A 53,565-nucleotide genomic window follows, 5' to 3' on the forward strand; every position below is an offset into this window, starting at 1 on the left:
TCGGCCTTCGAGCAGCGCTGCCGCGACTGGTCGCTGGTCCGCGAATGCCACATGCTGAACGGCGAGATCGACTTCATCCTGAAATGCGTGGCGCCGGATCTGTCGACCTTCCAGACCTTCCTGACCGAGCAGCTGACCTCGGCGGCCAATGTGGCCTCGGTGAAGACCAGCCTCGTCATCCGCTGCGCCAAGGACCAGCCCGGCGTGCCCTTCGACGTGCTGGAAGCCCGGCTGAAGCGGTCTGCCTGAGTTAGAGCCGGATCACCGAGACCAGCCGGCCGTAATCGGCCTCGCCGGCATGGGTGGTGCGGCGATAGGAGAAGAAGCGCTCCGGATCGGCATAGGTGCAGTGCCTTGTCCACTCGGCATGGCCGACGCCCGCGGAGCGCAGACGGTGCAGGCCGAAGGCCGGCAGGTCGAACAGCGCCTTGTCGCCCTTGCCCTGCGCGAAGAAGCGGGCGTTGTCGCGGTCCTCGTCGAGGAAGCCTTCGAGGAATTCGGGGCCCACCTCGTAGGCAGACTGGCTGATGGTGGGGCCGATCACCGCGACGATCCTTTCGCGCTCGGCCCCCAGCGCCTCCATCGCGTCGATCGTCGCCTCCAGCACGCCGTCGCGGGCGCCGCGCCAGCCGGCATGGGCCGCGCCGATCACCCCGGCTTCGGCGTCGGCCAGCAGCACCGGCTGGCAATCGGCGGTCAGGATCGCCAGCGCCAGCCCCGGCGTCGCCGTCACCATCGCGTCGGCGCGCGGCCGTTCGGGCAGCGGCCCGGTGACATGGACCACATTGGCAGAATGCACCTGGTTGATGCTGACCAGATGATCCGGCTCCACCTCCATCGCCGCCGCGACCCGGGCGCGGTTGATCGCCACCACCTCCGACAGGTCGGTGCTGCCCGGCCCGCAGTTCAACCCGCGGAAAATCCCGGAGGAGGCCCCGCCCTTGCGGGTGAAAAAGCCGTGGCGCACGGGAGACAGCGCCTCGGCGGTGAGAATCTCTAGCATCAGGCAAATCCCGGTGGCGGCGCGGACTGCGGCGGAGAAACCGCCAGCGCCTTGAACAGCGTTCCCATTTCCGCGGGGTCGGTCAAGCGCCGATATGCGGCAAGATGGCTTTCCCGTGCGTCGCCCTGCAGCGACCCGGCGAGTTTCGCCGCCCGCGCCGCGATCCCGAGCCTGAGGAGCAGCGCGCCCTGCTCGGTATAGCTGGTGGCGCAGGGGGCGGCGGCCTGGGCCAGCGCCTCGAAATCGACATGGGCGGTGAGGTCGGCCTCGCCCGGCGCCTCCAGCGGATCGGCGAAGCGATGCGCCCGGAGCGCCTGCAACGTGTCCCGGCGCGAGCGCCAGCCGCCGTAGTCGGTGACCAGCGCCAGCCCCCCATGGGTGGCGATGCGCTCGGCGATCCCGGCCATGATCGGCGCGGCGGCGGGGCTGATCTCCACCACCTCGCCCGGACCGGTATCGGCCAGCCGGTACTCCAGCGCCGCCAGCCGGGATGCTCCGGTCAGGCCGAAGCTCAGCCGGCCCTCCGCAAGCCCGACCACCCGCTCGCGCCAGCCTTCGCCGTCGCGGACGAACTGGCGGATCGGTAGCGCGTCGAAGAACTCGTTGGCGAGGAGGAACAGGGGCCGGTCGGGCAGGGCGGAGACGCCCTCGACCCACTCCACCGGATAGGCTGCCAGCGCCTCGCGCTGCACCGCGCGCAGCCGGTCCGAGGCCTCGACCAGCACCACCCGCGCCGCCGCGTGAAAACCCGGCACGCCGCGCGTCGCCCGCAGCACGTCGGCCATCAGCGTGCCGCGCCCCGGGCCGAGCTCGGCCAGGGTGAAGGCGGAAGGCGCGCCCTGGTCGAGCCAGCTCTGCGCAAGGCTGAGGCCCAGCAGCTCGCCGAACATCTGGCTGATCTCCGGCGCGGTGGTGAAATCGCCCGCCGCGCCGAAGGGCTCGCGGGTGGCGTAATAGCCGTGCTCGGGGTGCAGCAGGCAGTCGGCCATGTAATCGGCCAGGCTCAGCGGCCCCGCCGCCTCGATCCGGCGGATCAGCAGGTCGGCGAGCGGGGTCATGCCGCCTGCGAGGCGACCGCCCGCCGCGCCCGCATCATGAGCCAGAGTCCGACGGCGATCATCGGCAGCGACAGGATCTGCCCCATGGTCAGCCCCCAGCCACCCATATGCCAGGCGAGACCCAGCGGGTTGCCCGCGCTGACGAATTGCGCATCGGGCTGGCGGACGAATTCCACCAGAAACCGCGCCAGCCCGTAGCCGGTGAGGAACAGCCCCACCGTGCGCCCCGGCCAGGCCAGCCAGCCGCGCCGCCAGACCACGAAGAGCAGCAGAGCGCCAAGGATCAGCCCCTCCATCGCCGCCTCGTAGAGCTGCGAGGGATGCCGTGCGCAGACGCCGACGACGCCGGCGCAGGCCTGCGCCGCCTCGCCCGGGAAGGCCACGCCCCAGGGCAGGTCGGTCGGCCGGCCCCAGAGTTCGGCGTTGATGAAATTGGCCAGCCGCCCCAGCAGCAGCCCCGGCGGCGTCGCCACCGCCATCAGGTCGGCGGCCGACAGCATCGGGATCTTCTCGCGCAGGCAGAAGACGATGCCCGCCACCATCACGCCAAGGAAGCCGCCGTGGAAGGACATGCCGCCCTCCCAGACCTTCAGGATGTCGCCCGGATGCGACAGATACCACGCCGGCTGGTAGAACAGCACGAAGCCGAGCCGCCCGCCGAGGATCACGCCCAGGATCACCCAGGTCAGCAGCCGCTCCACCTGCTCGGCGGTCATCGGCGCGCGGCCGGGCCAGAGCCGCGGCGCGCGGATCATCCGCAGGACCAGCTGGTAGCCGATCACCAGCCCGGCGATATAGGCCAGCGCATACCAGCGCAGCGCCAGGGTGAAGCCGAAGATCTCGACCGAGAAGATGTCCGGCGAGAGGTTCGGGAAGGGGATGTAGGACATGCGGTTTCCTTTTGCCGCGGTTTTCCGGTGCCGCTGCGGCGAAGTCAACCTTGCGCGCAGGGCCTGCCCCGACCATATAGCCAGAAGCCACGGAGGGAACCGCCATGCAGACCCGCAACAAATTCTTCGATGACATGTCGCAGCTGATGACCAATGCGATGGGCGTCGCCCAAGGCGCCAAGACCGAGGCCGAGACGGCGATGAAGGGCTTCGTCGACCGCTGGATGGCCGACCGCGATTTCGTCACCCGCGAGGAGTTCGACGCCGTGCGCGCCATGGCGCAGAAGGCCCGCGAGGAGAATGACGCGCTTTCGGCCCGTCTCGCCGCGCTGGAAGCCAAGGCCGCGTCCAACAGCTGATCGCGGAACAGGCGGGCTCGCGCAAGCTTGCGCCGGCCTGCCGCCGCAACCCTTGTTGCGCCTCCGCCCAGCCGCTAGGCTTCGTCCGACTGGCTAGGGAGGCGTCATGCGCTGGATTGTCCGCCTGATCGGCGTGGTTCTCGGGCTCGCCGCCCTCGTGGTGGCGTTCTTCCTGCTGATCCCGGGCGAGCGCATCGCCGCCATCGCCACCAGCCAGTTCCAGGCCGCCACCGGTCGCGCCCTGACCATCGAGGGCGGCGTCAGCCCCTCGATCTTCCCGCGCATCGGCATCACCACCGGCCCCGTCACCATCGCCAATGCCGACTGGTCCGAGGAGGGCCCGATGCTGCGCGCCGACGCGCTGGAGATCGGGATCGAGATGGGATCGCTGTTCGGCGGGGTGATCCACCTCACCAACATCGCCGTGCAAAATCCCGTGATCACGCTGGAGCGCGCCGCCGACGGAAGGGTGAACTGGGATTTCCAGCCGGCCCCCGGCGCCGAGCAGGCTAGCGCGCAGCCGCAGGGCCCGGCGGGCGGTTCGGCGGGGCCGACGCCCTTCATCCTCGAGTCCGGCACGCTGACCAACGGGGCCGTCACCTATATCGACCAGGCCAGCGGCCAGCGCAGCACGCTTTCGGCGCTGGAGGCGGAGGCGCGGCTGCCCGAGTACGCCGGCCAGGCAGATATCAGCCTGTCCGGCCAGATGAACGGCCAGAGCCTGCTGGTGAAGGGCCGGATCGGCGAGTTCGCGCCCTTCCTGCAGGGCAGCGTCGTGCCGCTGGACCTGACGGCCGAAATCGGCGCCGCCCGGCTGGGCTTCGAGGGCCGGCTCGGCACTGCGCCGCTGGCCGCCGACGGTCGGATCGACGCCGACCTGAAGGACCTGTCGCAGATCTCGGCCCTGCTGCGCCGCGCGAAGCCCGAGCTTCCCGCCGGTCTCGGCCAGCAGGGCGTGGCGGTGGCCGGGGCGCTGACCGTCACCGACGCCGGGTCGGTGCATCTGCGCGAGGGCGTGGTGACGCTGGACGGCAACCGGCTGCAGGGCGAGGCCGACCTTACCACCGGGGGCGAGCGCCCGCGGCTGGAAGCCACGATCCGCACCGCCGCGCTGGACCTTTCGTCGCTCGACGGGGGGCAGGGCGGGTCCGGCGGCGGCGAGGGCGGGGCGAAGAGCGACGGCTGGTCGAAGCAGCCGATCGACACCAGCGCTCTGGGCCTGATGGATGCCGCCATCGCGCTGAACGCCGACAGCCTGCTGCTGGGCAAGACGAAGCTCGACAAGACCCGGCTGCTGCTCGGCGTCGACCGGTCGCGCGCCGTCTTCGACCTGCGCGAGGTGAACGCCTATGGCGGCAGCCTGACCGGCAGCTTCGTGCTGAACGCGCGGCAGGGCCTGTCGACCGGCGGCGAGCTGAAGCTGACCGGCCTCGCGCTGCAGCCGCTGTTGCAGGATCTGGCCGACACCGACCGGCTGATCGGCACCGGCGATCTGGAGCTGCAGTTCCTCGGCGTCGGCGCCAACATGGACGCGATCATGCGCAGCCTCTCCGGACAGGGTCGGCTGCGCTTCGGCAAGGGCGAGCTGCGCGGGCTCGACATCGGCGGCATGCTGCGCACGCTGGACGCGGGCTATGTCGGCGAGGGGGCGAAGACGATCTTCGACAGCATCAGCGCCGGATTCACCATGGAGGGCGGGGTGCTGGCCAATGACGACCTGATCTTCGCCGCGCCGCTGATCCGGGCCACCGGCGCCGGCCGGGTCGACCTGGGGGCGCGGTCGCTGGACTACCGGCTGCTGCCCTCGGCGCTGGCGCGGGAGGATGGCACCGGCGGCATCACCGTGCCGCTGCTGATCGACGGGCCCTGGGATGACCTGCGCTACCGGCTCGACGTGAAGGCCATGGTGAACGACCGCGCCGAGGCGGCGGCCCGGGCCCGGCTGGCGGAGAAGGCGGAAGAGCTGGGGATCGTACCCGAGGAGGGCGAGTCGCTTGAGGACGCCGCAAAGCGCCGCGCCCGCGACGCTCTCCAGGACGAGGCGGCGCGGGCGCTGAACCGGCTTCTCGGGGGCGACTAGCGCGGCGCTTGCGCCGCGCGCCCTTCGGCTTGGCAGCGGCGGCGGCTACGCCGTGCACCCTTCGGCTTGGGAGCGGCGGCGGTGACGCCGCGCGCTGATCGGTTCAGCGGCGGCGGTCGCGCCGGGCGCTCATCGGCTGGAAGGCGACGCCGACATGGGCCTCGCAATAGGGCTTGCCGGCCAGCGAGGGCAGGCCGCAGAACCAGAAATCCTCGGTCGCCGGATCGCCGATCGGCCATTTGCAGGTCCGCTCGGTCAGTTCCATCAGCGTCAGCCGCTTGGCGTGCTTCTCCACCTCGCGCACCGAGGCCAGCGCCTCGGGGCTGATCTCGTTGGCCGAGGGCTGCGGCGGTAGCGGCTGGCCGGCGGGGATGATCGCCTTGCGCATCGGGATCGGGGCCGCATGCACCGCCGGGGCGGGCGCGGCCGGAGCCGGGGCGGGACGCTCGGCGGCGACGCGCGGCTCGGGGGCGGGGCGTGGCGGCTCCGCCGGGGCAGCGGGCTCGACCCGCGGCGGGGCGGCGACGACCTCCTCTTCCGGCTCGGCGCGCTCGGCGCCGTTGCCGACGCGGTTCGACAGGCCAAGACGGTGCACCTTGCCGATCACCGCGTTGCGGGTCACGCCGCCAAGTTCCTTGGCGATCTGGCTGGCGCTCTGGCCATCCGCCCACATCTTCTTGAGCGTCTCGACGCGCTCGTCGGTCCAGGACATGCCGCAACTCCGGTCAGGGGAGAACCCGGCGTTTCCGCCCAAGGGTTCCTGAGATTTCCGGCATTCTAACCGGGACAGTCGTAGATACAAGTCGCCGCCCCGGATTTCAAGGCGCCACCGCCCGCCGGGCCGCGCTTTGCCGCAGCTTTCGCGGCCTTCCCGGCCCTGTGGCGGCAGCGCCGCAGCCGATCCGGCCAAGGGTGCGGTACTGCCAGATCACCGTTTACAGACTGCCGGCGCCGCGCTATGCGGATCGGATGATCGCAAGCCGCGCCCCTCTCTCGCTGCCCCGACGCCGACGCCTCCGCGCGTAAGCGACCGATCACGGCTGCCCGCGTGGCGGCCCACCCTTCCGCCCTCACGGGCAAATTCCCCCACCGATGCCACGTTGACTTGAGGCGCTGCCTGCGGCACCCCTTATGTCTTGCACCAAGGACCCCATGCCATGATCCCTGCCGTCCTGCCGACCTACAACCGCGCCCCGCTCGCCTTCGTCAAGGGAGAGGGCTCCTGGCTCACCACGGAGGATGGCGCGCGATACCTCGATCTCGGCGCGGGGATCGCGGTGAACGTGCTGGGCCACGCCAACCCCGATCTGGTCGAGACGCTGACCACCCAGGCGCAGCAGCTCTGGCATGTCTCCAACCTCTACCGCATCCCCGAGCAGGAGCGGCTGGCGGCCCAGCTGGTCGAGGCGACCTTCGCCGATACCGTCTTCTTCACCAACTCCGGCACCGAGGCCGCGGAACTGGCGATCAAGATGGTCCGCAAATACTGGACCGAACAGGGCGACCCCGACCGGATCGAGATCCTGACCTTCGAGGGCGCCTTCCACGGCCGCTCCACCGGCGCCATCGCCGCGGCCGGGTCGGAGAAGATGACCAAGGGCTTCGGCCCCCTGATGCCCGGCTTCCGCAGCCTGCCCTTCGGCGACCATGACGCGCTGCGCGCCGCCCTGACCGATCGCACCGCCGCCGTGCTGATCGAGCCGATCCAGGGCGAGGGCGGCATCCGCGTGTTGCCCGACGCCTGCCTCAAGGGCCTGCGCGATCTCTGCGACGAGACCGGCGCCCTGCTGGTCTTCGACGAGGTGCAATGCGGCATGGGCCGCTCGGGGCGGCTCTTCGCGCATGAATGGTCCGGCGTCACCCCAGACATCATGATGGTCGCCAAGGGCATCGGCGGCGGCTTCCCGCTCGGCGCGGTGCTGGCCACCGAACGCGCCGCGGTCGGCATGGTCGCCGGCACCCATGGCTCGACCTATGGCGGCAACCCGCTCGGCTGCGCCATCGGCGCCCGGGTGATGGAGCTCGTCAACGACGACGCCTTCCTCGCCGAGGTCAACCGCAAGGCCGCGCTCTTCAGCCAGAAGCTCGAGGGCCTCGTCGCCGCCCATCCCACGGTCTTCGAGGCCGTGCGCGGCACGGGGCTGATGCTCGGGCTGAAATGCCGCGCGCCGAACACCGATGTGGTGAAGGCGAGCTATGCCGAGAACCTGCTGACCGTGCCTGCCGCCGACAACGTGCTGCGGCTCCTGCCCGCGCTCAACATCCCCGATGCCGACATCGCCGAGGCGGTCGCCCGGCTCGACCGCGCCGCCAGCCGGATCGAAGCCGATGCGGCCTGACATCTGCCCGCATCTGGGCGAGCGGGCGCAGCGGTCGCACCGACGAGCAGGGACGACCGACCCCACGTCTTCCCTGTTCAACTATCCCCGGGGGTGAATGCGCCGAAGGCGCAGGGGGGGCGGGAGCCCCCTTCGCCCGGGTAACGAAAGTCAGACCCAGTGAATCATTTCCTCGATATCCACAAGACCGACGCCGCCGCCCTGCGGCAGATGATCGACAGCGCCCATGCCATGAAATCCGCCCGCAACGGCCGCCCCAGGGGCGAGCCCGACGACGTGCAGCCGCTCAAGGGCCGCATGGTGGCGCTGATCTTCGAGAAGCCCTCGACCCGCACCCGGATCTCCTTCGACGTCGGCGTGCGCCAGATGGGCGGGCAGACCATGGTGCTCTCGGGCGCCGACATGCAGCTCGGCCATGGCGAGACCATCGCAGACACGGCCCGCGTGCTCAGCCGTTATGTCGATCTCATCATGATCCGCACCTTCGAGGAACAGACCCTCCTGGAGATGGCCGAATACGCCAGCGTCCCTGTGATCAACGGCCTGACCAACCGCACCCATCCCTGCCAGATCATGGCCGACGTGATGACCTACGAGGAGCACCGCGGCCCGATCGCCGGGCGGCAGGTGGTCTGGGCGGGCGACGGCAACAATGTCTGCGCCTCCTTCCTGCACGCGGCGGGCCAGTTCGGCTTCGACTTCACCTTCACCGGCCCGCCCACCCTCGACCCCGAGGCGGAATTCGTCGGCTACGCCCGCGACAAGGGCAGCCGCGTCAGCATCGAGCGCGATCCGGGCAAGGCCATCGCCGGGGCCGATCTGGTGGTCACCGACACATGGGTTTCCATGCACGATCCGGCCTCCGCGCGCGAGCGGCGGCACAACCAGCTGCGCGCCTACCAGATCAACGAGCGGCTCATGGCGCAGGCCAGCCCCGAGGCGCTGTTCATGCATTGCCTGCCGGCGCATCGTGACGACGAAGTGACCAGCGCGGTGATGGACGGCCCGCATTCGGTGGTGTTTGATGAGGCCGAGAACCGCCTCCACGCGCAGAAGGCCGTGATGCGCTGGTGTCTGGGAGTCTGAGATGTATCGCTATTCCGTTCCGCCGATGCTGCGCAACCTGCGCGCGCTGAGCGCCATCCTCGCCAAGGCCGAGGCGCATTGCACCGCCCGCAAGATCGAGCCCGAGGCGCTGCTCGGCTTCCGGCTGTTCCCGGACATGCTGCCTCTGACCCGGCAGGTGCAGCTCGCCTGCGATTTCGCCGCCCGCGCCTCGGCCCGGCTGGCCGGTGCCGAGATGCCGAGCTTTCCTGACACCGAGACCAGCTTCGCCCAGCTGATCGCCCGCATCCGCACCGCCACCGACTACATTGAGTCGTTCGACGCCGGCCAGTTCGAGGGCGCCGAGAGCCGCAGCATCACCATGAAGCAGCGCGGCGGCGAGGTGACGATGACCGGGCTCGATTACCTGACCGGCTTCGCCCTGCCGAACTTCTACTTCCACACCGCCACCGCCTACGACATCCTGCGTCACAACGGGCTGGAGATCGGCAAGATGGATTACGTCGGCAGCTGACAGGGCAAGGGGGTCCGCATGACGAAGACCGCGCTTCTGGTGATCGACATGCAGATGGACATGGCCTTCCGCATCGCGGAGGGCCAGCCCCACACCGGCCCCGACGTGCCCGGGCGCATCGCCGAGCTGCTGCAGCTCTTCCGCGAGACCGGCCGCCCCGTGCTGCACGTCCACCATTCCGAACCCGAGCCCGGGTCTCCCTTCCACCCCGACATGCCCGGCGCCGCGCCGATGCCCTGCGCCCTGCCGCAGTTCCACGAGCCGGTGTTCCGCAAGACCACCTCCTCGGCCTTTCCCTCCACCGATCTCGAGGCGCATCTGCGCGCCAACGGCATCGACCGTCTGGTGATCTGCGGCGCGGTGGCGGCCTTCTGCGTGAATTCCACCACCCGCTCGGCCTCCGATCTCGGCTTCGCGGCGATCGTCGTCGAGGATGCCGTGCTCGGCTTCGGCCTGCCCGACCGCGCCGGTGGGATGCTCCCGCCCGAGACTGTGCTCGCCGTCACCCTCTCGGCGCTCGACCTCGATTTCGCCCGCGTCCTGCCGACGGCGCGCATCGCCGAGGCGCTTCAGCCGGCGTAATCCGCCGCCGCCGCGCGTTTCGCCGAGGCCACCACCAGCAGCAACAGCACCGCCAGCGCCGCATAGGTGACGCGGAAGCCGATGTGCTCGGCCACGAAGCCGATGGTCGAGGGCGCCACCAGAATCCCCATGTAGCCCATCATCGCCACGGTGGAGATCCCGACCCCCGGCGGCAGCCCCGGATGGTTGCCCGCCGCCGAGAAGGCGATCGGCACCATATTGGCGATCCCGAGCCCGGCGAAGGCGAAACAGGCCACCGCCGTCAGCTCGCCCGGCGCAAGGCTCGCGCCCAGGAGCCCCGTCGCCGCGATCATCCCCGACACCCGCAGCGTCCGCACCGCGCCGAAACGGTTGCGCACCGCATCGCCCAGAAACCGCATCAGCGCCATCGCCCCCGAGAAGAAGCCGAAGGCCAGCCCCGAGGTCGCCACCGACCCGCCCAGTTCCTTGGAGACATAGAGCGCCGCCCAATCCAGCACCGCGCCCTCCGGCACCATGCAGAACAGCGCCATCGCGCCCAAGAGGTAGACAGAGGCGTCGCGCGGAAAGTGGCTGCGGCGCTGCTTCCCGGCCTGCACCGCCGGCGTCTCGCTGATCAGATGCCGCATCGCCGCCAGCACGATCGCCAGCGCCACCAGCGAGATCACCAGCGCCTGCGGCCGCGACCCCCATCCGGCGATCAGCAGGCCGCCGAGCCCGCCGCCCAAAAAACCGCCAAGACTCCAGAACCCATGCGAGGAGGACATGATCGCCCGCCCCAGCCGCCGCTCCACCTCCACCGCATTGGCGTTCATCGCCACGTCCATGATGCCGATGAAGGCCCCCATCGCCACCATCGCCACGCTCAGCACCGTCAGGTTCGGCGCGAACACCACCCCCGCCAGCGTGAAGCTCGCCAATATGCCGAAGACCGACACCACGCGGCGCGAGCCATAGCGCGCCGTCAGCCCGCCCGAGAGCGCCATCGCCCCCACCGCGCCCACGCCGAGCATCAGGATCAACAGGCCCAGCACCGCCTCGCTGATCTGGTGGCGCGGCAGCAGCAGCGGGATCTGCGGCGCCCAGCCCCCCATGACGAGACCGTTGGAAAAGAACATGGCGGCAACCGCCCACCGCCCGCGCCGGACGCTCTGGATTTCGGAAGTCACTGGCTCACCTCAAGATTGCCGCCCCTGCTAGACCGGCGCTTCCGCCGGGAAAACCCGGCGTCGGACCCCAAGGCACGGGGCTGCGCCGGGTTCCCGCCGATTGGGTAACACAGGGCGACGCCCGGTTGCACCGCTGCAACGTTGCTCACGTTCCACGCGGCTTCGCCCGCATCGTCGGCTCCGCCACCGTCGGATCCTCCGGCCAGGGATGACGCGGATAACGCCCGCGCATGTCGCGCCGCACATCGGCATAGGAGCTGGCCCAGAAGCCGGGCAGGTCCATGGTCACCTGCACCGGGCTGCCTCCCGGCGACAGCAGGGTGATGCGCAGCGGCAGCCGCTTCGGCCCGACCACCGGATGCTCGGTCACCCCGAAGAGCTCCTGCAGCTTCAGCTCGATCCCCGGCGCCTCGCCACCGTAATCCACCGGCACCCGCCGCCCCAGCGGCGTCTCGAAGGCCGAGGGCGCCAGCCGGTCCACCAGTTGCACCCCGTCCCAGCCGATCAGCGCCCTGAGCGGTTCGGTCAGATCGAGGCTCCGCAGATCCGCCTCGGTCCGCTTGCCCGCCAGATAGGGCAGCAGCCAGTCCCCCTCGGCCAAGAGCGCCGCATCCGACACATCCGGCAGCGTCCCGCCCTCGCTGCGGCAGAGCGCGATCCGCGCCCTGAGCCGCCGCGCCGCCGGGGTCCAGGGCAGGCCGATCAGCCGCAACCCGTCGAGCGCCGCCCGCGCCAGCGCCTCGGGCGGCGCATCGGCCCAGATCCGGTCCTCCAGCACCAGCGCGCCGAAGACCTCCTGCCGCCGCGCGATGACTCGGCCCTCGCGCCGCGACCAGTCGCAGACCTCGCGCCAGCCGATCTCGGCGCCGAAGATCTCGCGCAGTTCGGCCTCTGCCAGCCCCACCGCCTGCCGCACCTTCGCCTCGCGCGCATCGCCGTCGAGATCGGTCGCCACGATCAGCCGCGCCCCCGACAAGGGCAGCCCCGGCTCCATCGCCGCCCCCTTGCCCCCCGACAGCACCCAACGCGGCGCCTCGCCCTTGCGCCTGAGCCCCACCCGGTCCGGATAGGCCAGCGCCGCCATCTGCCCCAGCGACAGCCCCGGCCCGGGCCCGAGCCCCCGCCCCAGCCGCCGCGCCTCCTGCCGGATGCGCTCCAGCGTCGCCCGGTTCAGCTCATTGGCATGCTCGCGCTGGAACCGCCCCGGGTCGGCCACCGCCGCCATCCGCAGCGCCAGATCCGGCGGCCCCTTCACTGGATCGCGCTCGGCGAGCAGCGCCGCCAGCGGCGCCGCCTCCACTCCGGCCCGCAGCAGCATATGCCCGAGCCGCGGATGCAGCGGCAGCGCCGCCAGCGCCAGCCCGTGATCGGTGATCCGCCCCCCGGCCAGCGCGCCGAGCGCCTCCAGAAGGCTGCGCGCCTCGCCCAGAACGCCGGGATTGGGCGGCGTCAGGAAGGCCAGATCGCCGCTGCCCCAGAGCGCAAGTTCCAGTGCCAGCCCGGTCAGATCCGCCGCCTCGATCTCGGCAGGCGGGTAGGGCGCCAGCCCGCCTTCCTCGCCGCGGGTCCAGAGCCGGTAGCAGACCCCCTCCGCCACCCGCCCGGCGCGACCGCGGCGCTGCTCGGCCTCGGCCCGCGTCACCCGCTCGGTCACCAGCCGCGACATGCCCGAGGCCGCATCGAAGCGCGCCCGCCGCGACCGTCCGGCATCGACCACCACACGGATGTCGGGAATGGTCAGCGAGGTCTCGGCGATCGAGGTCGCCAGCACCACCTTGCGCCCCGCCGAAGGCGCCAGCGCCGCCCGCTGTGCATCGAAGGCCATCGCGCCAAACAGGGGCCGCACCTCGCAGCCCGGCAGCCGCAGCAGGCTCTCCACCCGGCGGATCTCGCCTTCCCCCGGCAGGAAGACCAGCACCCCGCCCGTCGTCTCGGCCACCGCCTGCGTCACCAGCGCCGCTGCCTCGGTCTCGAGCCGCGCCTTCGGCCCCAGAGGCCGCGCCAGCCAGCGCGTCTCCACCGCAAAGGCCCGCCCCGCCGAGGTGATCACCGGCGCATCGCCCATCAGCGCCGCCACCGGCGCCGCATCCAGCGTGGCCGACATGGCGATCAGCAGCAGATCCTCGCGCAGCGCCTCGCGCACCTCCAGGGCCAGCGCCAGCCCCAGATCGGCATTCAGGCTGCGCTCGTGGAATTCGTCGAAGATCAGCGCCGAGATCCCCTCCAGCGACGGATCCGACTGGATCATCCGGGTCAGGATGCCCTCGGTCACCACTTCGATCCGCGTGGCCTTCGACACCTTGGCCTCGCCGCGGATCCGGTAGCCGACCGTCGCCCCCACCGGCTCGCCGAGGCTTTCCGCCATCCGCTCCGCCGCCGCCCGCGCCGCCAGCCGCCGCGGCTCCAGCATGACGATCCGCCCGTCGCAGAGCCCCGCCGCCAGCACCGCGAGCGGCACCCGCGTCGTCTTGCCCGCCCCCGGCGGCGCCTGCAGCACCGCCATCCGCCGCGCCCGCAGCGCGTCGATCAGCCCCGGAAGGGCCTCGTCGATGGGAAGGGCAAGATCCGCCATGCCGCCTTATCGCCGCCCCTGCCGGGCAGGTCCAGCCCACCCGGCAAAGGGCTCCCGCCGGGAGTCGCCCTGCACCCCCCATTTTCTGTCCAAAAATATCCCCGCCGGAGGCTCCCCCCGAAGCCACCGGCGTTCCCGCCCGAAGCTCCTCCCGCGGCAGCCGCCGCGCGGGGGCTCGATGCCCCCAAGCGGCGTCCTCCGGTAAGGCTCAGCGCCGGGTCAGCGTCGCCCGGCCATAGAGCGTGTCGGTCGCCACCTCCACCACCCGCATCCGCCCGCCCTCGATCGGCGCATAGCTCAGCGTGAAGGGAAAGCGGGTCTTCTCGGCCATGTCGTCGGCGGAATAGCCCGCCACCCGGCGGAACACCCCGGCGCAGCTCACCCCCGCGCCTGTGGCCTGCGGCGCGCCCAGCACCAGCTCGGTCCGCCGCCGCCCGTCGAAGATCTGCAGCGAGCGGTTGCATTCCTGCCCGGCGTCGACATCGCGCAACGTGGCGTAGAGCGCGGTCAGCGGGTCCACCGTGCCGCCCTGCGTCGAGGGGTCGACATCATAGGAGCGCGGCTTTTGCGCCGGCTGGTATTGCGTCACCTGCGGCACGCCGGAGCGATAGCCCATCACCGCCTGCGACTGCCGTTTGCCGGTATCGGCCGCCTCGGAATAGCTCGAGGGCACGTAGCGCCCCTTGCTGATCCGGCCCTGCGCCTGCGCGTCGTAGCGCACCCGCTTCAGCATGCCGACCAGCCCGCCGCTCTGCAGCTTGCCGTTCACCGCATAGCCGGCCCCCTCCTGCACGCCGGAGAACACCAGCGAGCCGGCGCTGATGCCGCGGATGCGCAGGTCGAAACTGGCGTTGTCGGTGGTCTGCGCCGCCGCTGCCCCTGCGGCACAAAGCGCCGCCGCCATCATGCCGATGCGAAATGCCTTCATCGTCAGCCCCGTTGCCAAGGCGCCCGCGGGCGCGTCCCCTCTGGCATATCCGTCCCGGACCGGGCACAAAAGCCCAAGCCCGTTGCCTCGGCTGACAATCGCGTCACCTGCGGCCGGGCGCAGGCAATCCCCCGCCGGGGCAGGGCTCCGGCAAACCGAATACCGCCGGAGCGACCGCATGACCGCTGCTGATCTCGCCCCCCTCATCGCCGCAGGCGACCGCCGCGCGCTGGCCCGGGCGATCACGCTGGTGGAAAGCCGGCGCGCCGATCATCGCGAGGCGGCGCTGACGCTGCTGGCCGATCTCGCCCGGCTGAAGCGGCAGGCGCTGCGCATCGGCCTTTCCGGCACCCCCGGCGTCGGCAAATCCACCTTCATCGAGAGCTTCGGGCTGATGCTCACCGCCCAAGGCCTGCGCGTCGCGGTGCTTGCCGTCGATCCCTCCTCGGCCCGCTCCGGCGGCTCGATCCTCGGCGACAAGACAAGGATGGAGCGGCTGTCGCGCGAGCCCCTGGCCTTCATCCGCCCCTCGCCGTCGCAGACCCATCTCGGCGGCGTCGCCCGCCGCACCCGCGAGGCGGTGGCGCTCTGCGAGGCGGCAGGCTTCGACATCATCCTGATCGAGACGGTCGGTGTCGGCCAATCCGAGACGGTGGTGGCGCAGCTCTGCGACCTGTTCCTGCTGCTCCTCGCCCCCGCAGGCGGCGACGAGCTGCAGGGCGTGAAGCGCGGCATCATGGAGATGGCCGACCTGATCCTCGTCAACAAGGCCGACGGCGATCTGAAGGCCGCCGCGATGCGCACCGTCGCCGATTATTCCGGCGCGCTGCACCTCTTGCGCCGCCGCCCGCAGGACCCCGAGGGTTTTCCCAAGGCGCTGCCGGTCTCGGCCTTGGCCGACGAGGGTCTGGCCGGGGCCTGGGCGGAGATGCAGGCCCTGCTGGACTGGCGGCGCGCCAACGGACATATCGACCGCCGCCGCGCCGAGCAGGCCCGGCACTGGTTCGAGGAGGAGGTGCGGCAGGGCCTGCTCGCTGTCCTCACCCGCCCGGGCCCTGCGCGGGACGCGATGGCGCGGCTCGGCGAGGCGGTGGCCCAGGGCGCGCTGACCCCGGAGGCCGCCGCGGCGGAGCTGCTCGCGGGGCTGCCGTCCTGAGCGTCTTGCCGCCCGCAGGGGCAGGGGGCGCGGCCCGCGTTGCCCTTCCGCCACCAGCAGGCCGTGAATCGCTTGACGCCCCCGGCATTTCCCCCTAAAGCACCCCGATGGAATTCGGCGCGCTGCCTTTGGCGGTGCCCAGCACGTTTAAACCAAAGGATCACGACCATGTCGCGCGTCTGCGAACTCAGCGGTAAAGGCCCGATGTCTGGCAACACGGTCAGCCACGCCAACAACAAATCCCGTCGGCGCTTCCTGCCGAACCTGAACGAGGTCACGCTGATCTCCGACATCCTCGGCCAGTCGTTCAAGCTGCGCATCTCGGCCCACGCCCTGCGCACCGTCGACCACCGCGGCGGGCTCGACGCCTTCCTCGCCAAGGCGAAGGACGAGGAGCTGTCGCTGAAGGCCAAGGCCATCAAGAAAGAGATCTCCAAGGCTCAGGTCGCCTGAATTCCTTGCGATTCGATCCGAAAGGCCCCCCGGGAAACCGCGGGGTCTTTTGCGTTTGCGCAATCCCGGCGCGGCCTGCCGCTTGCGGCGGGGCAGGGCGCGGGCCTATAAGCGGCGCATGATGCGGCTTCGCCCCCTCCTGACGCTGGCGCTCGTGCTGGCCCTGGCGCTCACCTCGCTCACCATGGCGGTGGCGCGCGGTCAGGCGATGCCCGCGGGCGAGATGGTGATCTGCTCCGGCTATGGCGTCACGACGGTCGCCGTCGACGCCCAGGGCAAGCCTGTCGGCGTCCTGCATCCCTGTCCGAAATGCCTCTCGGCGCTGTCGCTCTGGCTGGCCCCTGCCGCGCCGGAGGGGCCCTTGGCCCCGCCGGGCCAGCAGCGCCTGCGCCAGCCCTTTGAAGCGCCGGTCAACGCCGCGAATTGCCCGGGCGCGCCGCGGGCGCGGGGGCCGCCGGTCGGCCGGGCCTGACTTCGCGCTTCCCCTTTTTCCGACAGGATCACATCATGTATCTCAAGACCCTCCTGACCGCCGCAGCGGTCGCTTTCGCCTTGCCCGCCTTCGCGCATGACGGCGTGCATATCTCCGACGCCTATGCCCGCGTTTCCGGGCCCGCCGCCAAGTCCGGCGCGATCTTCCTGACCATCGAAAACCACTCCGACGAGGACGACCGGCTGCTCTCCGCCGCCACCGACGTCGCCGCCGTGGCCGAGCTGCATACCCACAAGGAAAGCGGCGACGGCGTCATGCAGATGCTGAAGGTCGAGGAGGGTTTTGCGGTCCCGGCCGGCGAGAGCCACGTGCTGGCGCGCGGCGGCGACCATGTCATGCTGATGGGGCTGAACCGCTCGCTGGTCGATGGCGACATCATCCACCTGACCCTGACCTTCGCGCGCGGCGAGGTGGTCGAGCTGGACGTGCCGGTGGATTCGAAGCGCAGCGAGGCGCCGATGCAGGACATGGGCGGGATGGATCACAGCGCCCATTCCAACTGAAAAAAGCGCCCGGCCTGCGGGCGCTTCCAGAACTTCCGGCGCCGGTCCCGAGGGGCCGGCGTCAGTCCGTCAGCCGCAATAGGCTTGGGCGGCTTCACCGAACTGCTTGTAGCGCGCCCAGAAGGCGTTGTCGGAATCGCGCTTCGACACGCGGGTCTCCTGCGCCTGGTCCGGGTTGAGGAAGAACTTCGCCGCCCGGCGCTGGTCGCCGCCGCGCAGGGTCATGTCGGCGACCTGCTGGATGCAGCCGCAGGTGGCGCGGTTGGCCCCGTTGCCGGCGCGCATGCAGGCGCTGTCGATCGGGCCGGCGGACGCGAAGGTGCTGGAAATGGGCAACGCAAACAGGGCGAGCGCGGCTGCACGTGTCAAGGTCTTCATGAAAACTGCCTCTCGATTTCGGGTCGGGTATCTCCCGGCCGCTGATGTTTTTGTGAGGCAACTATGACAATCCGGGCCTGATTTATCAAACGATTCGACCGCAGGCCCGGTAAACCGCCCGTTACCGCGGCCCGCCGGGGCGCCTGCGTCCGACCCCGCCGCTATCTCCCATTGACCGCTCAACGATTCCTGCTCATATGCCGCCCATGACCCAGCTTGACCTCATCCGCAATTTTTCGATCGTGGCCCATATCGACCACGGCAAATCCACGCTTGCCGACCGGCTGATCCAGTCGACGGGCACGGTCGCTGATCGCGACATGAAGGCCCAGCTCCTGGACAGCATGGATATCGAGCGCGAGCGCGGGATCACCATCAAGGCCAACACGGTGCGGATCGAATATCCGGCGAAGGACGGCAAGACCTACGTCCTGAACCTGATCGACACCCCCGGCCATGTCGACTTCGCCTATGAGGTGTCCCGCTCGATGCGCGCCGTCGAAGGCTCGCTGCTGGTGGTCGACGCCTCGCAGGGCGTCGAGGCGCAGACGCTGGCCAACGTCTATCAGGCGCTCGACGCCGGGCACGAGATCGTCCCCGTGCTGAACAAGATCGACCTGCCGGCGGCCGAGCCCGACCGCATCCGCCAGCAGATCGAGGATGTCATCGGCCTCGACGCCTCCGACGCCGTGCTGATCTCGGCGAAATCCGGCCTCGGCATCCCCGACGTGCTCGAAGCCATCGTCACCCGCCTCCCCGCCCCGAAGGGCGAGCGCGACGCGCCCTTGAAGGCCATGCTGGTCGACAGCTGGTATGACGCCTATCTCGGCGTCGTCGTGATGATCCGCGTGATGGATGGCGTGATCCGCAAGGGCGACCGGGTCCGCATGATGCAGACCAACGCCGTCTACGGCATCGACAAGCTCGCCGTGCTGAAACCGCAGATGGTCGATATCCCCGAACTCGGCCCGGGCGAGATCGGCATCTTCACCGCCTCGATCAAGCAGGTCCGCGACACCCGCGTCGGCGACACCATCACCCACGAGCGCAAGGGCTGCGAAAAGGCGCTGGACGGCTTCAAGCCCGCCCAGCCCGTCGTCTTCTGCGGCCTCTTCCCGGTCGACGCCAACGAGTTCGAGGCCCTGCGCGAGGCGATCGAGAAGCTCGCCCTCAACGACGCCTCCTTCAGCTACGAGATGGAAACCTCCGCCGCCCTCGGCTTCGGCTTCCGCTGCGGCTTCCTCGGCCTCCTGCACCTCGAGGTGGTCCGCGACCGGCTGGAACGCGAATACGACATCGACCTGATCACCACGGCCCCGTCGGTGGTCTACCAGATCTACATGAAGGACGGCACCGTGCAGGAGCTGCACAACCCCGCCGACATGCCCGACCTGACCTATGTCGACCATATCGAGGAGCCGCGGATCAAGGCGACCATCATGGTGCCCGACGATTATCTCGGCGACATCCTGAAGCTCTGCCAGGACCGCCGCGGCATCCAGCTCGACCTCAGCTATGCCGGGTCGCGCGCCATGGTGGTCTATGACCTGCCCTTGAACGAGGTGGTCTTCGACTTCTACGACCGGCTGAAATCGGTGACCAAGGGCTATGCCTCCTTCGACTACGCCATCACCGGCTACCGCGAGGATTTCCTGGTGAAGATGTCGGTGCTGGTGAATGACGAGCCGGTCGACGCCCTGTCGATGATGGTGCACCGCGACCGCGCCGACATGCGCGGGCGGGCGATGGTGGAGAAGCTGAAAGAGCTGATCCCGCGCCACATGTTCAAGATCCCGATCCAGGCCGCCATCGGCGGCCGCGTCATCGCCCGCGAGACCCTCTCGGCCATGCGCAAGGATGTGACCGCCAAATGCTACGGCGGCGACGCGACGCGGAAACGCAAGCTGCTGGACAAGCAGAAGGCCGGCAAGAAGAAGATGCGCCAGTTCGGCAAGGTGGAGATCCCGCAGCAGGCGTTCATCAATGCGCTGAAGATGGATGGGTAACAGGGCGTAACTTGTGGAAGTGTTTCCCGAATACTTCTACAGGTATCGATCTGCTGATACCTGGCATTTCTGGGAAGAGGTTGAACAGGCGATATCTTCCAGCAAGATTTGGCTCTCTCAACTAACCGCGCAAAATGACCCGTTCGAGGCTAGGCCTTGCCGCGAACGCAGCAGCATAGCGGACATCCGGCTGTTCCTTAGGGATTTCTCTAGGATAACTGGTGGAAAATTCGCTACATCTGGTCGTCCATTAAGTGATTTTATGGTTGGCTCGGGGGCATCAAAAGCTAAGGTTCGGAAACAGCTGGGCCCCACAATGGAAGGGGCAGTTTTTCACCGAGAAACTGCCTTTGCGGCCTTTGAGGCCGTGAGGGGTGCGACGCTTATAGCCTCATTTTCAGAGGTTTGCGACAGCTTGCTGATGTGGAGCCATTACACGAGTAGTCACAAGGGAATTTGCTTGGAGTATCAAATGGATGATTTTGGCATGTATGTCGGTGGGGTCGGCTTCGCACGATTGGACTATGCAGACGTACGGCCAGTTGTCACAACAGTTGATGCCCTGAACTATATCGGGCATCAAAACTTTGACGGTCTGCCCTGTTTTGATTCGGCTCGTGCAAGAAAGACGTTTGACGATTCCCTGCTTACAAAATCGTCTGACTGGTCATACGAGAAGGAGTGGCGTCTTTGTAGCAGCGGTGACGAACTCCCGGGATACCGGATAATTCCAGGACTCAAAGTCTCGGCGATATACATTGGAGCGAATAGTTCTAGAGATGTGGAGGAAAAGATCACCGCCGCATTTGGGTCTAATCTCCCTATTTACAAGATGATGATTGACAAGAGAGAATATAAGCTCGTGCCTAGATCGCTCTAGCAAGCTGTAGGGTGCGCATTCATTGCGCACCATGACCCGCGCGACGGTGCGCAATGAATGCGCACCCTACGGCCGGGCCATCATGCCCCACCTCAAAGAAAAAGGCGGTGGGTTTCCCCACCGCCCTGATCCTTGTGCCTGAGCCGCTGGCTCAGAGACCGGCCTGAACCTCACGCGACTCCTGCGAGATGGCGGAGCCGGCGGCGCCGAGGTCTTGGCCCGCGCCTTCTACGGTTTCACAGGCCGCGACGGCGACGAGGGCGAGCAGGGGCAGCAGGAAGAAGGGCTTACGCATGATGGTACTCCGGTTGATTGTCAGCTAGGCAACGCCGCCCCGCGCCCGACGGTTCCCCCTTCCGCACTGGCAATGCCGGATCGCGGCGGTTTTTTGCCCGCAGGCGCCCTCCGGCCCCGGAACCCGGCGGCCCTCCGGTGGCGGCGAAGTCGATTAACCGGGTCTCAGGCAATGCGGCGCAGGATGGCGGCATGCGATTCCTCTGGACCCTCCTCTTCCTCGCCGCCTGCGGCGCCCAGCCCTCGCCGAAGTTCTTCGGCGCGCAGAAGCACGAGATCCTGCGCAGCGGCCGCCACTACGTCGTCTGGGACAATGGCAGGGAGGTGGAGGTGATCCGTCTCGGCTGGGCCGGCCCGCGCCAGCACGACGGCATCCGCGCCGACATGCTGGCGGTGATCCCCGAAACCACCGGCTGCCGCGCCGTGGACAGCACCGTGGAGGGCGACTCGGGCGTGATGCGCGCCCGCCTCACCTGCCCGGACCGACGAGGGGGCGCATCGGACCCGGCGCCGCCGATCATCCGCCTCTGGTCAGGCTAGGTGGAGGCGTCGGGCCCCTTCACGATCAGCACCCAGAAGGCATAGGCCCCCAGCGCCAGAAAGATGACGGCCCAGAACGGGTTCCCGAGATAGATCTCCATCCCCGACCAGGCGATGGGAAAGATCGCCGTGACATAGCGGCGCCAGGCGGGACGGAAGAACGGGTGGTTCGGATCGATGAGTTGCATGGCTCCACCCTAGCCGTCGGGCAAATCGCTGCAAAGCGCCGATTTTGCCGCAGCCCCCCGGTCCCGCCCGGTTCAGCCCCCGAACGGCTCGGTCAGTTCCACCGCCTTGCTCCGCTTGTCGAAGATGCAGACTCGCCGCTCCACCTCCCCGGCCTCGGTCTGCAGCGTCACCAGCGCCGCGCCGTGGCTCTCCGATCCCCAGCGGTTGACCTCGACCACCGCCGTCCCCAGGGGCGCCGCCGCCGCGAGGCAGCCGTCGCGGACCTCGGCGCGGAAGCTCTCCCAGGCCTCGTCGGTCGAGGCTGCGGCGGGAAGCGCGGCGGGGGCGGCGAGACAGAGCAGGATCAGGAAGCGCATGCGGATCTCCGGGTTGGGGCTGCGGCAACAGGGTAGGGCGCGGCGCGCTTGCCGCAAGCCCCGCCCGGCCTTACCCTGCAGCCGAGGAGGACCGCCATGACCACGATCGCATCCGACTTCCAGGGCCAGACCGTCATCACCACCTTCGAGATGACCCCCGGCACCTGCGCCGACCTTCTGGACGAACTGCGCGCCGCCTATGCCGAGTTCATCCGCCACCAGCCCGGCTTCATCTCGGCCAGCCTGCATGTGAACGACGCCCAGACCCGGATCGCCAACTACTCGCAATGGACCCGGCGCGAGGATTTCCAGGCCATGCTGCGCACCCCCGAGATGCGCGACCGCACCCGCCGCTTCGCCGCGCTCTGCCGCGGCTTCGAGCCGGTGATGTATGACGTCGCCGCGGTGTTCTGAGGCTTTTTCGCTGGCCACGGACCCGGACCCCCGGCCCGCGCGTTGGGCAGGGAACCGCTAACAGGAGGCGATTATGGAAGAATTCATCCAGGGTGTCGGGATCTTCGGCATGGTCCTGCTGGTGCTGATCGGCCTCGTCGCCGGCTGGCTGGCCAGCGTGGCGGCCGGCCGGCGGAACCGCGGCCGCTATCTCGCCATCGGCGTCATCGGCGCGCTGCTCGCCCCGCTGCTGCTGGTAGCGCTGGGGGTGACGGTGCTGGCGGCCTCGGGCCTGTTGGCGGTGCTGTTGGCCGCCGCCGTCGGCGCGGTGATCGTGCTGGTGTTGGCGAAGATGATCTTCGACTGAGCACTCAGAAGCTGAGCCAGGCGGCCAGCTTCAGCGACGGCTCGCCGCCTCCGGTGAGCGGGCCGACAAGGCCGAGCTCGGCCTTGGCCCGGCGGCCGAGGTCGCGCACCACCGAGGCGGAGAGGCTGGCGGCAAAGTCGCCCTTCTCCGGCTGCTCCATCCGCAGCTGGCCGATCAGCATGATCCCGTCGCGCGGCTTCAGCCCCAGCGTCAGATCCGCCTCCACCCCGGTTTCCGGCGCGAGGTAGAGATAGTTCACCTCGGTGGTCGCGTTGAGCCGCACGGTCTCGCTGACCGGCCGGGCGATCACCAGAAAGCGGGTGTCGGCGGCCAGCCAGCCCGCGCCGAAGGGCGTGTCGATGCCCTGGCCCAGCGACAGCCCGAGCTGCGCCAGCGGGCGGAACTCGGTCTCCTGCTGCGACAGGCCGAGGCCCAGCGAGCTGGCGAAGCGCAGCTTGCCGAAGCTGAAGCCGCGTTGCAGCCAGAGAAGCAGGCTGCTGTCGCCAAAGCTGTTGCGCCCGAGCTCCAGGCCCAGCGTGTCGCGCGGGCTGAGCCCGTATTCGGCATAGAGGCCGGTGAAGCCGTTGCCGGCCGCGTCGCGCTCCTGCGACAGGATCAGGAAGATCGCGCTGTCGTCGCGCGGCCAAGGCCCGGCCGCAACCGGGCCGGCGAGCCAGAGCGGCAGCGCCGCCAGCAGGAACCCTCTCAGCCGTCGGCGCATCCGAACCCCCGCCCATCCCACGGCGGCAGGATGGGCGGGGAAGGGTTAAGCTGCGGTTAACGCCGATGTAGGGAGCGTCAGTGCCGCTTGCTGCGCTTGTTGCCGCCGCGCTGCCCGGCCCGTCCGGCGGTGCTGCGGCCCGAGGATTTCACCGCCGCTTCCGCCGCATCCTCGATCACCGATTGCCGCGCCAGCGGGTCGTCGGCGACCGCCAGCTCCACGGCCTCCAGCCGCTTCACCTCGTCGCGCAGCCGCGCGGCTTCCTCGAACTCGAGGTTCTCGGCGGCCTTGCGCATCTGCAGCCGAAGCGCGTCGAGATGCGCCCCGAGGTTGGAGCCGACCATCGGCTTTTCCACCCGCGCCGTGACCCGCGCCATGTCGGTGTCGCCCTGCCAGAGCCCGGCCAGCACATCCTCGACGTTCTTCTTCACCGTCATCGGCGTGATGCCATGCTCGATGTTGTAGGCGATCTGCTTCTCGCGGCGGCGATCCGTCTCGCGCATCGCCCGCTCCATGCTGCCGGTGATGCGGTCGGCATACATGATCACCCGGCCTTCGGAGTTCCGCGCAGCGCGGCCGATGGTCTGGATCAGCGAGGTCTCGGAGCGCAGGAAACCCTCCTTGTCGGCATCGAGAATGGCCACCAGCCCGCATTCCGGGATATCCAGCCCCTCGCGCAAGAGGTTGATCCCCACCAGCACGTCGAAGGCGCCGAGCCGCAGGTCGCGCAGGATCTCGATCCGCTCGATCGTGTCGATGTCGGAGTGCATGTAGCGGATGCGGATGCCCTGCTCGTGGAAATATTCGGTCAGATCCTCGGCCATGCGCTTGGTCAGCACCGTGACCAGCACCCGCAGATCCTGCAGCGCCACCCGGCGGATCTCGTCCAGAAGATCGTCCACCTGCATCTCGACCGGGCGGATCTCGACCTTGGGGTCGATGAGACCGGTGGGGCGGATCACCTGCTCGGTGAAGACGCCGCCGGTCTGCTCCATCTCCCAGGCCGCCGGGGTGGCCGAGACGAAGACCGACTGCGGCCGCATCGCATCCCATTCCTCGAACTTCAGCGGGCGGTTGTCCATGCAGGAGGGCAGGCGGAACCCATGCTCGGCCAGGGTGAACTTGCGCCGGTAGTCGCCCTTGTACATGCCGCCGATCTGCGGGACCGAGACGTGGCTTTCGTCGGCGAAGACGATGGCGTTGTCGGGGATGAATTCGAACAGCGTCGGCGGCGGCTCGCCCGGAGCGCGGCCGGTGAGATAGCGCGAATAGTTCTCGATGCCGTTGCACACTCCGGTCGCCTCCAGCATCTCGATGTCGAAGGAGGTGCGCTGCTCCAGCCGCTGCGCCTCCAGGAGCTTGCCCTCGTTCACCAGCTGGTCGAGCCGGTGACGCAGCTCCTTCTTTATGCCGATCACCGCCTGCTGCATTGTCGGGCGCGGCGTGACGTAGTGCGAATTGGCGTAGATGCGGATCTGCTTGAAACTGTCGGTCTTGGCGCCCGTCAGCGGATCGAACTCGACGATCGCCTCCAGCTGATCACCGAAGAACGAGAAGCGCCACGCCCGGTCGTCGAGGTGGGCCGGCCAGACCTCGAGCGAATCGCCCCGGACCCGGAAGCTGCCGCGCTGGAAGGCCTGATCGTTGCGGCGGTATTGCTGGGCCACCAGTTCGCCCAGCAGCTGGCGCTGGTCGTAGCTTTCGCCCACCACCAGATCCTGGGTCATGGCCGAATAGGTCTCGACCGAGCCGATACCGTAGATGCAGGACACCGAGGCGACGATGATCACGTCGTCACGCTCCAGGAGCGCCCGGGTGGCCGAGTGGCGCATCCGGTCGATCTGCTCGTTGATCTGCGATTCCTTCTCGATATAGGTGTCCGACCGCGGCACATAGGCCTCGGGCTGGTAGTAGTCGTAGTAGGATACGAAGTATTCGACGGCGTTGTCCGGGAAGAAGCCCTTGAACTCGCCATACAATTGCGCCGCCAGCGTCTTGTTGGGCGCGAGGATGATCGCCGGGCGCTGGGTCTCCTCGATCACCCGCGCCATGGTGAAGGTCTTGCCGGTGCCGGTGGCGCCCAGCAGCACCTGATTGTGCTCGCCCGCCAGGACGCCCTCGCTCAGCTCGGCAATCGCCGTCGGCTGGTCGCCCGCCGCCTGGAACGGGGTCTGCAGCTTGAAGCGCTTGCCGCCCTCCAGTTTCGGGCGGGTGAGCACTTCGGGGCGGTGCATCGGCAGGTTGGTGTTGTTGTGCGGCATGGTGATTCCTCTGACCGCCTAGATTTGATCTGTTTTTGTTCCCAAACAAGGGGCGGGGCGCAGATCTTCATCTGCAATTAACCGTCATGCGGCAGTCTGGCCCGGCAAGCAGCATGGCTGCCGGCCGGTCGCACCACACCCCACCCACCCTCCCGTGACCGGCCGGCAGTTCCCCGCGCGCCCCGCGGGTCTTCCGGGGCTGCACGGTCTTGATTTGCCCGGCGAAAGCCGCCAATAACGGTGCGACATGTGAAGGAGCCCGGCCATGCGCGCGCGTATCTACCAGCCTGCGAAGAATGCGATGCAATCCGGCGTCGGCAAGGCCAGGGACTGGGTTCTGGTGTTCGAGGCCGCGACCGCCCGCGACATCGACCCGCTGATGGGCTGGACCTCGTCGGACGACACCCAGAGCCAGGTCACCCTGCGCTTCGACAGCCGCAAGGCCGCCGAGGATTACGCCCGCGACCACGGCATCGACGCCGAGGTGGTGGAGCCGAAACCGCGCAAACCGATCCTCCGCGCCCGCGGCTACGGCGAGAACTTCGCCACCGACCGCCGCGGCGCCTGGACGCACTGAAGATTTGTAGATCGGGCCTGCTGCCGCCAAGCATCGGCCCGGGAGCAGGACTGATGTCACCGTCGAACTCGTGACGACCGCCTTCGGGCGGTCTTTTTTGTCGAAGGGCGCAGCGGGTCGGGGAGGGCAGGGGCGCGACAGAGCCTCCAAGCACAATCCGGATGCGCCGGGTCCCCGGCGCATCCAGAGAAGGGGCGGTCGTCAGTCCCCTGTCTGCGGCAGGCGCAGCAATTCCAGCACGCTGCCGGCCTCGCCCAGGTGCAGGCTGTTCACCGCGATCCGGCTGCGGCGCGAGGTGCCCTCGGGCTCGCCGGTGTTCGGGTTGATGTCGTATTTCGGGAAGTTCGACGACGAGATGTCGAGCCTGATCCGATGCCCCTTGGCGAAGCGGTTCGTCGTGGCGAAGGGGGTGATGGTGATCTCGAAGGCGCCCTCGTCGGGGCCGACGAGCTCCGGCGCATCGTAGCCCTTGCGGTAGCGGACGCGGAAGATCCCGTCGGTGATGTTGAGCGCATAGCCGCGCGGGTAGTCGGCGGAGGGCGGATAGACATCGACCAGCTTGGCGGTGAAATCCGTGTCCGGCGCATCGGTGGAGACCTTGAGCCGCACCGTCACCGGGCCGGCGATCACCATGTCTTCGACCAGAGGCGCGGTCTCGAAGCTCAGCACATCGGGCCGCGCGGTCAGCGGCATGCCGGGCGCGGTGCAGCCGAAGATGCCCTCGGCCTCGACCTGATCGAAGCCGCCGCCGGAGAAGATTGGCTCGCCGGAGGTCAGCGAGCCGCCGATCGTCGGCACCGGGTGGCGCGGATCGTAGTCGTAGGACAGCACCTGTTCCGCGCCGGGGGTGTCGCCCAGCGTCATGTCGGCGCGCAGATGCAGCACCAAGGGCTCCGCCTCCGGCACCGGCCAATCCGTGGTCTCGATCCACTGCCCGCCGTGGTCGAGGTGCCCGGACCCGGTTTTGCGCCCCGAGCCGCCGCCCATGACAAAGAGATGCACGCGGCCATCGAGCACCGGCGCCGCCTCGTCCTTCAGCCAGCGGGCGAAGAATTTCAGCCGGTAGGTCAGCCAGTCACTGTCGACCTGCGCGTCGAAGGTCGCGGCCTCGCCGAAATCGGCATCGCCGAAGACCCGCTCCGAGCGGTTGCCGTGGGTCCAGGGCCCCATGATCAGCGTCAGCGGGCGCTCGGGATCGCCCTTGAGGCCCGCGTAATTCTCCAGCGTGGTCTGCACATAGGCGTCATACCAGCTCGACATGAAGATGATCGGCAGTTTCGGGAAGGTCTGGTAATAGCCCGCGGCCCAGAGCCCGGTTTTCTTCCAGAAGTCGTCGAAGGTTCCGTGCTGCCACTGGTCGAGCAGATAGGCCTCGTAATCGGGGTCCCATTTCACCGGCGAGCGGCCCTTGGTCCAGGGCGTGCGGGCCATCCAGCCGTGCAGGTCTTCCGCCTGGATCGCGCGCAGGATGTCGGGCTCGGCGGCGGACAGCGGGCTTTCCATCGCGCGGTTGTAGGCCCAGGTCGCCTGCTTCATCTCCAGCGCCCCGCCCTGGCGGATGCCGCAGGTGAAAGCGTTGGAGAAGCCGCCCGAATCCACCGCCATGCAGGCGAGGCCGGGCGGGTTGAGACAGGCCATCGCCATCTGCACATGGGCGTCGTAGCTCAGGCCCATCGTGCCGATGCGCGAGTTGTTCCAAGGCTGCGCCTCGATCCAGACCATCGCGTCGTAGCCGTCCTCGGCCTCGTTCACATACTTCGTGAACACGCCTTCCGAGGCATAGCGCCCCCGGCAATCCTGCCAGATGACGACATAGCCCTTGCGCACCAGCAGGCAGGCCAGGTCGGGACGGCTGTAGGGGGTGGGCCGCGCCACGGAGAGTTCGGTCCGCGGCGTGCCGGCCTTGTCGTAGGGCGTGCGCTCGAAGATCACCGGAAGCGGCGTCTCCACGGGGCGGCCGCCCTCCGCCGGGCGGTAGATGTCGGTGGCAAGACGCACACCGTCGCGCATCGTGATCATCACGTCGCGGTGGACGATGATTCCGTCTTCGACCAGTTCCCCGGCCGGGAGGGCGACCTCGGTACTCATTCGGCGCTCCGGATTTCCTGCGGCAGGGTATCTTCGGACAGACCGGCCGTGATGGCGAGCCCGTCCTTCAGGCCCCAGTGGATCACCTGCCAGTAGAGCGGCACGATGGGCGTGTCCTCGAAGACGAGGCGCGTGGCGTCCTGCAGCATTTCGATGCGCTTCGCCTCGTCGAACTCCTGCAGCGCGGTGTCGATCGCGCTGTCGAATTCGGCGTTGGAATAGCGCACGCGGTTGAAGGCGCCGACGCCGGCTTCCTTGTCGTAGCTGTGCAGCAGGGCCTGCAGGCTCGGGCCCGAAGTCGGGGTGGAGGAGCCGAGCGAGAAGACGAAGGCGCCGTACTCGCCCGCCGTCGCCGCCTTGGAATAGACGTTGTAGGGGAAGACCTGCACGCCGCTGACCTTGAGCCCGCCGCGCGTCAGCATCTGCCCCAGCGCCTGCGCCAGATCGGCGTCGCCCGGGAAACGGTCGTTCGAGGAGGAGATCGTCAGGCTGAAGCCCTCGGGATAGCCCGCCTCGGTCAACAGCGCCTTGGCCTGCTCCAGATCCGGCTGATCCGGGATCACGTCATCGGCATGGCCGCCCAGAACCTCCGGCACCAGTTGCCCGGCGGGAACGCCCGAACCGCCGAGGATCCGGTCGACGATCAGCTGGCGGTCGATCATCAGCGAGACAGCCTTGCGCACGCGCGGGTCCTTGAAGGGATTGTCGGCGAGGGGCTGGCCGTCCGCCCCGGCGACGCCCGGCGCGGTGTCGGCGCGCATCGAGAGGCCAAGGTAGATGATCCGGCCCGACTGCGTCGAGAAGACCGAAAAGCCGTCGCTGTTCTCGACGGTGGCCACATCGGTCGGCGGCACGGCGTCGATCACGTCGACCGCGCCCGACAGCAGCGCCGCGACCCGCGCCGCGTCGTTGGAGATGAAACGGACCTCGACGTCCTTGAACTCGGGCGCCGTGCCGTAGAAGCCGTCATGGGCCTGCAGCTCCAGCGTCTCGCCCGGGGTCCAGGAAACGAACTTGTAGGGGCCGGTGCCGACGGCGACCTCGGGCGTCATGAAGTCCTCGCTCGAGCGGCCCTCGGTGGCGGCCTTCGAGACGATGAACACCCGGCCGATGTCTTCCATCAGCGTCGGCGCCGGGGCGTTGGTGGTGATGCGGATCGTCAGGTCGTCGACCTTCTCCATCCCCGCCACGGCCGAGACCTGATCGGTATAGGGTGCGGGCGAGTTCGGCACCTCGTCGGCGCGCTCCAGCGAGAAGATCACGTCGTCAGCGGTGAAGGCCGAGCCGTCGTGAAAGGTGACGCCGGAGCGCAGCTTGATCTCCCAGGTGGTCGGGTCGATGTTCTGCCAGCTTTCGGCCAGACCGGGGCTGACCTGCAGGTTGGCGTCGAACTCGACCAGCCGCCCGAAGATCATCGTCGAGGTCATCTGGTTGTTGCCGGTGCGCGAGAACTGCGGGTCGATCGAGGATTGCTCGCTCGACCGGCCGATGGTCAGATCCTGCGCCAGGGCGGGCATGGCCACGCCGCAGAGCAGGGCCGCGAGCGCGGCGGATTTGAAGCTTGTCATGGATGATCTCCCTGATGGTTTCTTGTGTCGCTTGCGATGTCCGAGGGCAGCCGCCCCATGCCGCCGTTCAAGTGGCAGGCCGCGCGATGCCCTGCCGCCACGTCGATCAGCGGCGGGCGGGTGGTCTTGCAGATCTCCATCGCGAAGGGGCAGCGCGGATGGAAATGGCAGCCCGAGGGCGGATTGACCGGCGAGGGGATCTCGCCCTTCACCGGCGCGAAGGCCCGCGCCCGGCGGTCGAGCCGCGGGATCTCCTGCAGCAGCGCCTCGGTATAGGGGTGGCGCGGCGCGTCGAAGATGGCGTCGGTCGCCGCCTCTTCCACGACGCGGCCCAGATACATGATCACCACCCGGTCCGAGATGTGCCGCACCACCGACAGATCGTGGCTGATGAACAGCAGCGTGAGCCCCAGCTCCTGCCGCAGCTCCATGAAGAGGTTGATGACCTGCGCCTGGATCGAGACGTCGAGCGCGGCGATGCTCTCGTCGCAGATCAGGAAATCGGGGTTCACCGCCAGAGCGCGGGCGATGCCGATGCGCTGACGCTGGCCGCCGGAGAACTGGTGCGGATAGCGGTCGGCCATCGCCGGATCGAGCCCGACGCGGCCCAGAAGCTCCTCGACCAGCCGCCGGGCCTCGGCGCGCGAGGCGAGCCCGTGGACCCGCGGCGCCTCGGCGATGATCTCGCGCACCCGCTTGCGCGGGTTGAGCGAGGACATCGGGTCCTGGAAGATGATCTGCGTCGCCAGACGCATGTCGCGCGCGGCCTTGCCCTTCAGCCCGGCGATGTCCTGGCCGTGGTGCTCGACCCGGCCCCCGGTCGGCGGCAGCATCCCCGCGATCACCCGGCCCAGCGTGGACTTGCCGCAGCCGGATTCGCCGACGAGGCCGACCACCTCGCCCTTGCGCACCTCGAGATCGACGGCATCGAGTGCCCGGACCGCGGGCGGCGGCTTGGCGATGCCGAGGCGGATCGCCAGACGGTCGACGGCATCGGTGCCGCGCTGGAAACGCTTGGTGACGCCCACGGCGCGCGCAACCGGGGCTGCTGGGGTCGCATCGGTCATGCGCGCACCTCCGTGGGGGTCTGCAGCGGGTGGAAGCAGCGCCAGCCATGCTGACCGGTGAGCGTCTCGGGCGGTTCTGTCTGGCAGATCTCGGTCGCGCGGGCGCAGCGCGGCCGGAACGGGCAGCCGCTGGGCCGCCCGAGCGCCGGGGGCGCGGAGCCCGGGATCTGCCGCAACGGCTTGCCGCGCTCGTTTGCCATCGGCGTCGAGCCGATCAGCCCGGCGGTATAGGGATGCTGCGGCGCGTCGAGCACCTCGTCGATGGTGCCGCGCTCGACGATCCGGCCCGCATACATCACCGCCACCCGCTGCGCGAGCGCGGCGACCACCCCTAGGTCATGGCTGATCCAGATCAGCCCCAGCCCCATCTCGGCGGCCAGCTTCTGCACCTGCGCGAGGATCTGGCTCTGGATCGTCACATCGAGCGCGGTCGTCGGTTCGTCGGCGATGATGAGGTCGGGCTCGTGCAGCAGGGCGATGGCGATGGCCACGCGCTGCCGCATCCCGCCGGAGAACTCGTGCGGGTAGGCGTCGATCCGCTCCGCCGGATGCGGGATGCCGACCTTGCCCAGCGCCTCGACCGACCTGGCGCGGGCCTCGGCGCGGCTGACCTTGCGATGCGCCTGCACCGTCTCGATCATCTGGGTGCCGATCCGCAGCACCGGGTTCAGCGTCATCATCGGGTCCTGGAAGATCATCGCGATCCGGTCGCCCCTGAGCGAGCGCAGCCGGGCCGGAGAGGCGGTGCGGAGATCCTCGCCCTTGAAGTCGATGCGGCCCTCGACCACCCGGCCCGGCTTGTCCACCAGCCCGATCAGCGAGAAGCCGGTGACCGACTTGCCCGACCCGCTCTCGCCCACCAGCCCGAGGATCTCGCCCCGGCCGACATCGAGATCGACGCCATCGACCGATTTCACGATGCCCTTGGGCGTGTCGAACCAGGTTTTCAGGCCCTCGACCCGGAGAAGTGGCGCGCTCATGTCTCGATCCTCGGGTTCAGCACCACCCGCAGCCGGTCACCGACAATATTGACCGAGAAGACGATGACGAGCAGCAGGAGCCCCGGGTAGACGCTCATCCAGTAGAGCCCGGCCAAGAGCACCTGATAGCCGTTGGCGATCAAGAGCCCGAGCGAGGGTTCGGTGATCGGCAGACCGATCCCGAGGAAGGAGAGCGTCGCCTCCGCGGCGATGGCATTGGCCACCTGGATCGTGCCGATCACGATCAGCGGCGGCAGGCAGTTCGGCAGGATATGCGCGGCGAGGATGCGGGCGGGCGACAGGCCGAGGCAACGGGCGGCCTCCACATAGTCCTTGCCGGTCTCGACCAGCGCGGCGGCGCGGACGGCGCGGGCGAAATAGGCCCATTGCACGAAGATCAGCGCGAGGATCACCTTCCACGTCCCCTGCCCGAAGACCACGAGGATCATCAGGGCGACGAGGATGGTGGGAAAGCCCAGCATCAGATCGACCACCCGCCTGATGAAGGCATCGACCCTGCCCCCGGCATAGGCGGCGATCAGTCCCAGCGTGGTCCCGACGAGCAGCGCCAGCAGGCCAGAGGTCAGGCCGACGGCGAGGCTGGTCCTCAGCCCGTAGAGCATGGCCGAGAACATGTCGCGCCCCTGCGTGTCGGTGCCGAGCCAGAAGGTCATCCCCGACATTCCTTCGCTGCCCGGCGGCAGGCGGCCGTCGAAGAAGTCGATCTGCGCGAGGTCGTAGGGATTCTGCGGCGCGATCAGCGGGGCGAGGATGGCCGCGATGACCAGCGCGAGGCAGATGAAGGCCGCGACCGAGGCCTTGGGGCTGGCGAGGAGACCGCGCAGGATGCGCGCCGGCATGCTTTCGCCGGACAGGAAGGCGCCGGTCATGCCCGCCCCCTGATGCGCGGGTCGAGCAGCGAGTAGAGCAGGTCGACGAGAAAGTTGATCGCGATGAACATCGCCACGATGACGAGGATGTAGGCCACTACCACCGGACGATCGAGCGCGTTGATCGAGTCGATGATCAGCTTGCCCACCCCCGGCCAGGCAAAGATCGTCTCGGTCACCACGGCGAAGGCGATGAGCGAGCCGAACTCCACCCCGATGACCGTGACGATCGGGATGAGGATGGTCTTGAACACATGCACGAAGAGGATCCGCCCTTCGGAAAGGCCGCGCGCCCGGGCGAACTTGACGAAATCGAGCGGCATCGTCTCCTGCACCCCGGTCCGGGTCATGCGGATCACGAGGGCGATCTGCGCCAGCGCCAGATTGGTTGCGGGCAGGATGAGATGGGTGAACCCGTCCCATGTGGCGAAGCTGGTGCGGATGCCGAGGATGGTGCCGGTCTCGCCCCGCCCGGTGGAGGGCAGCCAGCCAAGCCAGACCGAGAAGATCATCACCAGCATCATCCCCTGCCAGAAGTTCGGCAGCGAGAAGCCGAGGATCGAGCCGGTCATCACGCTCTCGTCAACCAGCGTCTGCGGCTTGGTCCCGGCCCAGAGCCCGAGCGGCAGGCCGATCACCAGCGACAGCACCAGCGCCGTGGTGGTCAGCTCCAGCGTGGCCGGAAGCCGCTCGAAGATCACCGAGAGCGCCGGGCGGTTGAAGACGAAGGAGTTGCCGAAGTCGCCGGTCAGGGCCGAGCCGAGGAAGGTCAGATACTGCATCGGCAGCGGCGCATCGAGGTTCAGCGAGGCCGCGACCTGCGCGCGCTCCGCCGCCGTCGCATCGCCCGGCAGCAGGATTTCCAGCGGGTCGCCGATGGCGAAGACGCCGAGGAAGACGATCACCGAGGTCGCGAGCAGCACGATCACCGCCTGGATCAGGCGCCGGAAGATGAAGACGGTCATGCCGCGGATCTTTTTCGACGGGACAGGGCGGAAACCGGAGCTGGTGTCATATCGTCGCTACCTTCCATTTCACTTGACCTTGCGGAATGATTCGAAGCTATGCAAGATCATGCGTAAACTTGGTAAGTCCATGAGGAAACGGCATAGATGCAGCTGAGCCTGCTGGAGACCTTCCGCGCTGTCGTCGAGAAGGGCACGACACAGGCCGCGGCCGAGGCGCTGGGCCTGTCGCAATCCGGGGTCAGCCGCCGGATCGCCCAGCTGGAAGAGGAGTTGGGCATCCCGCTCTTCGTCCGCGACCGCGGGCGGCTGATCCCGACGCGCGAGAACCGGCTGCTGCAGGGCCAGATCGTCGGGCTGGTGGAGCATGGCGCGCGGCTCACCCAGCGGGCGGGCGAGCTGAGGGCCGGGAACTACGCCACCGAGATGCTGCGCGTCGCCTTTCCGGCCAGCCTGACCATGTCGATCGTGCCGACGATACTCGCCGATTTCCTCGCCCGCAACGAGCGGGTGCAGGTCGAGCTGCACACCGGCGCCTATGACACGATCGAGCGGATGATCCTCGACGAGCGGGCCGAGATCGGCTTTCTGCGCATGCCGACGCAACGCACCGGGCTTGTGACCACGCCGGTGATCGAAGTGCCGACGGTCTGCGTCATGCCGCGCGGCCATCCGCTGGCAGAACGCGAGACGGTGTCGATCGGCGACCTTCATGCTGTGCCGCTGATCCTTTTGGGCCGGATGCGCCTGCCGCGGCGTGACATCGACGAGGCCTTCTGGGAGGTGGGCCTGCGCCCGCTGGTGCGGGTGGAGGCGCATTCCGTGCAATCCGCCTGCGCGCTCGCCGCCCGCGGCATCGGGGTGACGCTGGTGAACGAGCTGATGGCCCGCGACTTCGCCCATCTGCCGATCGAGATCCGGCCGCTGCGCGAGAGGCTCCTGCACCGCTTCGCCTTCGCCGTGACCGAAGGCGTGCCGGCGACCGAGATCGCCCGGCAGTTCATCGAGACCAGCATCAGCCGCTTCGGCAGCATGCTCTCCGAGCCCTGAAGCGGCGCGGAGCGTGCCTCAGCTGCCGGGGCAGGCAAGCCGGGTCCTGCGGCAAGAGCCATGGGCGGTGCTGGACCGGTTGGCGGCGCCTGGGGTGAGCGGCCTCGGTCTATCCTTCCCCGGTCAGAGGGACACCCTGCCGGACCGGCAGGGTGGAGCGCCGCGAGGCCCTCCGGCCGACCGGCCGCCTTAGCCTCTCGGCGCGAGGGCTCGGCATCTACAGGCGGTCCGCCAGCCTCGCCTCGAGGCGCGCCATCAGCCGGTCGGTCTCGGCCGCGTCCATTGCCGACATCTTCGGCCCCGGTGCGCGGGTGGCGGCCGAGGTGATGGCGCCGCGCTTCATCAGCACGTACTTGCGCACCGCCAGCCCGAAGCCCGGCTGCTGTTCGTGGCGCAGGATCGGGATGTAGCGGTCGAAGAGATCCTCGGCCTCGTCCACCCGGCCTGCCTGATGCAGCGCCACCGTCTGCACGAGCGCCTCGGGATAGGCAAAGCCCGTCATGGCGCCGTCGGCGCCGCGCTGCAGCTCCTGCGGCAGGTAGAGCCCGCCATTGCCGCAGAGGATCGAGAGCCGCGCGACCTCCGGCGCCTCCTCCTGCTTGCGCAGCTGGGTGATCTTGGTCAGCCCCGGCCAGTCCTCGTGCTTGAGCATGACGATCTGCGCGCGCTCCTGCGACAGACGGCGGATCAGCGCGGGCGAGACCGGCAGTCCCGTGGCCAGCGGGAAGTCCTGGAAGCAGACCGGCACGTCCGGTCCGAGCGCCTCGCAGACGGCGTGGAAATAGCCTTCGATCCGGTCCTCGCGCGCGGGCCCGGCCGAGGGGGCCACCATGACGCCCGCCGCGCCCTCGTCCATGGCATAGGAGGCGAGATTGGTGAGGTTGCCGAGGCCCGGGTCCGAGACGCCCACCACCACCGGCAGGTCGCCCGTGCGCGCGAGCACCGTGTCGATCACCGCGCGGCGCTCGTCGCCGGTCATCTTGTTGGCCTCGCCCATCATGCCGAGGATGGTGAGGCCGGTCACGCCGTGGCCGATGTAGAAATCGACGAGGCGGCGGAGGCTCTCGTGGTCGATGGCGCCCTGATCCGTGAAGGGGGTCGCGGCGATGATGTAGACGCCGCTTGTGTGGCGGTTGATCCGGTCGGCCATGGTCTCTCTCCTCAGATTGCCGACGCGCGGCGGGTCTCGATGTAGAAGCGCCGCAGGTCGCGGGTCAGCGCGGCGGGCTTGCCGTCGCCCACGGTCGCGCCGTCGATGGCCACCACGGGAACCACGAAGTTGGTGGCCGAGGTGATGAAGGCCTCGCGGGCGGCCCGCGCCTCGTCGGGGGTGAAGGCGCGTTCCTCGACGCGCACGCCATGCGCCGCGGCCAGTTCCAGCACCGAGGCGCGGGTGACGCCGGGCAGGAGCGCGTGCGAGAGGTCGCGGGTGACGAGCACGCCCTCGGCGGTCACGATATGCGAGGTGGCGGCGCTGGCTTCGGTCACGAAGCCGTCCTCGACCAGCCAGGCGTCGTCGGCGCCGCGGGCCCTGGCCTCCATCTTCGCCATGCAGGGATAGAGCAGTTGCACCGTCTTGATGTCGCGCCGTCCCCAGCGCAGGTCGGGCAGCAGCGCCACGCGGATGCCCGCCTCGGCCGCGGCGTTTTCCAGCACGTTCTTGGCCTGGGTGAACATCACGAGCGTCGGCAGCGTGCCGGCGGGCGGATAGACGAAGTCGCGCTCGGCCACGCCCCGGGTCAGCTGGAGATAGATCATCCCCTGATCGAGCGCGTTGCGGGCCACGATCTCGCGATGCACCGCAAGCAGCTCGGCCTCGGTGAGCGGCAGGCTCAGGCCCAGCTCCTGCGCCGACCGCTGCAGCCGCGCGGCATGGCCCGCATAATCGACGAGCTTGCCGTCGAGCACGCAGGTCACCTCGTAGATGCCGTCCGCCATGAGGAAGCCGCGGTCGAAGACCGAGACCTTGGCCTCCGATTCAGGCAGCCAGGCCCCGTTGAGATAGAGAGTGCGGGTCATGGTCGGATCCTTCAGGCTTGGGCGAACGGCGCGATGGCGATGCCGTTCTCTTCGAGGGCGCTGCGCAGGCGGCGGGCGATGGCGACCGCGCCCGCGGTATCGCCATGGATGCAGAGCGTGTCGGGGCTGACCGGCAGCCGCTTGCCGCCCGTCGTGGGGATATGGCCGTTCACCACCATCTCGAGCACCTGCGCGAGGCTCTGCTCGGGGTCGTGGATCACCGCGCCGGGCTGGCTGCGCGGGGTAAGCTCGCCCGCATCCGTATAGCTGCGGTCGGCATAGATCTCGCAGGCGACCCGGAGGCCCGCCTGTTCGGCGGCGCGGAAGGTTTCGGAATAGGGCAGCGTCACGAAGATGAGGCCAGGATCGACCGTCCGGATCGCCCGGACGCAGAGCGCGGCGAGGTCAGGGTCGACCGCCGCCATGTTGCCGAGCGCGCCATGGGTCTTCACATGGGTCATCGGATGGCCCTCCAGCGCGGCCATGCCCTGCATCGCCACGATCTGGAAGATGAGCTGGGTCTCGAGATCCTCGGGCCGCTCGCCCGAGATCCGCCGCCGGCCGAAACCGTAGAGATCGGCAAAGGAAGGATGCGCGCCCACCGAGACGCCCTTCTCCTTGGCCATGCGGATCGTCCGGCGCATCACCACCGGGTCGCCGGCGTGGAATCCGCAGGCGATGTTGGCCGACGTCACCAACTCCAGCATGCCGGCGTCGTCGCCGATCACATAGGCGCCGAAGCTCTCGCCCATGTCGCAGTTCAGATCGATCTTCTTAACCATCCCGCGTCGTCCTTTGCGTAAAAGTTGAGCTTTTACATTGCATTGTGCTTTTTGTTTCGTCGATCGCGGTCGGAGATTGACAGGCCGCCTCGCCGCGCTTCATAAAACGGATACTGTTGGTATACTGAAATCTCAAGAGTAATCCAGCCAACCAAACCCGGAAAGGGAGAACATGAAACAGGGAAGTTTCGCAGTATCTGCAGCCTTTGCGCTTTCGGCGGTCGCCAGCTCGGCATGGGCGGAAACGCGGTGGGACATGTCGATCGTCTGGCCCGAAGGCAATTTCCATACCCAGAATGCGATGGCCTTCGCCGAAGCGGTCAAGGAGGTCACGGAGGGCGAGCTGGTCATCACCGTCCACTCCGGCGGGGCGCTCGGCATCAAGGGGCCGGAGGCGATGGCCGCGGTGCGGGACGGGCTGGTCCCGATCGCCGATATCCTGCTGAACCAGCAGGTCGGCGAGGCGCCGATCCTGGGCATCGAGACGCTGCCCTTCCTCGCGCCCTCGATGGCCGAGCTTGCGCTGCTGCACAAGTTCTACCGGCCGAAGCTGGAGGAAGTCGCCGCGGGCATGAACCAGAAGATCCTCTACATGGTGCCTTGGCCGGGTCAGGCCGTCTTCGCGCCCAATCCGATCAACACGGTCGAGGATCTGAAGGGCCTGACCGTCCGCGTCGTCGACTCCAATGGCAATGACTTCTTCGGCGCCCTCGGCGCGGTGCCGATCCAGATGCCCTGGGGCGAGGTCGTGCCGTCGCTCGCGGCGGGCACCATCAAGGGCGTCACCACCTCGTCCTCTTCGGGCGTGGATGGGTCGTTCTGGGAATTCACCAAATACATGAGCACGTTCAACTGGCAGGCGTCGTCGAACGTCATGTCGGTGAACCTCGACGCGTGGAACGAGCTGCCGCTCGAGACCCAGGAGAAGATCGAGGCGGCGGCGGCCAGTCTCGAAGGCCAGTTCTGGCAGAACAGCCGGGCCGAGGATGACAAGAAGATCGCCCTGCTGAAAGAGAACGGCGTCGAGGTCTCCGCCCCCTCGCCGGAGCTGTCGGCCAAGCTGATGGAGACGGCGCTGCCGCTGTGGGATGCGTTCAAGACCCGGGTGCCGGAATCGGCTCCGATCATCGACGCCTATCTCGCCGTGCGCAACTGAGGGGATGCCCGTCGGGGATGCGGCGGGGCCTTCGGCCCGGCCGCATCCTTTCCCCGTTCCCTGCGCCGCAGTCCCGCGGCGCTGGCTTCCCTTCCTCGTCAGACGGCTGAGTTCCATGACCTCACTTTCATCGATCCGCTTCCGCCGGACGCTCGCCGTGATCGACGGCGTGACCGATCTCGGCGGCTATATCGGCGCGCTTTCCCTGCTGGGCATCCTGGGGCTCATCGCGGCCGAACTCTTCTCGCGGAACCTCCTTGCCTATTCCCTGCACTTTTCCTGGGATCTTGCCGGTTACCTGATGGGGACCTGCTTCCTTCTCGCCAGTGGCAGCGCGCTCAAGGGTGGCAGCCATGTCAGGGTCACGGCCTTGCTGGAAACCCTGCCGCGCGCTGTCGGCCGGGTGATCGAATTCGCCGCCTGCGGCGTCGGCCTCGTGATCTGCGGCTACCTGACATGGGCCTTGGTCGAGATGGCCTGGCTTTCCGGTCTGCGCGGCTCGACCGCCGCCACCTCGTTCCGGGTGCCCCTCGTCTATCCCCAATCCGCCCTCGCCATCGGCGCTGCGATCCTCACCCTGCAGTGCCTTGCACAGATGCTGCGCCTGTCGCGCGGCGAGCCGATCTCTGTCGGCCCCGGCCTCGAATAGGAGCAGGATCATGGGAAAAGTCATCGCAACCCTGCTCGGCCTCATCACCCTGCTGCTGGGCAGCGGCCTCTGGATCGGGCTTGGCCTCATCGGCACGGGGGCCGGGCTGATCGCGCTGTTCCGGCCGAACATGCCCGGGCTGAAGCTCTTGGCGCAACAGACCTACAACGTCGTCGTCTCTCCCGAACTGCTGGCCCTGCCGCTCTTCATCCTGATGGCGGAGATCCTGTTCCGGACGAGGATCTCCGAAGCATTGTTCTCGGGCCTGTCACCCTGGCTGCGCCGGGTGCCGGGGCGGCTGACCCATCTCACGGTGCTGGGCTGCACGATGTTCGCCTCCGTCTGCGGCTCGTCGGCGGCGACGACGGCGACCGTGGGGCGCATCACCGCCAAGGAGCTGATCGACCGCGGCTACAACCGCGACCTGGTGACCGGCAGCCTTGCCGGGGCGGGGACGCTGGGGTTCCTGATCCCGCCCTCGACCATCATGATCATCTACGGCGTGATGGCCGAGGAATCGATCCTGCGGCTGTTCATCGCCGGGATCGTGCCGGGCCTCATGCTCGCGGCGGCCTACATGGGCTATCTGGCGACCCGCGCCCTGCTGAACCCCTCGCTCATGGGCGAGGTGCCCGTGCGCACCAGCTTCCGCGAGAAGATGGTGGCGCTGAAGGGCCTCGGACCGCTGCTTCTGCTCATCGGGGGCGTGATCGGGTCGATGTATGGCGGCATCGCCTCGCCGACCGAGGCGGCGACCGTCGGCGTCCTCGTCTCGATGGTCATCGGCTTCGCGCAGCGCACGCTCACGCTGGGCGGACTTCTCTCCGCGGCGCGTCAGGCGGCCGAGAGCTGCGCCATGATCGGGCTCATCATGATCGGCGCGATGTTCCTGTCCACCGTGCTCGGCTATCTGGGCATCCCGCGCTACATCGCGACGGAGATCCAGAGCTGGGGCATGTCGCCGCTGATGCTGATCGTGGTGCTGCTGGTCTTCTATGTCCTGCTCGGCACGGTCATGGAGGGGCTCGGCATCATCGTCATGACCCTGCCGATCACCTTGCCGCTCGCCATGGCTGCGGGCTACGACAAGGTGTGGTTCGGCATCTTCCTGGTGATCGTGGTCGAGATGGCGCAGATCACCCCGCCCGTGGGGTTCAATCTCACCGTCATCCAGCGTCTGACCGGCGACAGCATGGGCCGCATCACCCGCGCGACGATGCCGTTCTTCCTGATCATGGCGGCCTTCGTCCTGCTGATCGCGCTGTTCCCCGGCATTATCAGCTTCCTGCCCGAGATGATGCGCAATAACTGACACGTTCCGCGGCCCTCGGGGGCCGCGGATGCTCCTGAACGCCGATCCTTCGAAAAGAGTATGATCCGTGACCATGACCCCCCGCCTGCTTCTCTGCGGTGACAGTGCCCTCACGATCCAGATCGGCGAGACGATCGATGCCGAGTGCAACGCCCGCATCATCGCGCTCGCCGCCGAGGTGGAAGCGGCCGTGCGCGCCGGCGCGCTCGAGGGGGTGCAGGACATCGTGCCCACCTACCGCTCGCTCCTCGTCTGCTACGATCCCGAGCGGATCCGCGGCGCCGAGCTCGGGTCGCGGCTGCTCGTGCTCGCGGGCCAGCCGCGCGAGACGGCGCAGGCGCGGCGGCTCTGGCGCGTGCCCTGCCTCTATGGCGGCGAGGTCGGGCAGGACCTCGAGGAGATGGCGCGCATGAAGGGCCTGACGCCGGAGGAGCTGATCGCCCTCCATTCCGGCGCCGATTACCGCGTCTACATGATCGGCTTCGCGCCGGGCTTCGCCTATCTCGGCGGCCAGCCCGAGATCCTGCACACGCCCCGCCTGCCGAAGCCGCGCCAGAACATCCCGCGCGGCGCCATCGGCATCGGCGGCCAGCAGGGCAACATCAACTCGGTCGCCGGTCCCTCCGGCTGGCGCTTTCTGGGCTGGACCCCGGTGCGTTCCTTCGATGCGTCGCGCCCCGAGCCTTTCCTGTTCCGCGCGGGCGACCATGTCCGCTTCCACCCGATCGACGCCGAGGAGGCTCGCGTTCTCGAGGCGCGGAGCGCCGCCGGCAAGATGATCGTCACTCCGGAAGAGATCGGCCTATGACCCTGGACGTTCTTTCCGCCGGACCCATGCTCACCGTGCAGGACGCGGGCCGTTTCGGTCTGCGCCACATGGGCGTCTCGCCCGCGGGCCCGATCGACCGCGCCGCCATGGCGCTCGCGAACGGGCTGGTCGGCAATGCGCCCGGCGCGGCGGCGCTGGAATTCGCCGGACCGGCGGGCAGCTTCCGCTGCGACCGCCCCGTGCGCTTCGCGATTGCCGCTGCGGATTGCGTCATCCGCATCGACAAACGTGTGGTCCTCGCCGGCGAGAGCCATCGGCTCAACCCAGGCGAAACGCTCACGGTGGGGGCGCCGGACGGGGCGGTCTGGGCCTATCTCGCCTTCTCCGGCGGGCTCGACCTGCCCGGGGTGCTGGGGTCCTGCGCGACCCATCTGCGCTCCGGCCTCGGCGGGATCGAGGGCCGTGCGGTCCGTGCGGGTGATCGCCTGCCCTTGGGGGAGCAGACGCCCGACGCGCCCTGCCTGCGACCCGAGAGCCCGGTGTTCCTGCACGAGGAGGGGCCGATCCGGCTGGTTTTGGGCCCGCAGGACAGCAGCTTTTCGCCCGAGGTGATCCGAAGCCTTACCGAGCGTGAGTTCATCGTGACCCCGCAGCGCGACCGGATGGCCATGGTGCTGGGCGGCGTCGAACTGCCGGCCGCCAAGGGGCATGACATCGTCTCCGATGGCACCGTGCCCGGCTCGGTGCAGGTGCCGGGCTCGGGGATGCCGCTCGTGCTGCTGGCCGAGAGCCAGACCACCGGCGGCTATCCCAAGATCGGCACCGTCGCCTCGGTCGATCTGGCGCGGCTGGCGCAGATGCCGGTCGGCGCGCGCTTCCGCTTCAGCCTCGTCACCCCGGCCGAAGGCGAGGATCTCTGGATCGCGAAGCAGGCCCGTCTGCGGCAGATGCTCCGGTCCTTCGTGGCCAAGCCGGAGAGCGTGCTGCGCTCGGATTACCTCCTGTCCTGCGAGCTTGTCGGCGGCTTCTACGATGTGGAAGAGATCCTTCGCCCGGTCACCCTCCCGGACAGGGATCGGCGGCCATGACAGCCCCCAGACCACTCGCCCACGAGGCCTATCAGCGGATCATCTCGATGATCTTCGAAGGCGCGCTGAAATCCGGCGATCTGCTGCAGGAAGCCGCCCTGGGGGAGCTGTTCGGCATGTCGCGCACTCCCGTGCGCGAGGCGATCAAGCGGCTGGAGAGCGAAGGCCTCGCCGTCGTGATGGGGCGGTTCATCCGCGTGCGCAGCGTGACGCCCGCCGATGTCGAGGAGGTGTTCTTCCTGCGGCTGGAACTCGAGCCGCTTGCGGCGCGGTCGGCGGTGCGGCTGCCCCCGGCGCAGGTCGACGCGATGGAAGCGCGGGTGCGTCACCTCATGGCGTCGGACCCGGCAGTCAACGATCTCCAGCGCCAGACCGACTACGAATTCCACCACCTGCTCGGGCGCGAATTCGGCAATCAGGCCATTGCGCAGACGGTCTCGGCCCTGCACCGGCGTACCTGCATCTTCGACCACAATCAGGTGCCAGAGCGGTTCCTGCGAGGCTGCGAGGAGCATCTGGAGATCCTCGACGCCGTGCGCAGCGGCAATGCCGACGCCGTCGAGGCGCGGCTGCGCGCCCATCTCGAACATGCGCGGGATGCCGTGCTTCTCCGTCTGCGCCGCGCCGCCGCGGCGCCCGTTACCGCGAGTGCCTCATGAACTGCCTGATCGTCCAACCCATCCACGAGGCGGGACTCGCCGCCCTCCGCGCGGCCGGGATCACGCCGGTGCTGTGTCCTGCCCCCGACATGGCGACGGTGGCGCGCCACATGGGCGGCATAGATGCTGTGATCACCCGCGACGCGGGCCTCGATGCCGCGGCCTTCGCGGCGGGCGACCGGCTGAAGGCCGTGGTGGTGCATGGCGCGGGCCACGATCCGGTGGACAAGGAGGCGGCCGCCCGCAAGGGCGTGATCGTGGCCAATACCCCCGGCGCCAACGCGCGCTCGGTGGCCGAACTGGCCGTGGGACTGGCGCTCGCCGTGGTCCGCCGCATCCCCGCCGCCGACCGCGCGGTCCGCGAGGGGCAGGGCGGCTTTCGCGAATCCGCCCGCTTCTCGGAACTCCGCGGGCGCACCGCGCTGATCGTGGGCTGGGGAGCCAGCGGCCGCGAGACGGGGCGGATGCTGGCGCAGGCCTTCGACATGCGCCTTCTCGTCCATTCGCCGCGCGTGCCGCGGATCGAGGGAGGCGAACGCGTGGCGAGCCTCACCGAAGGGCTGGGCGAGGCCGATCTCGTGTCGCTCCACACGCCGCTGCGCCCCGAGACCCGGCACATGATCGACGCCCGCGCCTTCGCCGCGATGCGACCGGGCGCCATCCTCGTCAACATGGCCCGCGCGGGTCTGGTGGACGAGGCGGCGCTTCTCGAGGCGGTGGCTTCGGGCCATCTGGGCGGCGCGGGGCTCGATGTCTGTTCGCCCGGCGCGCCCTCTGGCCCGCTGGCCGGGCACGGCAACGTGGTCTTCACGCCGCATCTCGGCGGCACGACCGAGCAGGCGCTGCGCCGCGTGGCCGTCGAGGCCGCGCGCCACGTCATCGAGGCGCTGGCGGGCAGGCTGCCCGAAACCGCGATCAATCCCGATGTCTGGCGCGCGGAGACCCGCAGCCCTGCCTCCGCCGAAACCAAGGTCGGAAGGACCTGCGCATGACCGATCTGCCCATGGCTGAAACCACCCCCGCCCGCACCATCCGCAACACCATCGACCGGGTGCTGGCCGCGGTGAACGCCCTGTCCGAAGCCGGCCCCGGCTGGACTCGCCCGTCCTATTCCGACCTCGAAAGCCGAGCCCATGCGCTGATCGAGGCCGAGGCTCGCGCGCTGGGCATGAGCGTCAGCCGCGACCATGCCGGTAACCTCTTCGCCCGGATGCAGGGGCGCGACCCGAGCCTTCCGCCGCTGCATTGCGGCTCGCATCTCGACACGGTGGCTGAGGGCGGCGCCTTCGACGGGCAGGCGGGCGTGGCCGCCGCGCTGGCGCTCGTCGCCGCCATGCGCGAGGCGGGCGTCACACCCGAGGCCGATTTCGTCCTGACAGTGACACGGGCCGAGGAGAGCGTCTGGTTTCCCGTCTCCTACATCGGTTCGCGCGCGGCGCTCGGCCGGCTGCTGCCCGAAGAGCTCGAGGCGCGCCGCGTGGATACCGGACGGACCCTGGCCGAGCACATGCGCGAGCAGGGCTTCGACCCCGACGCGCTGATGCGGGCCGAGCCGCCGAAGCCCGCCCGCTTCCTTGAATTCCACATCGAGCAGGGTCCGGTCCTCGACCGCGCGGGCGAGCCCTATGGCATCGTCTCGGCGATCCGGGGTGGGCTGCGCTACCGCACGGCGCAAGTGCATGGCGCCTGGGCCCATTCCGGCGGCGCCCCGCGCGAGGGGCGCGCCGATGCGGTGGTGGCCTTCGCCGATCTCGTCATGGCGATGGACCGGGCATGGCAGGGATTCCTCGCGCGCGGGGCGGATCTGACCGTGACCTTCGGCAAGGTCGACGCCGCCTCGCCCGCGCATGCGATGGCCAAGGTGCCGGGAGAACTCGGCTTTTGCCTCGACCTGCGCTCGGAGGATGTGGCGGTGCTCGATGCGGCCGATCTCGTGCTGCGCGAGGAGATCCGCCGGATCGAGACCGAGCGGCCCGGCATCCGCTTCGATCTTGGCGCCCAGAGCCGCAGCCAGCCCGCGCGTCTCTCGCCCGCGATGATCGACTGGGTGGCGGGTGGCGCCGCGCGCCGGGGCGACGCGCCGCGCCGGATGCTCTCGGGCGGCGGCCATGATGCGGCGGCCTTTGCCAGCGCGGGCTGGGACAGCGTCATGGTCTTCATCCGCAACTGGAACGGCAGCCATTGCCCCGACGAGGGGATGGACCCGGCCGACCTCGCCCGCGCGGTCGAGGCCGTCTTCGCCGCCCTGTCCGGGAACGGCTCCCCATGAGTCCCGAGACCCTTTCGCAGAGCGCCTACCGCCGGCTTCGCGATGACATCCTCGAGGGCCGGATCGCGCCGAATACGATCCTGACCGAGCGCGAGCTGGCCGAGCGGCTGGGCATCTCGCGCACGCCGCTGCGCTCGGCGCTCTCGGTGCTCGAGCGCGAGCAGGTGATCGAGCGGATGGCCAACGGCGCGCTCCTCGTGCGGCGCGTCTCGGTCGAGCAGCTGCTCGACATCATCCAGCTGCGCCTGATCCTCGAACGCGCCGCCGCGCGCCGGGCGGCGGGCTTCGGCATAACACCCGAACTTGAAGCCGCGCGCGAGGCGCAGCTGCGCTACCTCGACGCCGGGGCGATGGATTTCGAGAGCTTCTGGCAGGATGACGGCATCTTCCACCGCGCGGTGGCGCTGGCCGCTGGCCTGACGCTGCTGCCGGGGTTGCTCGCCGAGCAGCGCGCCATCGTGCGGCGCAGCACCATCATCCGCACCCACACCAATTTCGCCGATCAGGCCCGCGAGCATATCGCGGTGATCGACGCGATCGCCAGCCGCGACGCCGCGACGGCCGCTGCCGCCATGGCGCTTCATTTCGACCGTATGCGCGCCCGCACGCTGGGCTGGCTCAACAAGGACTGACCCCATGTCGACACTTCCGGCGGAGGCTGCGGCCGATCCGCTCCGCGGCCGCGACGCCGTCTTTCCCCCTGCCGAATTCGAAGGCCGCATCGCGCGGCTGCAGGCCGAGACCGCGCGTCTCGGCGCCGATGCGCTGGTGCTGCTCGGCCCCGAGAACATCTTCTGGGCCACCGGGCGGCAGACGGCGGGCTACTTCGCCTTCCAGGCCCTCGTGGTTCCGGTCGAGGGGGCACCCGTGCTGCTCGTGCGCCAGCTGGAGACGACGGGGGCGCGGGCCTCGACCTGGCTTGCCGACATCCGCGCCTGGCAGGACGGCGAGGATCCCGCTGAGGCGCTGGCCGCGCTGGTGCGGGGCCTCGGGCTCGGGCGCATCGCCATGGAGCGCAGCGCCTGGTTCATCGGTCAGGACCTTGCCGACCGCATCGCCTCGGCCCTTGCGGGCGTGGCGCTGATCGATGGATCGGGCGTGGCGGAACGCCTGCGCGCGGTGAAATCCCCGGCCGAGCTCTCCGCGATCCGCAAGGCCGCGGGCTATGCCGAGGCCGCCATCGCCGCCTCGATCGAGGCCTGCCGCGCCGGCGTCAGCGAGAACGAGGTGGCCGCCGCCATGATGGGCGCCGCGATCCGCGCGGGCTCGGAAGCGATGGCGATGGAGCCGCTGGTCTCCTCGGGGCCCCGCTCGGGCGTGCCGCATGCGACCTGGCGGCGGCGGATGCTGGAGCCCGGCGATGCGGTTTTCCTCGAACTGGCGGCAAGCCACGACCGCTACCACGCGGCGCTCATGCGCAGCGTCTGGATCGGCCCGCCGCCCGCCGAGGCCGCGCGGATGATGGACACGGCCGAGCGCGCGCTCGACGCGGCGCTGGCGGCCCTGCGCCCGGGCGCGCCCTGCGCCGCCCCGCACGAGGCCGCGCAGGCGGTGATCGACGCCGCGGGCTACACCGCCGCCTTCCGCAAGCGCATCGGCTATTCGATGGGCGCAGCCTTTGCCCCCGACTGGGGCGAGGGGGCGATCCTGTCGCTCTTCACCGGCGTGGACCGGCTGCTCGAGCCCGGCATGGTCTTCCACCTGCCCGCTACGCTGCGCAGCTACGGCGACTATACGGTCGGCGCCTCCGAGACGGTGATCGTCACGGAAACCGGCATCGAGGTCTTGTCGAACCTGCCCAGACGGATGACGGTGCGCTGACCCTTTTGCCGATGGAGCGCCCCCTGGACCATCACCTTCCCGCCTCGCCCGCCACCGTCCGCTGGGGCCATCTCGATCCCGCCGCCGCGCCTGTGCTGCGGCTTGCGCCCGGCGAGCGGGCGGTGATCGAGACCCTGTCGGGCGGCCCGCGCAACCTGCCGCCCGAGGGCCATCCCTGCCGGGTGCTCGACAGTCACCGCGCGGTGATGGCCGCGCAGGCGCCGCATCTCGGGCCCCACATGCTGACGGGGCCGGTCCATGTCGCGGGAGCCGAGCCCGGCGACCGGCTGATCGTCGAGATCGAGGAGATCACTCTGGCGCAGGACTGGGGCTGGAGCGCCATCGAGCCGGGCTTCGGGATCTTCCCCGACCTTGCGCCGGTCTACGAGAGCCTCGTCATCCCCATCGACCGGGCGCGCCGCAGCGCGCGGTTGCCTTGGGGCCCCGAGGTCGCGCTCGCGCCCTTCTTCGGCATCCTCGCCATGGCCCCGCCGCCCGAAGGGGGAACCGTCAGCTCCGTGCCGCCCGGACCCTTCGGCGGCAATGTGGACAACCGCTTCTTCCGGCAGGGCGCGCGGATCTCCTTCCCGGTCTTCTGCCCGGGCGCGCTGTTCTTCGCGGGCGACGGCCATGCGCTGCAGGGCGACGGCGAGGTCTGCGACACCGCGCTCGAGACCGCGCTGAACGGCCGTTTCCGCTTCATGCTCGAGAAGGAGACGGCGCCCGCCGCTCCCGAGATCGAGCTGGGCGAGCTGATCGTGACCATGGGCTTTCACGAGACGCTCGATCAGGCGGCGCGCGACGCGACCGCCCGGATGCTCGACTGGATCGGCGCGCATACCGGCCTCACCCGCACCGAGGCGTGGCGGCACGCGAGCCTCTGCGCCGATCTGCGGATCACGCAGGTGGTGAACGGGCAGAAGGGTGTGCATTGCGTGCTCGACCGCCGCAGCCTGATCGGCGCGCGCCCCGCCTGAGGGGAGAGGGCGCGAGGCCGAAAGGGGGGCTGCGGACGGGCGCATCGGCGGGCAGGCCACGCCGGGAGGCCGCTCCGGGTCTGGCCCGAACCGGAGCGCGCGCCCCGGACACTCCGGGGCGGTCCCTTGTGCAGGCCGTTGCCAGCCCGTCAGTAACCGCGGGTGAGATCGACCGAGGGCGGGATGCGGCCTGTCGCGCGGTAGTCGGCAACATGCGCCCCCACGATGGCCGAGGCCGTTTCGGTATCGGTCGGGGCCGAGATATGCGGCAGCACCGTCACGTTCGGATGGCCCCAGAACGGCGAGGCCTCGGGCAGGGGCTCGACCTCGAACACGTCGAGCACCGCATGGCGGATCCGGCCGCTGTCGAGCGCCTCGATCAGCGCCGCGCTGTCGAGGATCGGGCCGCGGGCGAAGTTGATGATCTGCGCCCCCTCAGGCAGGCACGCAAGCCGGCGGGCATCGAGAAGCCCCCGGGTCTCGCCCGTGAGCGGCAGCAGGCAGACGAGGATCTCGACCTGCCCCAGCATCCGCCCGAGCGTCTCTTCACCCGCGTGGCAGGTGACGCCCGGGATCTCCTTCGGCGACCGGCTCCAGCCATGGACGTCGAAGCCTGCATCGCGCAGCCGGAGCGCCGCCGAAGCGCCGAGTTCGCCGAGGCCCAGCACCCCCACCCTGGTGCGCTCGGGCCGCTTGTAGGGCAGCCCCTTCCAGACGCGGGCGCGCTGCTGGGCGGCATAGGCCGGCATGTCGCGGAAGAGATAATAGGTCCAGGCCAGCGCCGCCTCGGCCATGGTGCGGGCAAGCTCGGGATCGACGAGCCGCACGATGGGGCGCGCAAACTGCCCAAGTTCCGCTGCCATCCGCTCGACCCCGGCCCAGAGGCTGTGCACCCAGACGAGGTTCGGCAAGGCGGCCAGATCGGCCGGGTCGGGATTGGCCACGATGGCGATGTCCACCTCGGCCCGTTCCGCGGGGCTCAGGTCGCGGAAGCTGCCGATCCGCTCGCCGGGCAGGGCGCGGGCGAGATGCCCGGCCCAATGGGCCTCGGCCTCGGGCGACAGACGGGTGACGAGCGCGATCCGCGGCATGGCAGAGCCTTTCAAAAAAAGGCCCCGGGCAGGGGCAGGCCCTGACCCGGGGAGGTGGGGAGACGGAGGCGGGGGCCACGCGGCCCCGCCGAAGATCACTGGCCCGATTGCGCCTTCCAGGCCTCGTACTTGGCCTTGTTCTCGGCATTGGCGGGATAGAGGCCCGGAAGCGGCACGCCCGCCTCGACCTGGGTCATGATCCAGCCTTCGAGACGCTCCTGCTCGACCGACTCCTCGGCCACGGCCTCGACCAGATCGGCCGGGATCAGCACAGCGCCATCGTCGTCGATCACCACCATGTCGCCCGGGAAGACGGCGACGCCGCCGCAGCCCACCGGCTGCTCCCAGGCCACGAAGGTCAGGCCCGCGACCGAGGGCGGAGCGGCCACGCCCGCGCACCAGACCGGCAGGCCGGTGCCGCGCACGCCCGCCACATCGCGCACGACGCCATCGGTCACGAGGGCCGCCACGCCGCGCTGCTTCATCCGCGCGCAGAGGATGTCGCCGAAGATGCCCGCATCGGTGATGCCCATGGCGTCGACCACGCAGATGCAGCCCTCGGGCATCGCCTCGATGGCGGCGCGGGTCGAGATCGGCGAGGACCAGCTGGCCGGGGTAGCGAGGTCTTCGCGCGCGGGCACGAAGCGCAGGGTGAAGGCGCGGCCGACGATGCGCGGCTGGCCGGGCTCGAGCGGCATGGCGCCGCGCATCCAGACGTTGCGCAGGCCCTTCTTCAGAAGGACGGTGGTGAGGGTCGCGGTGGTCACGCCGCGCAGGGCCTCGATCAGGGCCTGTTCCTTGGCGGTGTCGGTGGTCATGCTGTTTCTTTCCTGTGTCAGATGCTGGCGATCAGGCCGCCGTCGATGCGGAGGGTGCTGCCGGTGATGTAGGAGGCGCGGGCCGAGGCGAGGAAGGCCACGGCGTCGCCGTATTCCTCGGGCTGACCATAGCGGCCGAGCGGGATCGAGGCCACGCTCTCGGCGGCCACATCGGCCACGGCGCGGCCCTCGCGCGCGGCCTTCTGCTCGTCGAGGAAGGTGATGCGCTTGGTGGCGACGCGGCCGGGCAGCACGATGTTGGCGGTGATGCCGTCGCGGCCCACTTCGCGCGCCAGCGTCTTCGACCAGCCGACGAGCGAGATGCGCAGCGCGTTCGACAGGCCGAGGTTCGGGATCGGCGCCACCACGCCCGACGAGGTCGAGGTGATGATGCGGCCCCATTTGCGCGCCTGCATGCCTGGCAGCACGCGGTCGGTGATGGCCACGACCGAGAGCACCATGGACTCGAAGCTCGTGCGCCAGAGCTCGGGATCCTGCCCCGAAACCGGCGAGGGCTTCGGCCCGCCCGTGTTGTTCACGAGGATGTCGACCGGGCCCAGCTCGGCCTCGATCCGGCTCACGTTCGTCTCGATGGCGCCGAGGTCGGCCAGATCCCAGGCGAGCGGCAGCGCGGCGCCACCCTCGGCCCGGATCGCCTCGGCCGTGGCTTCGGCCGCGACGAGGTCGATGTCGCCGAGCGCCACCCGCACGCCCTCGCGGGCGAGCGAGCGGGCGATGGCGCCGCCGAGGCCCCCGCCCGCGCCCAGAACCAGCGCCGTCTTGCCTCTGATACCCAGATCCATGTCGGTCTCCGTCTTTGTCGTGGTTGGGGCCCGCCGCTGCCGGGCAGGCCGCTGGGAGCCCGGCCTCAGGTCAGCCGGGCCGAGGCCGCGCGGATCCGCTCGCAGGCGGTGCGCAGCCGCTCGGTGTCGGTTGCGAACGAGATGCGGAAGTAGGGGGCGAGGCCGAAGGCGCTGCCCGGCACCGCGGCGACGCCCGCTTCCTCGACCAGATACATCACGAAATCAGTGTCGGTCTCGATCCTGCGCCCGTCGGGCCGGGTGCGGCCGATCATGCCGGCGCAGGAGGGGAAGAGGTAGAAGGCGCCATTCGGGCGCACGCAGCTCAGCCCCTCGATCTGGTTCAGCGCCGAGAGGCACAGGTCGCGCCGCTGGCGGAAGATCTCGTTGCGCTCGGCCAGGAACTCCATCGGCCCGGTCAGGGCCGCGAGCGCCGCGGCCTGGCTCACCGAGGAGGGGTTCGAGGTCGATTGCGACTGGAGCGTGGCCATCGCCTTGATGATGTCGGCCGGACCCCCGGCATAGCCGATGCGCCAGCCGGTCATCGAGAAGGCCTTCGACACGCCGTTGCAGGTCAGCACCCGCTCCATGAGCTTCGGCTCGACCTGCGCGATGGTGGCGAATTCCCAGCCGTCGTAGCGCAGGTGTTCATACATGTCGTCGGTCATCACCAAGACATGCGGGAATTCGAGCAGCACATCGGCCAGAGCCCGCAGATGGGCGGCCGAATAGCCCATGCCGGTCGGGTTCGAGGGCGAGTTCAGGATCACCCATTTGGTGCGCGGCGTGATCGCCGCCCGCAGCGCGGGCGCGGTCAGCAGGAAGTCGTCCTCCTCGGGGCAGGAGACGGTGACCGGCACCCCGCCCGCAAGCCGCACCATGTCGGGGTAGGAGACCCAGTAGGGCGCGGGCACGATCACCTCGTCGCCCTCATCGAGCGTGGCCAGCAGCGCGTTGTAAAGCACCTGCTTGCCGCCTGTGCCGACGCTGATCTGGTTCGTCTCGTAAGAGAGCCCGTTCTCGCGGCGGAATTTCTCGACGATGGCGGCCTTCAGCTCGGGCGTGCCGTCCACGTCGGTGTAGCGGGTCTGGCCCGCCTCGATGGCGGCGGCGGCGGCCTGCCGGATATGAACGGGCGTGTCGAAGTCGGGCTCGCCCTGCGACAGGCCGATGATGTCCTTGCCGTCGCGGCGCAGCTGGGCCGCAAGCCGCGTCATGGCGATGGTGGGCGAGGGCTGCACGGCCTGAAGCCGGGAGGAAAGGCGGGAGCTGGTCATCTGGGGGCGTTCCTATGGGCTAGGAGGGCCTGGCCGGCCCGTTTCATGTCAGACGGTGGCGATGAGCTGGATCTCGACGGGGGCGTTGCCGGGCAGGGTGGCCACGCCCACGGCGGCGCGGGCGCCGATGCCCGCGGGCCCGAGCTCCTCGCGCAGCCGCGCCGACGCGAAATCGGCGAGCTTCGAATGCGCCTCGAAGCCGGGCTCCGCTGCGACATAGACGGTGAGCGAGAGGATCATGGCGAGGCTCTCGCCCTCGGCCAGAAGGCCGCGCGCGGCGGCCAGCGCATTCTCGCAGGCAAGCCGGACGGCATCCCGCTGCTCCTCGAGCGGCTGGTCGCGGCGCACCGGGCCGGTGAATTGCAGCACCCCCTCGCGGCGCGGCGTCATGCCCGAGGTGAAGATCAGCGCGCCCGCCCGGCGGGCCGGAATGTAGTCGCCCTGAGGGACCGGCTGGGAGAGGGCGGCCGTCATGCGCGATACCGCTCGACCAGCGCCACGATCCGCTGGGCGGCGGCGACGGCGGCCTCGTGATCCTGGCTGAAGTTCAGCCGCACGCTGTCGGCCGTGTGCGGGCTGAACTCGGTGCCGGGCGTCACCACGACGCCGGCCTGCAGCCGCAGGAGCTTGACGAAATCCGCGGGCGCGACCGCGAGCTTCGGCAGCCGCGGGAAGAGGTAGCTGCCGGCCTGCGGCGTGCGGGCGAAGACGCCCTCGCAGCCTCGCAGCACGCGCAGCAGTTCGTCGCGGATCGCCTGATGCCGGGCGATGCGCTCCTCCATCCAGCCCGGCGCCTCGTCGAACCAGCCGCGCAGCACCGCCTGGCTGTAGCCCGCGGCGCGCAGGCTCACGATGGCCTGCAGCTTCTCCATCCGCGCGATGATGGCGCGGGAGCCGAAGGCCACGCCCAGCCGGTAGCCCGAGAGCGATTCCGTCTTCGACGGGCCCATGATGGTGACGACATTCTCGGCATCGACCGCCGCTTCGGCGCGCAGATGCGTGTAGCTCGCCCCCGCATAGCGCAGCCGGGAATAGAGCTGGTCGGCGATCACGGTCGCGCCGTAGCGCGCAGCCAGCGCCGCGATCTGGCGGATCTCCTCGGCCGAATAGACCACGCCGGCGGGATTGTTCGGGTTCGAGAAGAGGAAGACCCGGGCACCGGCCTTGAAGGCGTCTTCCAGTCCGGTCAGATCGAGCCCCGCCCGCGTCTCGTCGGCCGAGACATAGTCGAGCTGTACCGGGACCATCTCGCCCTCGAAGAATTCGACGAGCTTGCGGTTGGCGAAATAGTCGGGCTGGACGATGGCCACCTTGTCGCCGCGCGCGACCGTCGCCGCCACCGCGAGGAACAGCGCCCCTTGGGTG

57 protein-coding genes (1 of these 57 only partly in view) are annotated in these 53,565 nt (G+C 69.3%); 29 read left to right on the forward strand and 28 right to left on the reverse strand.

Annotation, left to right across the window (positions count from 1 at the left end; all coding sequences use genetic code 11):
• Positions 1-249, forward strand: a 249-nt coding sequence (locus tag C5F48_RS05225) for an Lrp/AsnC ligand binding domain-containing protein (RefSeq protein WP_146170554.1), incomplete at its 5' end; no start/stop codon positions are given.
• A 1-nt stretch (position 250) separates the two neighbouring features.
• On the opposite strand, the gene pgeF is transcribed toward C5F48_RS05225, so the two are convergent.
• The 3 genes from pgeF to lgt are packed head-to-tail and all read right to left on the reverse strand — an operon-like array spanning position 251 to position 2,951.
• Complete coding sequence (gene pgeF, locus C5F48_RS05230; RefSeq protein ID WP_107662857.1) at positions 251-1,003, reverse strand: peptidoglycan editing factor PgeF; 753 nt, start codon at positions 1,001-1,003, stop codon at positions 251-253.
• Positions 1,003-2,061 (reverse strand): class I SAM-dependent methyltransferase, encoded by a 1,059-nt coding sequence (locus tag C5F48_RS05235; RefSeq protein WP_107662858.1) that lies wholly within the window; start codon positions 2,059-2,061, stop codon positions 1,003-1,005. Before C5F48_RS05235 ends, pgeF begins: the two co-directional genes overlap by 1 nt.
• On the reverse strand, positions 2,058-2,951 hold the full coding sequence (lgt, locus tag C5F48_RS05240) for a prolipoprotein diacylglyceryl transferase (protein WP_107662859.1): 894 nt from the start codon (positions 2,949-2,951) through the stop codon (positions 2,058-2,060). Before lgt ends, C5F48_RS05235 begins: the two co-directional genes overlap by 4 nt.
• Positions 2,952-3,055: 104 nt before the next feature.
• On the opposite strand from lgt, the gene C5F48_RS05245 reads away from it, so the two are divergent.
• Together C5F48_RS05245 and C5F48_RS05250 are read left to right on the forward strand one after the other, a co-directional pair.
• Complete coding sequence (locus C5F48_RS05245; RefSeq protein ID WP_107662860.1) at positions 3,056-3,310, forward strand: accessory factor UbiK family protein; 255 nt, start codon at positions 3,056-3,058, stop codon at positions 3,308-3,310.
• 106 nt (positions 3,311-3,416) lie between these two features.
• Positions 3,417-5,390: an AsmA family protein gene (locus C5F48_RS05250; protein WP_107662861.1), complete on the forward strand. Its 1,974-nt coding sequence runs from the start codon at positions 3,417-3,419 to the stop codon at positions 5,388-5,390.
• A 103-nt stretch (positions 5,391-5,493) separates the two neighbouring features.
• Here the strand turns inward: C5F48_RS05250 and C5F48_RS05255 are convergent, their stop codons facing one another.
• Positions 5,494-6,102 (reverse strand): GcrA family cell cycle regulator, encoded by a 609-nt coding sequence (locus C5F48_RS05255; RefSeq protein WP_107662862.1) that lies wholly within the window; start codon positions 6,100-6,102, stop codon positions 5,494-5,496.
• A 445-nt stretch (positions 6,103-6,547) separates the two neighbouring features.
• On the opposite strand from C5F48_RS05255, the gene C5F48_RS05260 reads away from it, so the two are divergent.
• The 4 genes from C5F48_RS05260 to C5F48_RS05275 all read left to right on the forward strand — a co-directional run bounded on the left by C5F48_RS05260 (position 6,548) and on the right by C5F48_RS05275 (position 9,890).
• A complete protein-coding gene (locus C5F48_RS05260) occupies positions 6,548-7,729 on the forward strand; it encodes an aspartate aminotransferase family protein (RefSeq protein WP_107662863.1) in 1,182 nt (393 codons plus the stop codon).
• Positions 7,730-7,888: 159 nt separating this feature from the next.
• Positions 7,889-8,815, forward strand: coding sequence for an ornithine carbamoyltransferase (gene argF, locus C5F48_RS05265; protein ID WP_107662864.1), 927 nt, complete (start codon positions 7,889-7,891; stop codon positions 8,813-8,815).
• A gap of 1 nt (position 8,816) precedes the next feature.
• Entirely contained in the window at positions 8,817-9,308 is a 492-nt protein-coding gene (locus C5F48_RS05270; RefSeq protein WP_107662865.1) for a DUF1993 domain-containing protein, read from the forward strand.
• An 18-nt stretch (positions 9,309-9,326) separates the two neighbouring features.
• Positions 9,327-9,890: a cysteine hydrolase family protein gene (locus C5F48_RS05275; protein ID WP_107662866.1), complete on the forward strand. Its 564-nt coding sequence runs from the start codon at positions 9,327-9,329 to the stop codon at positions 9,888-9,890.
• On the opposite strand, the gene C5F48_RS05280 is transcribed toward C5F48_RS05275, so the two are convergent.
• From C5F48_RS05280 to C5F48_RS05290, 3 genes are all read right to left on the reverse strand, one after another.
• The gene (locus tag C5F48_RS05280; protein WP_107662867.1) at positions 9,878-10,987 is read right to left on the reverse strand and encodes an MFS transporter; all 1,110 of its coding nucleotides are present in this window, start codon (positions 10,985-10,987) and stop codon (positions 9,878-9,880) included. The genes C5F48_RS05275 and C5F48_RS05280 overlap by 13 nt on opposite strands.
• A gap of 196 nt (positions 10,988-11,183) precedes the next feature.
• The gene (gene hrpB / locus C5F48_RS05285) at positions 11,184-13,610 is read right to left on the reverse strand and encodes an ATP-dependent helicase HrpB (RefSeq protein WP_107662868.1); all 2,427 of its coding nucleotides are present in this window, start codon (positions 13,608-13,610) and stop codon (positions 11,184-11,186) included.
• Between the two features lie 208 nt (positions 13,611-13,818).
• Entirely contained in the window at positions 13,819-14,538 is a 720-nt protein-coding gene (locus tag C5F48_RS05290; protein ID WP_245941439.1) for a DUF3108 domain-containing protein, read from the reverse strand.
• A 178-nt stretch (positions 14,539-14,716) separates the two neighbouring features.
• On the opposite strand from C5F48_RS05290, the gene meaB reads away from it, so the two are divergent.
• The 4 genes from meaB to C5F48_RS05310 all read left to right on the forward strand — a co-directional run bounded on the left by meaB (position 14,717) and on the right by C5F48_RS05310 (position 17,143).
• Complete coding sequence (gene meaB, locus C5F48_RS05295) at positions 14,717-15,694, forward strand: methylmalonyl Co-A mutase-associated GTPase MeaB (protein ID WP_107662869.1); 978 nt, start codon at positions 14,717-14,719, stop codon at positions 15,692-15,694.
• Between the two features lie 168 nt (positions 15,695-15,862).
• Complete coding sequence (rpmB, locus tag C5F48_RS05300) at positions 15,863-16,147, forward strand: 50S ribosomal protein L28 (protein ID WP_107662870.1); 285 nt, start codon at positions 15,863-15,865, stop codon at positions 16,145-16,147.
• 118 nt (positions 16,148-16,265) lie between these two features.
• A complete protein-coding gene (locus C5F48_RS05305) occupies positions 16,266-16,619 on the forward strand; it encodes a hypothetical protein (RefSeq protein WP_111467428.1) in 354 nt (117 codons plus the stop codon).
• 35 nt (positions 16,620-16,654) lie between these two features.
• Positions 16,655-17,143, forward strand: a complete 489-nt coding sequence (locus C5F48_RS05310) for a copper chaperone PCu(A)C (RefSeq protein WP_170139661.1) — start codon at positions 16,655-16,657, stop codon at positions 17,141-17,143.
• 69 nt (positions 17,144-17,212) lie between these two features.
• Here the strand turns inward: C5F48_RS05310 and C5F48_RS05315 are convergent, their stop codons facing one another.
• Positions 17,213-17,521, reverse strand: a complete 309-nt coding sequence (locus C5F48_RS05315) for a hypothetical protein (RefSeq protein ID WP_107662872.1) — start codon at positions 17,519-17,521, stop codon at positions 17,213-17,215.
• A 206-nt stretch (positions 17,522-17,727) separates the two neighbouring features.
• On the opposite strand from C5F48_RS05315, the gene lepA reads away from it, so the two are divergent.
• Positions 17,728-19,527, forward strand: coding sequence for a translation elongation factor 4 (lepA, locus tag C5F48_RS05320; RefSeq protein ID WP_170139662.1), 1,800 nt, complete (start codon positions 17,728-17,730; stop codon positions 19,525-19,527).
• A 13-nt stretch (positions 19,528-19,540) separates the two neighbouring features.
• Positions 19,541-20,407: a DUF2971 domain-containing protein gene (locus C5F48_RS05325; RefSeq protein ID WP_146170555.1), complete on the forward strand. Its 867-nt coding sequence runs from the start codon at positions 19,541-19,543 to the stop codon at positions 20,405-20,407.
• A 151-nt stretch (positions 20,408-20,558) separates the two neighbouring features.
• On the opposite strand, the gene C5F48_RS05330 is transcribed toward C5F48_RS05325, so the two are convergent.
• Positions 20,559-20,702 (reverse strand): entericidin A/B family lipoprotein, encoded by a 144-nt coding sequence (locus C5F48_RS05330; RefSeq protein ID WP_107662875.1) that lies wholly within the window; start codon positions 20,700-20,702, stop codon positions 20,559-20,561.
• 191 nt (positions 20,703-20,893) lie between these two features.
• On the opposite strand from C5F48_RS05330, the gene C5F48_RS05335 reads away from it, so the two are divergent.
• Positions 20,894-21,241: a hypothetical protein gene (locus tag C5F48_RS05335; RefSeq protein ID WP_107662876.1), complete on the forward strand. Its 348-nt coding sequence runs from the start codon at positions 20,894-20,896 to the stop codon at positions 21,239-21,241.
• Here C5F48_RS05335 and C5F48_RS05340 read toward each other — a convergent pair.
• Both C5F48_RS05340 and C5F48_RS05345 read right to left on the reverse strand, forming a co-directional pair.
• Entirely contained in the window at positions 21,238-21,429 is a 192-nt protein-coding gene (locus C5F48_RS05340) for a hypothetical protein (protein ID WP_107662877.1), read from the reverse strand. The genes C5F48_RS05335 and C5F48_RS05340 overlap by 4 nt on opposite strands.
• A 72-nt stretch (positions 21,430-21,501) precedes the next feature.
• Positions 21,502-21,786 (reverse strand): hypothetical protein, encoded by a 285-nt coding sequence (locus tag C5F48_RS05345; RefSeq protein WP_107662878.1) that lies wholly within the window; start codon positions 21,784-21,786, stop codon positions 21,502-21,504.
• Between the two features lie 96 nt (positions 21,787-21,882).
• On the opposite strand from C5F48_RS05345, the gene C5F48_RS05350 reads away from it, so the two are divergent.
• Positions 21,883-22,200, forward strand: coding sequence for an antibiotic biosynthesis monooxygenase family protein (locus tag C5F48_RS05350; RefSeq protein ID WP_107662879.1), 318 nt, complete (start codon positions 21,883-21,885; stop codon positions 22,198-22,200).
• A 73-nt stretch (positions 22,201-22,273) separates the two neighbouring features.
• Positions 22,274-22,546, forward strand: coding sequence for a GlsB/YeaQ/YmgE family stress response membrane protein (locus tag C5F48_RS05355; protein WP_107662880.1), 273 nt, complete (start codon positions 22,274-22,276; stop codon positions 22,544-22,546).
• 4 nt (positions 22,547-22,550) lie between these two features.
• On the opposite strand, the gene C5F48_RS25065 is transcribed toward C5F48_RS05355, so the two are convergent.
• Both C5F48_RS25065 and uvrB read right to left on the reverse strand, forming a co-directional pair.
• Positions 22,551-23,267, reverse strand: a complete 717-nt coding sequence (locus tag C5F48_RS25065; RefSeq protein WP_107662881.1) for a hypothetical protein — start codon at positions 23,265-23,267, stop codon at positions 22,551-22,553.
• 77 nt (positions 23,268-23,344) lie between these two features.
• Entirely contained in the window at positions 23,345-25,528 is a 2,184-nt protein-coding gene (gene uvrB / locus C5F48_RS05365; RefSeq protein WP_107662882.1) for an excinuclease ABC subunit UvrB, read from the reverse strand.
• 265 nt (positions 25,529-25,793) lie between these two features.
• On the opposite strand from uvrB, the gene C5F48_RS05370 reads away from it, so the two are divergent.
• A complete protein-coding gene (locus C5F48_RS05370; protein WP_107662883.1) occupies positions 25,794-26,105 on the forward strand; it encodes an ETC complex I subunit in 312 nt (103 codons plus the stop codon).
• A 201-nt stretch (positions 26,106-26,306) separates the two neighbouring features.
• Here the strand turns inward: C5F48_RS05370 and C5F48_RS05375 are convergent, their stop codons facing one another.
• The 6 genes from C5F48_RS05375 to C5F48_RS05400 are packed head-to-tail and all read right to left on the reverse strand — an operon-like array spanning position 26,307 to position 33,663.
• Positions 26,307-28,193, reverse strand: a complete 1,887-nt coding sequence (locus C5F48_RS05375; protein ID WP_211314637.1) for a CocE/NonD family hydrolase — start codon at positions 28,191-28,193, stop codon at positions 26,307-26,309.
• The gene (locus tag C5F48_RS05380; RefSeq protein ID WP_107662884.1) at positions 28,190-29,761 is read right to left on the reverse strand and encodes an ABC transporter substrate-binding protein; all 1,572 of its coding nucleotides are present in this window, start codon (positions 29,759-29,761) and stop codon (positions 28,190-28,192) included. Before C5F48_RS05380 ends, C5F48_RS05375 begins: the two co-directional genes overlap by 4 nt.
• Positions 29,758-30,828: an ABC transporter ATP-binding protein gene (locus C5F48_RS05385; protein ID WP_107662885.1), complete on the reverse strand. Its 1,071-nt coding sequence runs from the start codon at positions 30,826-30,828 to the stop codon at positions 29,758-29,760. Before C5F48_RS05385 ends, C5F48_RS05380 begins: the two co-directional genes overlap by 4 nt.
• Positions 30,825-31,808: an ABC transporter ATP-binding protein gene (locus C5F48_RS05390; protein ID WP_107662886.1), complete on the reverse strand. Its 984-nt coding sequence runs from the start codon at positions 31,806-31,808 to the stop codon at positions 30,825-30,827. The genes C5F48_RS05385 and C5F48_RS05390 overlap by 4 nt, the downstream gene beginning before the upstream one ends.
• The gene (locus C5F48_RS05395; protein ID WP_107662887.1) at positions 31,805-32,698 is read right to left on the reverse strand and encodes an ABC transporter permease; all 894 of its coding nucleotides are present in this window, start codon (positions 32,696-32,698) and stop codon (positions 31,805-31,807) included. Before C5F48_RS05395 ends, C5F48_RS05390 begins: the two co-directional genes overlap by 4 nt.
• A complete protein-coding gene (locus C5F48_RS05400; protein ID WP_107662888.1) occupies positions 32,695-33,663 on the reverse strand; it encodes an ABC transporter permease in 969 nt (322 codons plus the stop codon). The genes C5F48_RS05395 and C5F48_RS05400 overlap by 4 nt, the downstream gene beginning before the upstream one ends.
• Positions 33,664-33,810: 147 nt before the next feature.
• Between C5F48_RS05400 and C5F48_RS05405 the strand changes: the two genes are divergently transcribed.
• Positions 33,811-34,713, forward strand: a complete 903-nt coding sequence (locus C5F48_RS05405; RefSeq protein WP_107662889.1) for a LysR family transcriptional regulator — start codon at positions 33,811-33,813, stop codon at positions 34,711-34,713.
• Between the two features lie 217 nt (positions 34,714-34,930).
• On the opposite strand, the gene C5F48_RS05410 is transcribed toward C5F48_RS05405, so the two are convergent.
• Genes C5F48_RS05410 through C5F48_RS05420 form a run of 3 tightly spaced genes read right to left on the reverse strand, consistent with a single transcriptional unit; the run spans position 34,931 to position 37,514 of the window.
• Entirely contained in the window at positions 34,931-35,863 is a 933-nt protein-coding gene (locus C5F48_RS05410) for a dihydrodipicolinate synthase family protein (RefSeq protein ID WP_107662890.1), read from the reverse strand.
• An 11-nt stretch (positions 35,864-35,874) separates the two neighbouring features.
• The gene (locus tag C5F48_RS05415; RefSeq protein WP_107662891.1) at positions 35,875-36,732 is read right to left on the reverse strand and encodes a D-amino-acid transaminase; all 858 of its coding nucleotides are present in this window, start codon (positions 36,730-36,732) and stop codon (positions 35,875-35,877) included.
• A gap of 11 nt (positions 36,733-36,743) precedes the next feature.
• Positions 36,744-37,514 (reverse strand): LamB/YcsF family protein, encoded by a 771-nt coding sequence (locus tag C5F48_RS05420; RefSeq protein ID WP_107662892.1) that lies wholly within the window; start codon positions 37,512-37,514, stop codon positions 36,744-36,746.
• Between the two features lie 172 nt (positions 37,515-37,686).
• On the opposite strand from C5F48_RS05420, the gene C5F48_RS05425 reads away from it, so the two are divergent.
• The 11 genes from C5F48_RS05425 to C5F48_RS05475 all read left to right on the forward strand — a co-directional run bounded on the left by C5F48_RS05425 (position 37,687) and on the right by C5F48_RS05475 (position 48,214).
• Entirely contained in the window at positions 37,687-38,670 is a 984-nt protein-coding gene (locus tag C5F48_RS05425) for a TRAP transporter substrate-binding protein (RefSeq protein ID WP_107662893.1), read from the forward strand.
• A gap of 115 nt (positions 38,671-38,785) precedes the next feature.
• Entirely contained in the window at positions 38,786-39,319 is a 534-nt protein-coding gene (locus tag C5F48_RS05430; RefSeq protein WP_107662894.1) for a TRAP transporter small permease subunit, read from the forward strand.
• Between the two features lie 10 nt (positions 39,320-39,329).
• Positions 39,330-40,631: a TRAP transporter large permease gene (locus tag C5F48_RS05435; RefSeq protein WP_107662895.1), complete on the forward strand. Its 1,302-nt coding sequence runs from the start codon at positions 39,330-39,332 to the stop codon at positions 40,629-40,631.
• 73 nt (positions 40,632-40,704) lie between these two features.
• On the forward strand, positions 40,705-41,439 hold the full coding sequence (gene pxpB, locus C5F48_RS05440; protein WP_107662913.1) for a 5-oxoprolinase subunit PxpB: 735 nt from the start codon (positions 40,705-40,707) through the stop codon (positions 41,437-41,439).
• Positions 41,436-42,488 (forward strand): 5-oxoprolinase subunit C family protein, encoded by a 1,053-nt coding sequence (locus C5F48_RS05445; RefSeq protein WP_107662896.1) that lies wholly within the window; start codon positions 41,436-41,438, stop codon positions 42,486-42,488. The genes pxpB and C5F48_RS05445 overlap by 4 nt, the downstream gene beginning before the upstream one ends.
• Positions 42,485-43,147, forward strand: coding sequence for a GntR family transcriptional regulator (locus C5F48_RS05450; RefSeq protein WP_107662897.1), 663 nt, complete (start codon positions 42,485-42,487; stop codon positions 43,145-43,147). The genes C5F48_RS05445 and C5F48_RS05450 overlap by 4 nt, the downstream gene beginning before the upstream one ends.
• The gene (locus C5F48_RS05455; RefSeq protein WP_107662898.1) at positions 43,144-44,139 is read left to right on the forward strand and encodes a hydroxyacid dehydrogenase; all 996 of its coding nucleotides are present in this window, start codon (positions 43,144-43,146) and stop codon (positions 44,137-44,139) included. The genes C5F48_RS05450 and C5F48_RS05455 overlap by 4 nt, the downstream gene beginning before the upstream one ends.
• Positions 44,136-45,416, forward strand: a complete 1,281-nt coding sequence (locus C5F48_RS05460; protein WP_107662899.1) for a Zn-dependent hydrolase — start codon at positions 44,136-44,138, stop codon at positions 45,414-45,416. Before C5F48_RS05455 ends, C5F48_RS05460 begins: the two co-directional genes overlap by 4 nt.
• On the forward strand, positions 45,413-46,048 hold the full coding sequence (locus C5F48_RS05465; protein WP_107662900.1) for a GntR family transcriptional regulator: 636 nt from the start codon (positions 45,413-45,415) through the stop codon (positions 46,046-46,048). Before C5F48_RS05460 ends, C5F48_RS05465 begins: the two co-directional genes overlap by 4 nt.
• Positions 46,049-46,052: 4 nt before the next feature.
• Complete coding sequence (locus tag C5F48_RS05470; RefSeq protein ID WP_107662901.1) at positions 46,053-47,237, forward strand: M24 family metallopeptidase; 1,185 nt, start codon at positions 46,053-46,055, stop codon at positions 47,235-47,237.
• 11 nt (positions 47,238-47,248) lie between these two features.
• Positions 47,249-48,214: an acetamidase/formamidase family protein gene (locus C5F48_RS05475; RefSeq protein ID WP_107662902.1), complete on the forward strand. Its 966-nt coding sequence runs from the start codon at positions 47,249-47,251 to the stop codon at positions 48,212-48,214.
• Between the two features lie 149 nt (positions 48,215-48,363).
• On the opposite strand, the gene C5F48_RS05480 is transcribed toward C5F48_RS05475, so the two are convergent.
• From C5F48_RS05480 to C5F48_RS05505, 6 genes are all read right to left on the reverse strand, one after another.
• Entirely contained in the window at positions 48,364-49,305 is a 942-nt protein-coding gene (locus tag C5F48_RS05480) for a 2-hydroxyacid dehydrogenase (protein WP_107662903.1), read from the reverse strand.
• A gap of 95 nt (positions 49,306-49,400) precedes the next feature.
• Positions 49,401-50,123 carry a ribonuclease activity regulator RraA gene (locus C5F48_RS05485; RefSeq protein WP_107662904.1) on the reverse strand — a complete coding sequence of 241 codons (723 nt, stop codon included), beginning with the start codon at positions 50,121-50,123 and terminating at the stop codon, positions 49,401-49,403.
• A 17-nt stretch (positions 50,124-50,140) separates the two neighbouring features.
• Complete coding sequence (locus C5F48_RS05490; protein ID WP_107662905.1) at positions 50,141-50,926, reverse strand: SDR family oxidoreductase; 786 nt, start codon at positions 50,924-50,926, stop codon at positions 50,141-50,143.
• A 65-nt stretch (positions 50,927-50,991) separates the two neighbouring features.
• On the reverse strand, positions 50,992-52,200 hold the full coding sequence (locus C5F48_RS05495) for a pyridoxal phosphate-dependent aminotransferase (protein WP_107662906.1): 1,209 nt from the start codon (positions 52,198-52,200) through the stop codon (positions 50,992-50,994).
• Positions 52,201-52,248: 48 nt separating this feature from the next.
• Complete coding sequence (locus tag C5F48_RS05500; protein ID WP_107662907.1) at positions 52,249-52,674, reverse strand: RidA family protein; 426 nt, start codon at positions 52,672-52,674, stop codon at positions 52,249-52,251.
• On the reverse strand, positions 52,671-53,565 hold the 3' portion of the coding sequence (locus C5F48_RS05505; RefSeq protein ID WP_107662908.1) for a pyridoxal phosphate-dependent aminotransferase. The gene runs 326 nt beyond the window's last position; the window shows 895 of its 1,221 coding nt (coding positions 327-1,221); its start codon lies off the right edge, out of view; the stop codon is at positions 52,671-52,673. The genes C5F48_RS05500 and C5F48_RS05505 overlap by 4 nt, the downstream gene beginning before the upstream one ends.

The sequence above is a fragment of the Cereibacter changlensis JA139 genome, from assembly GCF_003034985.1.
GTDB lineage: Bacteria > Pseudomonadota > Alphaproteobacteria > Rhodobacterales > Rhodobacteraceae > Cereibacter > Cereibacter changlensis.

Excerpts from the sequence above, each read along its gene's own strand:
- pgeF (WP_107662857.1), bottom strand. The coding sequence starts at position 1,003 with ATGCTAGAGATTCTCACCGCCGAGGCGCTGTCTCCCGTGCGCCACGGC.
- C5F48_RS05235 (WP_107662858.1), bottom strand. The coding sequence starts at position 2,061 with ATGACCCCGCTCGCCGACCTGCTGATCCGCCGGATCGAGGCGGCGGGG.
- lgt (WP_107662859.1), bottom strand. The coding sequence starts at position 2,951 with ATGTCCTACATCCCCTTCCCGAACCTCTCGCCGGACATCTTCTCGGTC.
- C5F48_RS05245 (WP_107662860.1), top strand. The coding sequence starts at position 3,056 with ATGCAGACCCGCAACAAATTCTTCGATGACATGTCGCAGCTGATGACC.
- C5F48_RS05250 (WP_107662861.1), top strand. The coding sequence starts at position 3,417 with ATGCGCTGGATTGTCCGCCTGATCGGCGTGGTTCTCGGGCTCGCCGCC.
- C5F48_RS05255 (WP_107662862.1), bottom strand. The coding sequence starts at position 6,102 with ATGTCCTGGACCGACGAGCGCGTCGAGACGCTCAAGAAGATGTGGGCG.
- C5F48_RS05260 (WP_107662863.1), top strand. The coding sequence starts at position 6,548 with ATGATCCCTGCCGTCCTGCCGACCTACAACCGCGCCCCGCTCGCCTTC.
- C5F48_RS05270 (WP_107662865.1), top strand. The coding sequence starts at position 8,817 with ATGTATCGCTATTCCGTTCCGCCGATGCTGCGCAACCTGCGCGCGCTG.
- C5F48_RS05275 (WP_107662866.1), top strand. The coding sequence starts at position 9,327 with ATGACGAAGACCGCGCTTCTGGTGATCGACATGCAGATGGACATGGCC.
- C5F48_RS05280 (WP_107662867.1), bottom strand. The coding sequence starts at position 10,987 with ATGTTCTTTTCCAACGGTCTCGTCATGGGGGGCTGGGCGCCGCAGATC.
- hrpB (WP_107662868.1), bottom strand. The coding sequence starts at position 13,610 with ATGGCGGATCTTGCCCTTCCCATCGACGAGGCCCTTCCGGGGCTGATC.
- C5F48_RS05290 (WP_245941439.1), bottom strand. The coding sequence starts at position 14,538 with ATGAAGGCATTTCGCATCGGCATGATGGCGGCGGCGCTTTGTGCCGCA.
- meaB (WP_107662869.1), top strand. The coding sequence starts at position 14,717 with ATGACCGCTGCTGATCTCGCCCCCCTCATCGCCGCAGGCGACCGCCGC.
- rpmB (WP_107662870.1), top strand. The coding sequence starts at position 15,863 with ATGTCGCGCGTCTGCGAACTCAGCGGTAAAGGCCCGATGTCTGGCAAC.
- C5F48_RS05305 (WP_111467428.1), top strand. The coding sequence starts at position 16,266 with ATGATGCGGCTTCGCCCCCTCCTGACGCTGGCGCTCGTGCTGGCCCTG.
- C5F48_RS05310 (WP_170139661.1), top strand. The coding sequence starts at position 16,655 with ATGTATCTCAAGACCCTCCTGACCGCCGCAGCGGTCGCTTTCGCCTTG.
- C5F48_RS05315 (WP_107662872.1), bottom strand. The coding sequence starts at position 17,521 with ATGAAGACCTTGACACGTGCAGCCGCGCTCGCCCTGTTTGCGTTGCCC.
- lepA (WP_170139662.1), top strand. The coding sequence starts at position 17,728 with ATGACCCAGCTTGACCTCATCCGCAATTTTTCGATCGTGGCCCATATC.
- C5F48_RS05330 (WP_107662875.1), bottom strand. The coding sequence starts at position 20,702 with ATGCGTAAGCCCTTCTTCCTGCTGCCCCTGCTCGCCCTCGTCGCCGTC.
- C5F48_RS05335 (WP_107662876.1), top strand. The coding sequence starts at position 20,894 with ATGCGATTCCTCTGGACCCTCCTCTTCCTCGCCGCCTGCGGCGCCCAG.
- C5F48_RS05340 (WP_107662877.1), bottom strand. The coding sequence starts at position 21,429 with ATGCAACTCATCGATCCGAACCACCCGTTCTTCCGTCCCGCCTGGCGC.
- C5F48_RS05345 (WP_107662878.1), bottom strand. The coding sequence starts at position 21,786 with ATGCGCTTCCTGATCCTGCTCTGTCTCGCCGCCCCCGCCGCGCTTCCC.
- C5F48_RS05350 (WP_107662879.1), top strand. The coding sequence starts at position 21,883 with ATGACCACGATCGCATCCGACTTCCAGGGCCAGACCGTCATCACCACC.
- C5F48_RS05355 (WP_107662880.1), top strand. The coding sequence starts at position 22,274 with ATGGAAGAATTCATCCAGGGTGTCGGGATCTTCGGCATGGTCCTGCTG.
- C5F48_RS25065 (WP_107662881.1), bottom strand. The coding sequence starts at position 23,267 with ATGCGCCGACGGCTGAGAGGGTTCCTGCTGGCGGCGCTGCCGCTCTGG.
- uvrB (WP_107662882.1), bottom strand. The coding sequence starts at position 25,528 with ATGCCGCACAACAACACCAACCTGCCGATGCACCGCCCCGAAGTGCTC.
- C5F48_RS05370 (WP_107662883.1), top strand. The coding sequence starts at position 25,794 with ATGCGCGCGCGTATCTACCAGCCTGCGAAGAATGCGATGCAATCCGGC.
- C5F48_RS05375 (WP_211314637.1), bottom strand. The coding sequence starts at position 28,193 with ATGAGTACCGAGGTCGCCCTCCCGGCCGGGGAACTGGTCGAAGACGGA.
- C5F48_RS05380 (WP_107662884.1), bottom strand. The coding sequence starts at position 29,761 with ATGACAAGCTTCAAATCCGCCGCGCTCGCGGCCCTGCTCTGCGGCGTG.
- C5F48_RS05385 (WP_107662885.1), bottom strand. The coding sequence starts at position 30,828 with ATGACCGATGCGACCCCAGCAGCCCCGGTTGCGCGCGCCGTGGGCGTC.
- C5F48_RS05390 (WP_107662886.1), bottom strand. The coding sequence starts at position 31,808 with ATGAGCGCGCCACTTCTCCGGGTCGAGGGCCTGAAAACCTGGTTCGAC.
- C5F48_RS05395 (WP_107662887.1), bottom strand. The coding sequence starts at position 32,698 with ATGACCGGCGCCTTCCTGTCCGGCGAAAGCATGCCGGCGCGCATCCTG.
- C5F48_RS05400 (WP_107662888.1), bottom strand. The coding sequence starts at position 33,663 with ATGACCGTCTTCATCTTCCGGCGCCTGATCCAGGCGGTGATCGTGCTG.
- C5F48_RS05405 (WP_107662889.1), top strand. The coding sequence starts at position 33,811 with ATGCAGCTGAGCCTGCTGGAGACCTTCCGCGCTGTCGTCGAGAAGGGC.
- C5F48_RS05410 (WP_107662890.1), bottom strand. The coding sequence starts at position 35,863 with ATGGCCGACCGGATCAACCGCCACACAAGCGGCGTCTACATCATCGCC.
- C5F48_RS05415 (WP_107662891.1), bottom strand. The coding sequence starts at position 36,732 with ATGACCCGCACTCTCTATCTCAACGGGGCCTGGCTGCCTGAATCGGAG.
- C5F48_RS05420 (WP_107662892.1), bottom strand. The coding sequence starts at position 37,514 with ATGGTTAAGAAGATCGATCTGAACTGCGACATGGGCGAGAGCTTCGGC.
- C5F48_RS05425 (WP_107662893.1), top strand. The coding sequence starts at position 37,687 with ATGAAACAGGGAAGTTTCGCAGTATCTGCAGCCTTTGCGCTTTCGGCG.
- C5F48_RS05430 (WP_107662894.1), top strand. The coding sequence starts at position 38,786 with ATGACCTCACTTTCATCGATCCGCTTCCGCCGGACGCTCGCCGTGATC.
- C5F48_RS05435 (WP_107662895.1), top strand. The coding sequence starts at position 39,330 with ATGGGAAAAGTCATCGCAACCCTGCTCGGCCTCATCACCCTGCTGCTG.
- pxpB (WP_107662913.1), top strand. The coding sequence starts at position 40,705 with ATGACCCCCCGCCTGCTTCTCTGCGGTGACAGTGCCCTCACGATCCAG.
- C5F48_RS05445 (WP_107662896.1), top strand. The coding sequence starts at position 41,436 with ATGACCCTGGACGTTCTTTCCGCCGGACCCATGCTCACCGTGCAGGAC.
- C5F48_RS05450 (WP_107662897.1), top strand. The coding sequence starts at position 42,485 with ATGACAGCCCCCAGACCACTCGCCCACGAGGCCTATCAGCGGATCATC.
- C5F48_RS05455 (WP_107662898.1), top strand. The coding sequence starts at position 43,144 with ATGAACTGCCTGATCGTCCAACCCATCCACGAGGCGGGACTCGCCGCC.
- C5F48_RS05460 (WP_107662899.1), top strand. The coding sequence starts at position 44,136 with ATGACCGATCTGCCCATGGCTGAAACCACCCCCGCCCGCACCATCCGC.
- C5F48_RS05465 (WP_107662900.1), top strand. The coding sequence starts at position 45,413 with ATGAGTCCCGAGACCCTTTCGCAGAGCGCCTACCGCCGGCTTCGCGAT.
- C5F48_RS05470 (WP_107662901.1), top strand. The coding sequence starts at position 46,053 with ATGTCGACACTTCCGGCGGAGGCTGCGGCCGATCCGCTCCGCGGCCGC.
- C5F48_RS05475 (WP_107662902.1), top strand. The coding sequence starts at position 47,249 with ATGGAGCGCCCCCTGGACCATCACCTTCCCGCCTCGCCCGCCACCGTC.
- C5F48_RS05480 (WP_107662903.1), bottom strand. The coding sequence starts at position 49,305 with ATGCCGCGGATCGCGCTCGTCACCCGTCTGTCGCCCGAGGCCGAGGCC.
- C5F48_RS05485 (WP_107662904.1), bottom strand. The coding sequence starts at position 50,123 with ATGACCACCGACACCGCCAAGGAACAGGCCCTGATCGAGGCCCTGCGC.
- C5F48_RS05490 (WP_107662905.1), bottom strand. The coding sequence starts at position 50,926 with ATGGATCTGGGTATCAGAGGCAAGACGGCGCTGGTTCTGGGCGCGGGC.
- C5F48_RS05495 (WP_107662906.1), bottom strand. The coding sequence starts at position 52,200 with ATGACCAGCTCCCGCCTTTCCTCCCGGCTTCAGGCCGTGCAGCCCTCG.
- C5F48_RS05500 (WP_107662907.1), bottom strand. The coding sequence starts at position 52,674 with ATGACGGCCGCCCTCTCCCAGCCGGTCCCTCAGGGCGACTACATTCCG.